At 61.6% G+C, this 46,796-nt stretch carries 42 protein-coding genes and 6 pseudogenes; 31 read left to right on the plus strand and 17 right to left on the minus strand.

Going from position 1 to position 46,796, the window contains the following annotated elements; all coding sequences use genetic code 11:
- The first annotated feature begins 356 nt into the window (after nt 1-356).
- The gene (locus I6F38_RS36020; RefSeq protein WP_011091019.1) at nt 357-635 is read left to right on the plus strand and encodes an HU family DNA-binding protein; all 279 of its coding nucleotides are present in this window, start codon (nt 357-359) and stop codon (nt 633-635) included.
- On the opposite strand, the gene I6F38_RS36025 is transcribed toward I6F38_RS36020, so the two are convergent.
- A complete protein-coding gene (locus I6F38_RS36025; protein WP_018646329.1) occupies nt 632-787 on the minus strand; it encodes a hypothetical protein in 156 nt (51 codons plus the stop codon). The genes I6F38_RS36020 and I6F38_RS36025 overlap by 4 nt on opposite strands.
- A 1,318-nt stretch (nt 788-2,105) precedes the next feature.
- On the opposite strand from I6F38_RS36025, the gene I6F38_RS36030 reads away from it, so the two are divergent.
- The 3 genes from I6F38_RS36030 (at nt 2,106) to I6F38_RS36040 (ending at nt 5,375) form a co-directional block, all read left to right on the plus strand.
- Nucleotides 2,106-3,581 (plus strand): coproporphyrinogen-III oxidase family protein, encoded by a 1,476-nt coding sequence (locus I6F38_RS36030; protein ID WP_016842696.1) that lies wholly within the window; start codon nt 2,106-2,108, stop codon nt 3,579-3,581.
- The gene (locus tag I6F38_RS36035) at nt 3,578-4,789 is read left to right on the plus strand and encodes a hypothetical protein (protein ID WP_011091015.1); all 1,212 of its coding nucleotides are present in this window, start codon (nt 3,578-3,580) and stop codon (nt 4,787-4,789) included. The genes I6F38_RS36030 and I6F38_RS36035 overlap by 4 nt, the downstream gene beginning before the upstream one ends.
- An 82-nt stretch (nt 4,790-4,871) precedes the next feature.
- A complete protein-coding gene (locus I6F38_RS36040) occupies nt 4,872-5,375 on the plus strand; it encodes a GNAT family N-acetyltransferase (protein ID WP_011091014.1) in 504 nt (167 codons plus the stop codon).
- Nucleotides 5,376-5,788: 413 nt separating this feature from the next.
- Here I6F38_RS36040 and I6F38_RS44305 read toward each other — a convergent pair whose 3' ends face one another.
- A complete protein-coding gene (locus I6F38_RS44305) occupies nt 5,789-6,370 on the minus strand; it encodes an IS110 family transposase (protein WP_011091013.1) in 582 nt (193 codons plus the stop codon).
- On the opposite strand from I6F38_RS44305, the pseudogene I6F38_RS36050 reads away from it, so the two are divergent.
- Nucleotides 6,293-6,524: pseudogene (locus I6F38_RS36050) on the plus strand (ISL3 family transposase); the annotation flags it as partial. The gene I6F38_RS44305 and the pseudogene I6F38_RS36050 overlap by 78 nt on opposite strands.
- Before the next feature lie 171 nt (nt 6,525-6,695).
- Nucleotides 6,696-7,148, plus strand: a complete 453-nt coding sequence (locus I6F38_RS36055) for a hypothetical protein (protein WP_018646330.1) — start codon at nt 6,696-6,698, stop codon at nt 7,146-7,148.
- A 324-nt stretch (nt 7,149-7,472) separates the two neighbouring features.
- Here the strand turns inward: I6F38_RS36055 and I6F38_RS36060 are convergent, their stop codons facing one another.
- The 6 genes and pseudogenes from I6F38_RS36060 to I6F38_RS36085 all read right to left on the minus strand — a co-directional run bounded on the left by I6F38_RS36060 (nt 7,473) and on the right by I6F38_RS36085 (nt 18,304).
- On the minus strand, nt 7,473-8,402 hold the full coding sequence (locus I6F38_RS36060) for a DUF2493 domain-containing protein (RefSeq protein WP_011091010.1): 930 nt from the start codon (nt 8,400-8,402) through the stop codon (nt 7,473-7,475).
- 723 nt (nt 8,403-9,125) lie between these two features.
- A complete protein-coding gene (locus I6F38_RS36065; RefSeq protein WP_018646331.1) occupies nt 9,126-10,028 on the minus strand; it encodes a transposase in 903 nt (300 codons plus the stop codon).
- A gap of 361 nt (nt 10,029-10,389) precedes the next feature.
- Nucleotides 10,390-11,457 carry a toprim domain-containing protein gene (locus I6F38_RS36070; protein WP_011091007.1) on the minus strand — a complete coding sequence of 356 codons (1,068 nt, stop codon included), beginning with the start codon at nt 11,455-11,457 and terminating at the stop codon, nt 10,390-10,392.
- Nucleotides 11,457-15,783 (minus strand): annotated as a pseudogene (locus I6F38_RS36075) (strawberry notch-like NTP hydrolase domain-containing protein). The gene I6F38_RS36070 and the pseudogene I6F38_RS36075 overlap by 1 nt, the downstream one beginning before the upstream one ends.
- A gap of 272 nt (nt 15,784-16,055) precedes the next feature.
- Nucleotides 16,056-16,469 (minus strand): hypothetical protein, encoded by a 414-nt coding sequence (locus tag I6F38_RS36080; protein WP_011091004.1) that lies wholly within the window; start codon nt 16,467-16,469, stop codon nt 16,056-16,058.
- Nucleotides 16,470-16,567: 98 nt separating this feature from the next.
- Nucleotides 16,568-18,304, minus strand: coding sequence for a hypothetical protein (locus I6F38_RS36085; RefSeq protein ID WP_011091003.1), 1,737 nt, complete (start codon nt 18,302-18,304; stop codon nt 16,568-16,570).
- Between I6F38_RS36085 and I6F38_RS36090 the strand changes: the two genes are divergently transcribed.
- On the plus strand, nt 18,261-19,418 hold the full coding sequence (locus I6F38_RS36090) for an ABC transporter ATP-binding protein (protein WP_223153799.1): 1,158 nt from the start codon (nt 18,261-18,263) through the stop codon (nt 19,416-19,418). The two genes, I6F38_RS36085 and I6F38_RS36090, sit on opposite strands and share 44 nt — an antisense overlap.
- Before the next feature lie 112 nt (nt 19,419-19,530).
- Nucleotides 19,531-19,827, plus strand: a complete 297-nt coding sequence (locus I6F38_RS36095) for a hypothetical protein (RefSeq protein ID WP_016847010.1) — start codon at nt 19,531-19,533, stop codon at nt 19,825-19,827.
- A 401-nt stretch (nt 19,828-20,228) separates the two neighbouring features.
- On the opposite strand, the gene tnpB is transcribed toward I6F38_RS36095, so the two are convergent.
- Together tnpB and I6F38_RS36105 are read right to left on the minus strand one after the other, a co-directional pair.
- A complete protein-coding gene (gene tnpB / locus I6F38_RS36100) occupies nt 20,229-20,582 on the minus strand; it encodes an IS66 family insertion sequence element accessory protein TnpB (RefSeq protein ID WP_011091000.1) in 354 nt (117 codons plus the stop codon).
- A pseudogene (locus I6F38_RS36105) lies at nt 20,563-20,678 on the minus strand (IS66 family insertion sequence element accessory protein TnpB); the annotation flags it as partial. The pseudogene I6F38_RS36105 and the gene tnpB, both read right to left, overlap by 20 nt.
- A 78-nt stretch (nt 20,679-20,756) precedes the next feature.
- Between I6F38_RS36105 and I6F38_RS36110 the strand changes: the two are divergent.
- Nucleotides 20,757-21,709, plus strand: a pseudogene (locus I6F38_RS36110) (IS481 family transposase).
- Nucleotides 21,710-21,826: 117 nt separating this feature from the next.
- Here the strand turns inward: I6F38_RS36110 and I6F38_RS36115 are convergent.
- A pseudogene (locus I6F38_RS36115) lies at nt 21,827-22,066 on the minus strand (transposase); the annotation flags it as partial.
- 289 nt (nt 22,067-22,355) lie between these two features.
- Between I6F38_RS36115 and trbB the strand changes: the two are divergent.
- From trbB to I6F38_RS44310, 16 genes are all read left to right on the plus strand, one after another.
- On the plus strand, nt 22,356-23,306 hold the full coding sequence (trbB, locus tag I6F38_RS36120) for a P-type conjugative transfer ATPase TrbB (RefSeq protein ID WP_049801881.1): 951 nt from the start codon (nt 22,356-22,358) through the stop codon (nt 23,304-23,306).
- The gene (locus I6F38_RS36125) at nt 23,303-23,644 is read left to right on the plus strand and encodes a TrbC/VirB2 family protein (RefSeq protein ID WP_011090995.1); all 342 of its coding nucleotides are present in this window, start codon (nt 23,303-23,305) and stop codon (nt 23,642-23,644) included. The genes trbB and I6F38_RS36125 overlap by 4 nt, the downstream gene beginning before the upstream one ends.
- Nucleotides 23,644-23,919: a VirB3 family type IV secretion system protein gene (locus I6F38_RS36130; RefSeq protein ID WP_026312513.1), complete on the plus strand. Its 276-nt coding sequence runs from the start codon at nt 23,644-23,646 to the stop codon at nt 23,917-23,919. The genes I6F38_RS36125 and I6F38_RS36130 overlap by 1 nt, the downstream gene beginning before the upstream one ends.
- A gap of 7 nt (nt 23,920-23,926) precedes the next feature.
- Nucleotides 23,927-26,365 (plus strand): conjugal transfer protein TrbE, encoded by a 2,439-nt coding sequence (trbE, locus tag I6F38_RS36135; RefSeq protein WP_011090993.1) that lies wholly within the window; start codon nt 23,927-23,929, stop codon nt 26,363-26,365.
- Complete coding sequence (gene trbJ / locus I6F38_RS36140; RefSeq protein ID WP_011090992.1) at nt 26,362-27,120, plus strand: P-type conjugative transfer protein TrbJ; 759 nt, start codon at nt 26,362-26,364, stop codon at nt 27,118-27,120. The genes trbE and trbJ overlap by 4 nt, the downstream gene beginning before the upstream one ends.
- Before the next feature lie 10 nt (nt 27,121-27,130).
- Entirely contained in the window at nt 27,131-27,451 is a 321-nt protein-coding gene (gene trbK-alt / locus I6F38_RS36145) for a putative entry exclusion protein TrbK-alt (RefSeq protein ID WP_011090991.1), read from the plus strand.
- Nucleotides 27,448-28,809 (plus strand): P-type conjugative transfer protein TrbL, encoded by a 1,362-nt coding sequence (gene trbL, locus I6F38_RS36150; protein WP_011090990.1) that lies wholly within the window; start codon nt 27,448-27,450, stop codon nt 28,807-28,809. The genes trbK-alt and trbL overlap by 4 nt, the downstream gene beginning before the upstream one ends.
- Before the next feature lie 3 nt (nt 28,810-28,812).
- On the plus strand, nt 28,813-29,502 hold the full coding sequence (trbF, locus tag I6F38_RS36155; protein ID WP_011090989.1) for a conjugal transfer protein TrbF: 690 nt from the start codon (nt 28,813-28,815) through the stop codon (nt 29,500-29,502).
- The gene (gene trbG / locus I6F38_RS36160) at nt 29,499-30,578 is read left to right on the plus strand and encodes a P-type conjugative transfer protein TrbG (RefSeq protein ID WP_011090988.1); all 1,080 of its coding nucleotides are present in this window, start codon (nt 29,499-29,501) and stop codon (nt 30,576-30,578) included. The genes trbF and trbG overlap by 4 nt, the downstream gene beginning before the upstream one ends.
- Entirely contained in the window at nt 30,569-31,771 is a 1,203-nt protein-coding gene (locus I6F38_RS36165; protein WP_011090987.1) for a TrbI/VirB10 family protein, read from the plus strand. The genes trbG and I6F38_RS36165 overlap by 10 nt, the downstream gene beginning before the upstream one ends.
- Entirely contained in the window at nt 31,768-31,992 is a 225-nt protein-coding gene (locus I6F38_RS36170; protein ID WP_011090986.1) for a DUF2274 domain-containing protein, read from the plus strand. Before I6F38_RS36165 ends, I6F38_RS36170 begins: the two co-directional genes overlap by 4 nt.
- Before the next feature lie 122 nt (nt 31,993-32,114).
- Nucleotides 32,115-33,056, plus strand: coding sequence for an alpha/beta hydrolase (locus I6F38_RS36175; protein ID WP_011090985.1), 942 nt, complete (start codon nt 32,115-32,117; stop codon nt 33,054-33,056).
- 8 nt (nt 33,057-33,064) lie between these two features.
- On the plus strand, nt 33,065-33,661 hold the full coding sequence (locus tag I6F38_RS36180; RefSeq protein ID WP_161170741.1) for a ribbon-helix-helix domain-containing protein: 597 nt from the start codon (nt 33,065-33,067) through the stop codon (nt 33,659-33,661).
- 79 nt (nt 33,662-33,740) lie between these two features.
- Nucleotides 33,741-34,469, plus strand: a complete 729-nt coding sequence (locus I6F38_RS36185) for an MFS transporter (protein WP_016848072.1) — start codon at nt 33,741-33,743, stop codon at nt 34,467-34,469.
- A gap of 150 nt (nt 34,470-34,619) precedes the next feature.
- On the plus strand, nt 34,620-34,988 hold the full coding sequence (locus I6F38_RS36190) for a hypothetical protein (RefSeq protein WP_095424574.1): 369 nt from the start codon (nt 34,620-34,622) through the stop codon (nt 34,986-34,988).
- Between the two features lie 246 nt (nt 34,989-35,234).
- Nucleotides 35,235-35,330 carry a hypothetical protein gene (locus I6F38_RS44310; protein WP_301309069.1) on the plus strand — a complete coding sequence of 32 codons (96 nt, stop codon included), beginning with the start codon at nt 35,235-35,237 and terminating at the stop codon, nt 35,328-35,330.
- Here I6F38_RS44310 and I6F38_RS36195 read toward each other — a convergent pair.
- The 5 genes from I6F38_RS36195 to I6F38_RS36215 form a co-directional block, all read right to left on the minus strand.
- On the minus strand, nt 35,294-36,415 hold the full coding sequence (locus I6F38_RS36195) for a LysR substrate-binding domain-containing protein (protein ID WP_011090981.1): 1,122 nt from the start codon (nt 36,413-36,415) through the stop codon (nt 35,294-35,296). The two genes, I6F38_RS44310 and I6F38_RS36195, sit on opposite strands and share 37 nt — an antisense overlap.
- Before the next feature lie 683 nt (nt 36,416-37,098).
- The gene (locus I6F38_RS36200) at nt 37,099-37,317 is read right to left on the minus strand and encodes a hypothetical protein (RefSeq protein ID WP_125459388.1); all 219 of its coding nucleotides are present in this window, start codon (nt 37,315-37,317) and stop codon (nt 37,099-37,101) included.
- 41 nt (nt 37,318-37,358) lie between these two features.
- The gene (locus I6F38_RS36205; RefSeq protein ID WP_049801880.1) at nt 37,359-38,912 is read right to left on the minus strand and encodes a phosphomannomutase/phosphoglucomutase; all 1,554 of its coding nucleotides are present in this window, start codon (nt 38,910-38,912) and stop codon (nt 37,359-37,361) included.
- A 196-nt stretch (nt 38,913-39,108) separates the two neighbouring features.
- Nucleotides 39,109-39,678 (minus strand): helix-turn-helix transcriptional regulator, encoded by a 570-nt coding sequence (locus I6F38_RS36210; RefSeq protein WP_016848068.1) that lies wholly within the window; start codon nt 39,676-39,678, stop codon nt 39,109-39,111.
- A gap of 359 nt (nt 39,679-40,037) precedes the next feature.
- Nucleotides 40,038-40,463: a hypothetical protein gene (locus I6F38_RS36215; protein ID WP_223153798.1), complete on the minus strand. Its 426-nt coding sequence runs from the start codon at nt 40,461-40,463 to the stop codon at nt 40,038-40,040.
- Nucleotides 40,464-40,946: 483 nt separating this feature from the next.
- Between I6F38_RS36215 and I6F38_RS36220 the strand changes: the two genes are divergently transcribed.
- From I6F38_RS36220 to I6F38_RS36240, 6 genes and pseudogenes are all read left to right on the plus strand, one after another.
- Nucleotides 40,947-41,297, plus strand: a complete 351-nt coding sequence (locus I6F38_RS36220) for a hypothetical protein (protein WP_161170744.1) — start codon at nt 40,947-40,949, stop codon at nt 41,295-41,297.
- 21 nt (nt 41,298-41,318) lie between these two features.
- A complete protein-coding gene (locus I6F38_RS44105) occupies nt 41,319-41,453 on the plus strand; it encodes a hypothetical protein (protein WP_016847164.1) in 135 nt (44 codons plus the stop codon).
- A gap of 291 nt (nt 41,454-41,744) precedes the next feature.
- Entirely contained in the window at nt 41,745-41,975 is a 231-nt protein-coding gene (locus I6F38_RS36225; protein ID WP_016847165.1) for a hypothetical protein, read from the plus strand.
- A 763-nt stretch (nt 41,976-42,738) separates the two neighbouring features.
- Nucleotides 42,739-43,020 (plus strand): hypothetical protein, encoded by a 282-nt coding sequence (locus I6F38_RS36230; protein ID WP_011090974.1) that lies wholly within the window; start codon nt 42,739-42,741, stop codon nt 43,018-43,020.
- Nucleotides 43,021-43,201: 181 nt separating this feature from the next.
- Nucleotides 43,202-43,391 (plus strand): annotated as a pseudogene (locus I6F38_RS36235) (hypothetical protein).
- Complete coding sequence (locus I6F38_RS36240) at nt 43,388-43,582, plus strand: hypothetical protein (protein WP_011090973.1); 195 nt, start codon at nt 43,388-43,390, stop codon at nt 43,580-43,582. Before I6F38_RS36235 ends, I6F38_RS36240 begins: the two are co-directional and overlap by 4 nt.
- Nucleotides 43,583-44,781: 1,199 nt before the next feature.
- Here the strand turns inward: I6F38_RS36240 and I6F38_RS36245 are convergent.
- Complete coding sequence (locus I6F38_RS36245; RefSeq protein ID WP_028144135.1) at nt 44,782-44,979, minus strand: hypothetical protein; 198 nt, start codon at nt 44,977-44,979, stop codon at nt 44,782-44,784.
- Nucleotides 44,980-46,796 lie beyond the last annotated feature (1,817 nt).

The raw sequence follows: 46,796 nt of genomic DNA on the forward strand, positions 1-46,796 counted from the left end.
CAGCCGTCGGACACAACTTCCGCCGCATCCTCGCCTGGCTGAGATATCTCTTGTGCCTGTTCCTGGCCCAGCTATGGCGCACGCTCGCCCGGCCAGCCTCGATCAATCCGGCTTCTTAACGGACGACTAATTATGACGAGTTCGCTCCGGCCATCACCCAGAAGAATGCAGCCAATCGCCGGCTTGCGCGCCAGACCCGTTCGCGAAAGCTGCTCACGTAAGCCGAATCCATGGGATAATTCGCGCAAGCGGCCAGGCCGCGTCTTGACGTGGCTGCGATGCGCGCTCCTCTATGCTTAGAGCGCCGAGGCTGCGCGCAGCCAATTGCAACCGACATCCCCGAGGAACGTCACACCATGACCACCGCCACTGAAATCGCCGACGAGATCGCCAAGGCGTACAATCTGCCAAAGGCGCAAGCCAAGGCCATCGTGGACGGTGTCTTCAAGTCTATCGCCGATGCAGCAGCGAGCGACGCTGAAACCAATGTGCCGGGCTTTGGCAAGTTCAAGGTGAAGCACACCCCGGAACGCGAAGGCCGCAATCCCTCGACTGGCGCGACGATCAAGATCGCGGCGGCGAAGAAGCTGACGTTCGCCCCGGCCAAGGCCCTCAAGGATGTGCTGAACGGCTAAAGGCAGGAGCGCAGGCCGGCCCCCTTGTCCGAGGGTTCTCGATGCGAGACGGGCCGTGCCTTGACGTTGAAGGCGAGCGTGCGGATCGGACCGGTCAACTCGTTGTTGCCGGTCTTCCGGAAGATGCTGATGGTCGCCACGGTGTCCTCCATGATCTCTGTTTCCGAGCTCGCACCATCGGCGCTAAAGCCGCGGTTAGCGCAGGCTCGATGATGAAGGCTTGGTGCCAGTCTGGATGCCTGGAGCGGCCCCACCGTCCTACCGATATCAGCCGCGCGTCAAGCGGTGTTTGGCTGGTCCGCCTGCGGCCATTCCGGTGAGTCGGACGAAGGCCGTGATGCTGACGGCAATGGCCCCGACGACCGAGAAAATCGTCTGCGAGGCGGGTGAAGGTATCGCTATCTGGGCGATTCCACGAGGCCCACCGCGATGCCGCCGTGCAGCGCTTAGTGGCGTCCGGGTCAGGGGATGATTGGAGCGATCTCGTCATCCTGTATAGCTATCAGCTCATCGGGCCCAAGCCGAGCCTTTGCAACTGTTCCTCTTCGATCGGGCAGTTTAGGGTTGCAGCCTTGGCGCCGCAGTCTTTCATGGTCAACTTCCCGGCTGCCAACGGATCGGTGGCCGCAACCGCGCAAGTTACGTGCCTGAATTCCTCTTCGTCGTCGTCGCTGCCTTCCTTGAAGATGGCGACCGTCGGATTGAGAGAGACTAGTCGCCGTCAGTCACGATAGGCGCTGCACAGGTGTGTCTGGTTCAAGCTCTTTTGTTCGAGACTGGACACCGAAGCGCAAGCCTCACCTCCTCGCGGTCCGGAGCGCGTGTTTGCGCCTGTTTTCAAGCAAGCGTTGCCCATCTTTGATGGCACGTCGCTTGCTGGAACACGGTGACCGATCCGCCCGACCGTGGCGGTCTCTCCGTCGTCGGCCCAGGGATTTAGATGAGACTTGCTCGACTGATCAGAATAAGTGCAATTGCCGCGACAACGTGGAGTTGGGGGCGGCCCGAACTTTGCCGGGCGCAACGCCGGAGTCGTTGCCGTCATCCAAATTGGCTGACGCTCAAGACGATCGGATCGACCTACCATTCGGCTCAATTAGTCCCGAGCAGGCCCGAACCAGTGTGGCTGGCTGGAGCTGTCATGCGGCATGCGGAGGATCCTGCAGGGGCAATCTCGGCATCGCCCAAGAGGCAAACGAGGTTTGGCGCCCTGCGAAAGTGGCGGCTGCGGAGAAAGGAGCGAAGGGAGGTCGCGCGAAAGCTTCGTGGCTCGGAGCGAATTCGCCGAGACCACCTCCGCTTCCAACACGTCTGTGGGGAGCGCATCATTCTCTCGACGAATGCTCGCGCCCGTCGGCGCCGCCGCGCGCACAATGTTCGCACCGACAGCGACATCCTTACGTCGTCGCCGAACGAACAGAACTGCCATCGCACCTTTGCCTTAACGCAAAATCCTAAGGAGCACGAAAGATGAGTACGCCGACCTATTCCGAGGCCCTGGAATTCGCGATCGACCGCTCGTACGACATCAACATTGACATGTTAAGGTCGCGCAATTTGCACCTCGACACGTTTAACGATTACCTGGTCGGCACATATCCCCCCCTTAAGGCCATGGGGGAGATCAATCCAGACATATTGTTGGATCGCATTGCGCCGTCGATTGACCTCTATTTCCACATCCCCTTCTGTCATCAGAACTGCACCTTTTGCCACTTCGGCAAGGAGATCAATCCTCCTCCCCGACGAGTCGAACGCTACTTGGCGGCCCTGGATAAGGAGATGAGTTGGTCAGACGCGGCGCTGGCCGGCAGCGCAATTGAGACAGCCTTCATTGGAGGCGGCACTCCCTCATTCTTGACGAACAATCAGCTCAAAGCATTGTTCGGTATGATTGGGAAGCGCTTTGACTTGTCCAATTCGGAGGTGAGTTTCGAGTTACATCCGTCTCTTGCCAAGCAGGCAGACGCTGCCGATCGCATATCTACTCTCCTTAAAGGCGGCGTAAACCGCTTCGTGCTGGGTGTTCAGACTCTAGATCGAGATATTTTGCGGATACTCAACCGCGGGCATGGTGTGGACGAGGTGATGCAAACCGTAAAGTTGCTGAAGGGGATGGGTGTCGAGAACCTGTCGCTCGACCTGATGTACGGATTGCCGCAGCAGACGCTCCGGAGCTGGTACGGCTCTCTGATCGGCCTCCTCGATATGGAAGTTGAAAAGTTCAATATATTTCCATTGATGTTCAAATCGACCGACCCCATAGCTCGTCACTTGGCGCGCGGACGATATCAATTCGCCGGGGCGAAGGAGCGCGTCATGATGCATTTTATGGCCGAGCATATGCTCACGAGTCTCGGCTACCGCCATGGACCGATTTTCTATTGGACTAAGATGTCGCAACCGCACTCCTTTCAACAAGCCCGAAAATACGATTCCTGGAACGATAATAATCTGGTCCCGTTTGGGGTCAGCGGATTTGGTTTCATGAGCGAGTGTCAGTTCTACAACGAAGTGGATTTGGATCGCTACTTGTCCAGGGTCGAAGCGGGCGAGAAACCGGTGTGGAAAGGCGTCGTCCTATCGCAGGATGATCTCATGCGCAGGACGTTAATGTTCGCCCTGCGAAGCAGCGGCGTGTTGCTCTCCCGCTTCGAACGGGAATTTGGCGTATCCCTTGAAGTATACTTTGCTCGCGAGCTAAGGGCCTTGAAGGAGGCAGGACTCATCTGCATTTCGAAGGATGGCGTCCTTTCGTTAACTGATGCCGGCACTATCAATTCGGGTGCAGTGTCACTGCTGTTCTTCTCGAATAATGTGCTTGAGCAGGTCGCATACAATGACGGTCGGATAGCAGACAAACGAACGGATCTTATCGAAAAACATGATTACTCGCCGGCGGCGAGATACGGCTCAAGTGTTCAGATGAAAGAGGTCTTTCAATGACATCGGTGGTGCGCCCGACTGCGGTCGATAGTGGTTCGCCAGTCGCCCCTGAACGGTCGCCCAACCGTTCGGAGGACATTTTTTCTCATCTAACTGATAGCATTGATCGAAGTGAACGAAAGCGTCCGCTTGGACCAGTGAGCAACTTTACCGTCGAACAACTGCCGCATTGTGTTGCGGAGATCCAACGTAGTGAACGACCAAATGGAGCGATAAAGGCGTTCGGGCGTAGCGTCAACGCAATGATTGGTGAGGCAGACTACAGCGGGCTGCTGTTGAGGCTGCCGCAGTGCGATTTCGAAATAGCCAAAACAGACATCCAGTATCTCGTCAATTGCACTTATCAGATGTCGGCCTTTGCCGGCCTCGATCCTTCTGACGCCGAATTGACCGTGGGAGCGGAATTAAGCCGCCTGGCGAGCTTGACGTGCCAGCGTCAGCCTAGCGTTGGTGTCCTCTCCTACGAAGACATGATCCTTACGAATCCGGTACAGAGCGACCCCCGCCTGTATTGCCTTGGCGCAGTTGGCGTCGAGGAGCGTGATTTTTGCGCCGGCCATCAACTGATCGAGAGCGAATTGCAGTCAGCAATGGATGCGCTGCTCGACTTGCGAGACTTAGGTGGCGCGGATGCTTCTCGATGTCTTACGCAATGCGTGGCGCGGCTTGAGTCCGCACAAGATGTTTTGACGCGTTTCGAGGACCATATGTCGCCAGAACTGTTCAGCCAGTTTCGCGCGTTCTACGGAAAAAATCCTTATAGGAATACGCTTGGTCCAAGCGGCCGTTTCTCGGCTCGCGTTGTCGCGGTCTCGGTTTTGCTGGTCGGCGAAGAGCTATTTCGTCAAAAACCTCAATTTTATTGGGATCTATATCGGCTGTCCGAATACTATCCGCAGACGAGCATTGGCAAGGTGTTCTGTTGGCTGTCGCCAGACAACAGGGATGCATGGCTCAAGCCAGCCTGGCTCGAAGGGAAAGCGGACTTTCCAAGGTCTGCAACCATTTCGCCCGTGGTCGAGCGCGGCGGCCGTGAAATCGAGAGACTACACGAGGCCTGTGTTTGCGCGCTGGACCGATTTACCCGGATGCATCGTCGTGCGGCCCTGAAGCACACGGTTGAGCCAGGTCGACCACTTGTCGGAGTTGAGGCGTCGGAGAGTATTGAGGTCGTGCTTTGCCAGCGGCTATTGACACTGCCTCCGTAGGCCGAGGATTAGTATCTGCTCGGAAGAACCCGGGATCGTGTCGGAGCACCGGCGTCCGATGCCAAAGGATAAAGTATCATAGATGTCTAAGGACGAAGTGATCTTTCGTCGGTTCGCGCCAGCGGACACCGATAATGTCTGGCATCTGCATACAACCGCGTCGCAGGATGTTGGTGTATGTAGTCCGGAAGGGACATGGGGCGATGATCTACGGAATATCGGGGAGGTCTACATCAAGTCAGGCGGCGACTTCATGGTTGCGCATATCGGTTCCGATTTCGCTGCCATGGGTGGCTTGAAACCGCTTGACAATGACGTCGTAGAATTGAAGCGCATGCGGGTCCATCCCTCCTTTCAACGACGGGGGCTTGGAAGACGGATTCTTCGTGAGTTGGAATCGCGAGCCGTTGCGCTGGAATTCAAGCAGATCGTGCTCGACACGACAACGATCCAGGTAGGGGCTCAAAGACTCTATGAGAGCACTGGCTATGTTCGCCGCAGAGAAGGGATACTGGACGGATATGCGGTGATCTTTTACGAGAAGCGGCTCACCGGTCGGGACGAGTTCTCTATGCCAGGTAAGTAAGGCTGGCAGGCGCGCCGGCCCCCAGTGCTATCGACGGCTTCCTAGCGCAATACTATCATTCGGCCCTTTAATTTGCAGTTCAATGTCAAGCAATCCTTCTGGATTCGCCTGCGGCACGACGGTAGCGCTCGCGCCGTTGGCCGGGGTTGTGGAGATGGTGCGAGCGCAGCTGATACATGATCGTCGGCCAAGCATTGCACGCGCCCTGGACCTGCGGATGCCATCGCTGAGATCATGGTCCTTTCCGAGGTCGCGCAGCACCTCATGATGAGGTCCGGGGCGGACGCCTCAACGTCTGCAGCGGAGTACGGTCGAGCCGCCACCAGCCGAATGAATGAACGAGGTCGTCACAAGCACCGTCCCAGCGGGACATCGCTAGTTCGGCGGACCGTACCAGGAGCTGACAAACCGGGTCAGGCTTCCTTCGCCTGACCCCAGTCGAACGATGTGCCATTGACCCAGATGCAGTGAAGAACTATGGCGATCTTCCGCGCAATGGCGACCTTTGCCTTCCTCATGCCGATCCGCTTTGCGAGCTTCATGCCCCAGGCGTTGAGGGAGGACCATTTCTTCGTTCGATAAAGCAGGACGGCCGCGGCTTCAAACAAGTAGGTTCGGGGAAGCCGGCCACCCCATCGAGAGATCTTGCCAATGGTTGCGCCGGGCTGACTGCGCCGCGGTGTAAGGTCCAGATAAGCGCCGACGGCTGATGCCGATCGAAGGTGGGATGGGTCATCAATCGTATGTCGGATCTTTAAGGCCGTCACCACGCCGACACCAGGAACCGTCATCAGGCGGCGTGCGGTCTCGTCCAGTTTTGCCAGTCCGCGGACTTCGTCGTCGATCTTGTGGATCAACAGCAGCGGGGATATCACGCCGAGCAGTGGATGATCGCCACTCAAGATCTCGCGACCTGATACGCCAGCATCATCTGTAACCTGGAAAGGCACCGGATCGTCACCCTGCTGCCGGATCCAAGCCCGGCTCGCCCTCATCCCACGATCGCGATCGCGGCGGGGGATATGGCGAAGCTGCGGCAAAGGCCCTGCCGCACGCGGTTCAGGTCGCAGATCGTTGATGGAGAACGCCAGTCGAGCCTTCCTCGATGCCGTCCACAAATCGATGCGCCAGATCCGCAGCGCAATCGGGGTCACCGTCTCCGAACACCATAGGCAATTACCGCGGCAAAAAGAGAGCCTCGGATTTGTGAGGCTTGCCCTGATATTATTCAGGAATTGCGATTCTTACGGTAGCTGACTTCCCGCCTACGACTGCAGCCTCGAGGTCGTCACGATTGTGCGAGCCTCAACAAAAACACGCATGCTGCCGGGAGGAGTTGGCTGGAACGACATCCTCCACGAGGCGATCGCACGCGTTCTCGACGGCTCGCGCCCCTGGCCGCCAGACGTACCCATTCTTGCGTTTCTGTCGGGTGTCATGCGCAGTATCTGCAACGACCATTGGCGGCGTGCGCGGCTCGAGCAAAGGCTGCTTGTGAGCCGAGATGATCCGGACCAGAGAAGCTGGCCCGGTGACGAGGCCGATGAGGAGCCCGATCCGGAGCGGATCCTGGCCGCCGCCCAGAAGTTGGCCAACGTCTATCGGCTGTTCGAAGCCGATCCCCGGGCGCTGAAGATCATTGCGGGCATGGCCGATGGCCTGACGGCCAGAGAAATCTGCAAGGTCCATGATATGTCCGAGCTCGACTACGACACGACGCGACGGCGGATGCGGCGCACCCTGCTGCGCCATCAACAAAACTGGAGTAAGTGACACGCTAGCACCCCAGTCTCGATCTGGCCCGCCTGCTCGGAGCGCTGAGCGAGGAAATCCTCGCCGCGAGCGATGAGGAGGTACGGCAGACCTCCGCTCTGCAAGGATGGACAATTACCAACACCGCCCTCGACGTCGGAGAGGTGATCAAGGCCGCGCGCGGGGACGAGAGTGGGGGCCTTGCTCGAAATTGTGATCTGAACGAAGATCCGAGCAAACCCGGTGCAAGGCTGCGGCCGACGCGTCGGGGCCGCAGCTCAAATCGCACAATCAGCCGCATTGAGCGAGCCGCAGGCTTCTAGCCGTTAGTGTTTGCGGCAGCGCTTACGCGCCGCCAAACCTCCAGACCGGGATGCCGAGCTTCTTCGCCTTGTCGGCCAGATTGTCCTGGATACCGGTACCGGGGAAGTGAATCACGCCGATGGGTAGCGTCTCCAGCATCGCATCGTTGCGCTTGAACGGCGCGGCCTTGGCATGCTTCGTCCAGTCGGGCTTGAAGGCGATCTGCGGAACCTTGCGATTGCCGGCCCACTTGGCGGCGATCAACTCGGCGCCCTTGGGGGATCCGCCGTGCAGCAACACCATGTCCGCATGCTTGGCGTGCACCTGGTCCAGCTTGGCCCAGATCAACCGGTGATCGTTGAAGTCGAGACCACCGGTCAGCGCGACTTTCGGTCCGGGCGGCATGAGCACCTGATTGTCGGCGCGCTTCTTCGCGACCAGGAAGTCGCGGCTGTCGATCATCGCGGAGGTCAGATTGCGGTGGTTGACCCTCGACCCGTTGCGCGGCCGCCAGACGGAATGGGTGTGGCGTTCGAACTCGTCGGCGGCCTGGTCGCGCATCAGCTCGAAGGCGTTGCGTCGCTCGATCAGTGTTTGACCTTCCGCCGTCAGGCGCTCCAATTCGACGGATTTCACCTCGCTGCCGTCCTGTTCGCGCTGGGAGCGCTGCTGGGCCAGTTCATTGCCGTCGAGCTCTCGTTCGATCCTGTCGCTGGCGCGGTGGAAGACGTTCACCGTCGACCAGAGCAGGTCCTCGAGGTCGGGCTCAAGACGGGTATCGGACAGCTCCACCACGAGGGCATCGAAGATGTCGACGATGCTGCCGGCGAGGACTCGCGCTTCAGGGAGCCGCCGGGGATCGGGCTCATCGTGGAAGGGACGGTAGCCAAAGAGCTGGAGTTCCTGGAGCACTTGGTCGGTTGGGGATGAGCTTTGGTGCGGCTCGAGATCGTCGTCGTGGTCGGTGGTCATTGCGGCTTTCCCTGGTCGGATCGACCGCGCCCATCGCGGCCTCACATGAGAGTTGTTTGGTCAAGGCAAGAATGAGCGGTGGTGAACTCGAGATTATTGTGGAGTACAAATCGGACGCTTGGTGCCGGTGTAGGAGCCATCTTCGCCGTGATTGAACGTACCGATCTGAGCCATTTTCGTTTCTCCTGACTGTTCCTCGAAGCCACCCGATGCGGTCTCGATGGCGGTCGAGAGGCGATGGACGGCCGGCTTGCACCCGGAGGGCCGCAGCACAGCGGAGGACGGCGATAGCCGAGCTTCTTGTCTCGCGAGGAAGGCGTGGCACACGCCGGGGAAGAAGGTCGGCGAAGCCGTTGCTGGCATAGGCCGGACAGCGCCAGACCAGCCAAGAGAGAGGCCGCACGGTGGCTTCGTCGGCAAGTCTGCCGAGAACGACGCTGGCATTGGGCGCACCTCGATATCGTCGGCGCTGCCCCTTACCGGCCTGCTTCCCGCTCTCGAACCCAAGGTCTGAGCCGATCTGCTGATCCGCGCCAATGCACGTATCAACCTCACATCCGGTCGCCGCGCATGCGGCCGCACCAAAATCCCGCCTACGGCGGCAAAGGCTCAAGAGGACGAGACCATTCTTCGTGACGGCGTGCGAGCCAAGCCGCGATCCGGTCGTCCACCCTGGTTCCGGGCGAGCTGATTAGGCCCGGACCGAACTGGGAAGCGATGTTGTCATGGCCGAACGATGGCGCCTTCGATCACAACTCCGGCGCTAACGTATTTCCACAGAGCCACGATGAGCTTGCGCGCCAATGCCGTGATCATGACTTTCTTGAAGCGGCCGCCATTCTGGGCGACACGCTCGTTGAACCATCGGCTGAGCGCCGAGCCGGGCTGATGACGCAACCAAAGCCAAGCCATCTCCAGCAGTGTGGAGCGCAGGCGCGTGTTTCCGGACTTTCCGATTCCTTGATCCCGGTCGAACTGGCGCTTCATATGCTGCGGGAGATCTCGTCCATCACCGGTTCGCACAGCCTCGAACCGCTCGCGCCGACCACGCCGGAGTGGATCGTAATCGGTGACGCCCTGCGAGAAGAGAAGGCCCTTGATTCGGTTGCTATGCTGGATTCGCTCCTGCATCAGCACCATGCGTTCGCGTGTTATGCGGCGACGGTCCTCGTCGTCGGGCGAGGGCACACGCAGCATCGAGCAAACACGCGGCTCGCCTCGCTCAAAGGCCAGCAAGGCTCGGATGAGGGTCTCTCCATCCAGCCGGTCTGTCTTGATCCGGCGACGACGCCGCGAAACTGCGATCGAGGCGGCGTCAACAATATGGCTCTCGTGCCCTTGGGCCTGCAGAACCCGATGGACCCAAAAGCCGTCGAGTCCAGCTTCTTGAATGACGATGATGGGATAGGATTGGTCGGTTCTGTCCAATGCCTTCTGCTTCAGTCGGGCGAGACGTTCCAAAAGCCCCGCAATGTCACCACCCATCACTGTGTGACGTGACAGCTTCTCCCCCGTTCCCGGCACCAGCGATGTGACGAGCCAAGTCTTCCGGCTCAATTCGACAGAGACGAAGATTGCGTTCAGTACTTTGTTCGTCGTCTTGTTAGCATCTCCATTTAATTTCATCTGATCGCTCCCTTTTCGACGATTGGCAATGCCGATCGTATCGAAACGGACCGCCGTCGCCACTCATAGGATCTTCATGGCGACGAAAGCGGCGGGCGGAACGGACTTGCACCCGCAGCGCAGCGGAGGGCCGGAGCGTTAGCGGAGGAACGAAGGGGGCCGACTATTTTGCCTCGCGATGTAAAGGCGGCTCTGCCGCCGACGGAAAATAGTCGGTCCACGAGGTTGCCGGTCCGGGCCGCTTGCCGCCCGATCGCCCTCTCGGAAGGCCGTGGGGCGGTCCTCTCCGGCGCCGAGGGGAAGCAGGACCACCGGCCTCGCGATAACGAAGCGGCTGCGTCGCACCTCATCCCCGTTCCGGCTATGCCGCCAGCTCGATAAAGCGCGCGACGTCCTGCGCCGCGATCTGCACGCGGCTCGCGGCCCGAAGGGCGTCAAATCCGAGCAGACGAAGATCCTCGTTGAAGTCGCCAAGCCGTGGCGAGATCACGATCGCCTCGATCCCGGCCTCCTGCGCCCGATCGATCAAGGTCGCCATGGCGCCGTCACCGGCAGGATCGTCATCGCGGGCGATGTAGAGCCGGCGGAGCGTGTCCGGGAGAAGGATGGCTGAGAGATGCGCCGCCGATAGGGCCGCGACCATCGGCATGGTCGGCAGCACGCTGCGGAGCGACAGCATCGTCTCGATGCCCTCGCCGGCCGCCATGACCTCACCCGCTAGGCCAAATCGAACGGCGTGACCAAGCAGGTCGCCCATCGCCCGTTTCGGCGTGTCGATCAGCGCCTTGCCGAGCGTCGTCTCGCTGAAGCCTCCGGGGTCAAGCCAGGTGCGATGCGCGCCGGTCAGGTGGCCGCGGAGATCGGTGACGGCGGCGATCATCGCCGGCCAGGTCTCGGTCGCGCTGTGGTCGTCGGGCCTGTAGTAGCAACGTGGGTGAAAGCGCAGACTTCCGGTTTCGTGCAAAGCCGTAATGCCGCGATTGCGGAGATACGCTTCTACGAGTGTGCCTGCGATCGACTGAGACACGCCGAAGAGCCGCCGCGCCGCCTCTGGCGATCCGAGGGGCGCGGGCGACGTTCTCGACCGGAGGCGATTTGGCGCAGGCTCCGGTTCTGGACGCGGCAGGCTCAGAAAGCGTCGTGCCTCATTGGCGACGTCGCGAAAGTTCGTGAAACAGCAGCTCTCGCGGATCACGTCGAGGAGATCGCCATGCTCGGCCGAGGCAGCATCTCGCCAATGCCCAGCGGCGCCGGGTCCGGATTCCGGTCCGCTGAGCCGGACGAACATCGACCGGCCGGGCGTATTGCGGACGTCGCCCACCGTCCAATATCGGCCCTGGCGCCGCCCGTTGGACAGGTAATGGCGGCACACGGCCTCGGCGTCACGCGCAAGACGGCGGGCCAGTTCGGAGGCGTTGTCGCGGGCCATCAGGCGGCCTCCCGCTCGCCGATGCGCACGATCGGATAGTGGTCGAGCACCTTTGCCAACACGGCGGCGCCGGTCGCATCTGATGGCACGAACATGCGCAGCTTCCACGAGATGATTTCGCTGAAGAGGCCGTATGCGCGCAACCGGTCACGCATCACATCTGTAAAGCCGGACAGTTCGAAGCGATGGGCGCCCATCACGCGGACACGACGGAGCTGCAGATCCTCGGCGAGCTCAAGGACGGTGCGCCCCTCCATCAGCGCCGAGAAGGCTTCGTTCGGGGTCAAGCTGCAGGTCGCGGTCATGCAAGCGCTCGCGGCCCAAGCTGGCGAGACCCTGCGACCGATGATGCGCTCGCCAGCATCGGTCTGGAGCCGATAGACGCGCGTCGACTCGTTCGGCAACCGCTTCCAGATCGGCAGCAGCAGACCTGCGACGATGTGGAGCGTGCTCTCAGCGAACTCGGGAACGTCGACGACTTCGCCGTTCCATGCCGCGGCGAATGTCTCGCGATCCGTAGGCTGCCAGTGGCTCTCGTCCATCATCTTCATCGAAGCATGATGGTGCTCCATCGGACGAATCAGCCGCACCCGACTTTCGATCTCGCCGTCATCGAGCATGAAGCTCGGCGCCGGAATCTGCACCGCGGCGCGACCCGAGCGCTCGTTGACCAGCAGCACCGCCCGAGCATCGGCGAGATAATCGAGCGCTTGATCCAGCGTCATGGGACGGTTGCGCCGGCGTTCGGTGATCGTGAGCAGCCGGGTTTCCGCGCCGGTCGCAGGGTGCGTGTAGATCGGATGCCGACCGGTGACGACGAAGCTGTCGGCCTGTAGCGTCTCCAGGCCAATGTCGTAGACGCCGCTAGCAATGGCGCCTTCGACCTTGGCGTTCAGCAATTGCTCGAAGGCCGTGAACAGCAAAGCTTGCAGGCCTATCGTGAGCGCGAGCAGCCGGTTCAGGAACGTCGTGATCGGCGGTAGCTCGTCCTTGATGCCGTTTTCGTCGACGAGCTTCAGGCCCGTGGCGTCCTCGAACATCTCGAGCGAGCAGCCTTCGACCTTGCCGCGCACGAGCAGCAGGTAGAGCTGGCGCAGCGCATCGCGGGCGTAGTGGCTCTCGAGATTGTCCTCAGGCCGAAACAGGCCTTGGCCGCCGGTCTGGCGCTGGCCGCGCGTGATGGCACCCAGCGTGTCGAGCCGGCGCGCGATGGTCGAGAGGAAGCGCTTTTCCGCCTTCACGTCGGTCGCAATGGGGCGGAATAGAGGCGGCTGCGCCTGGTTGGTGCGGTTCGTTCGGCCGAGACCCTGGATCGCGGCATCGGCCTTCCAGCCCGGCTCGAGCAAATAATGGACCCGAAGCCGGCGATTCCGCGCCGAGAGTTCGGCATGGTAGCTGCGGCCTGTGCCGCCAGCCTCCGAGAAGACACGCACGCGCTTCAGGTCATCCATGAAGGCGGCGGTCTCTGCGAGATTGGCGGAAGCTGCACGGTTCTCGACGGTAAGGCGGTCACATCTGCGCACCACGCGCCGCGAACGGCCGGTCACTTCCGCCACGAGGTCCGTGCCGAAGCGCTGCACGATCTGGTCGAGCGCGCCGGGAACAGGCGGAAGCGACGCGAGCCGCTCGATCAGCTCATTGCGGCGGGCGACGGCCTCGCGGCTCTCGACCGGCTGGCCGTCGCGGAAGACGGGCCGCGACGAGAGATTGCCCTCGGTGTCGGTGAAGGGCTCATAGGCCTGCACCGGGAAGGAATGGGCGAGGTAATCCAGCACGTATTCGCGGGGCGTGATGTCCACGCGCACGTCGTTCCATTCCTCAGGTGGAATCTCGGCGAGCCGACGCTCCATCAGCGCCTCGCCGGTCGATACGATCTGGATCACCGCGGCATGGCCCTCGGCCAAGTCCCGCTCGATGGAGCGGACCAGGGTCGGCGTCTTCATGCTGGTGAGCAGATGACCGAAGAATCGCTGCTTGGCCGATTCGAAGGCCGAGCGCGCGGCCGACTTCGCCTGGCGGTTGAGCGTGCCGTTCTCACCGGTAATGTTGGCGGCCTCCATTGCCGCGTCGAGGTGATTGTGGATGACGCTGAAGGCAGCGGCGTAGGCATCATAGATCCGGCGCTGCTCGTCGGAGAGCTGGTGCTCGACCAGTTCATACTCGACGCCGTCGTAGGAAAGCGAGCGGGCGGTGTAGAGACCGAGCGAACGAAGATCGCGAGAGAGCACCTCCATCGCAGCGACCCCGCCCTCCTCGATCGCCTCGACGAACTCGGCGCGGGTGGCGAACGGAAAATCCTCGCCGCCCCACAGCCCGAGGCGCTGGGCGTAGGCGAGATTGTGGACGGTGGTGGCGCCGGTCGCCGAGACATAGACGACGCGGGCATTGGGCAGCGCATGCTGAAGACGCAAGCCTGCACGCCCCTGCTGCGAGGGCGCGACATCGCCCCGCTCGCCCTTGCCGCCACCGGCATTCTGCATGGCATGGCTCTCGTCGAAAATGATGACGCCGTCGAAGTCGGAGCCCAACCATTGAACAATCTGCCGGACGCGCGAAAGCTTCTCGCCGCGGTCGTCGGACCGCAGCGTAGGTTAAAAATAGGACGCCCTCGGCCAACCGGATGTCGTACCCTTGAGGGAAGCGCGAGAGCGGCGTGACCAACAGACGCTCCATGCCGAGCGCCGACCAGTCGCGCTGCGCGTCCTCGAGCAGCTTGTCGGACTTAGAGATCCAGACCGCCTTGCACCGGCCCTGGAGCCAGTTGTCGAGAATGATGCCGGCGGACTGGCGACCCTTGCCGGCGCCGGTCCCGTCACCGAGCATGAAGCCGCGACGGAAGCGGACGGCGTTCGGTGCGTCGTCGCGGGCGGCCGCGACGAGGTCGAAGGTCTCGTCTACCGTCCAGGCGCCAGCGAGATAGTTACCATGCGCCTCGCCAGCATAGATGACCGTCTCAAGCTGGGCGTCGGACAGAATGCCATCGCTGACGAGGTTTGCCGGCAGCCGTGGCCGATAGCTCGGCTTCGGCGGCGCGACCGAGGCCATCGCGGCCGACTGCACCAGCTTGGTCGGATGCGCCTGCGCACCGTGGATCCGGATCGATTGGAGCCGGTATTCTTCGTAGATGGCGTCGCTGAGGCGCGCGCCCTCGGGCGGCGCCCAATCTGTCGCCTCATAAGCGAGGTCGACGGCTTCGGGATCGGCGACCGACGCCTTAACCGGCTGTGCAGCGGCGCTCGCGAGATAGCCGCGCACGGTGCGACGCGCCGGCGAGGCTGACACGGGAAGCACACCGGTCGATGCGACGCTCAGACGAGGTGGAACGTGTTCGCCGATCCAGCGGAGCAGTGTCGCAACGTCGGGCGCCATTCCCGGCGACGCCGGGAACGCGCTCGGATCCGCGGCAGGCACTTTGTCGATGACGGTGAGACGCGTCTCGATCGTGGTGCCGTGCTTGGCATAGACCGCGCCGGCGATCGCCGCAGTGAACACCACGCGGCCGCGTTCCTGCAGTCGGGCGAAGGCGTCATGCCAGGCTGAGGCTTCGGGTGAGACGTTTGCGCCTGATATCGTGACCAGCCGGCCGCCATCGGCGAGACGCGCCAGGGCCGAGGCGATGTGACGGTACGCGGTGTCGGCCATCCGGCCCGAAACGTTTGCCATCGCCGAGAACGGCGGGTTCATCAGCACGAAACTCGGGACCACCGTGGGATCGAGGTGGTCGTCGATTTGGGCCGCGTCGAAGCGCGTGACGGAAACGGCCGGAAAGAGAGAAGAAAGTAACACGGCCCGGGTCTTGGCCAGTTCGTTCAGCACAAGCCCGCTGCCGGCAATCTCGGCGAGGATGGCGAGCAGCCCGGTGCCGGCGGACGGCTCCAGCACGCGATCCGCCGCAGTAATGGCGGCCGCAGTCAGCGCAGCCAGGCCGAGCGGAATCGGGGTCGAGAATTGCTGGAAGATTTCGCTCTCGGCAGAGCGGCGCGTGTGGGTCGGCAGAAGCCTTGCGATCTTTTCCAAAGCGGAAAGTCGTGAAGCCGCAGAATCAGCTTTGCGGAAGAGCGCCTTTCCGTATTTGCGTAAGAACAGGACGGTGGCGACCTCACAAGTGTCATAGGCCATCTTCCAGTCCCAGGCGCCCGTCGCATCGGATGCGCCGGAGGCCACTTCCATTGCGGCGCGGAGAAGCGCGGCGTCGATGCGTCGGCCACGCTCGAGATGCGGAAGGAGATGACTCGCGGCAGCGATGATGATACTGGCGCTCTCGGGAGCGCGAACAGGCGAGATCGGAGCGGCCGGGTCGGCCGCGATCGGGGAATGGTCATTCATGGAGGAAGCCTTCAGGAGAGCGGGAATGGGCGAGCCGATCGGCGCTCTCTCTGACCGCGCCGGCTCAAACCCGTCCCGGCCGTCCTCTCCCTCTCAGCATCAAGGCGGTGCCCGACATGAGAAACGGCGCCCCACCGGGTTGGCGGCGCGCCGTGTACAAAGCGTTCGTCAGTATCCGAACTGCCAGGACGGCTACGCCTGGCCTTCGTCAGCGGCGCCCGCTTCCGCGAGGTAGCTCGCATCGCCTTCGACGACGGTGACGGCGTATTTCGTCACGACGCAGCTCCTTCGATCGGATCATTTTCGCCCGCGAGAATGGCCTCGGCCTTCGCGATGGCGGCGTCTGCCCGCCGGCGCCAAAGCTCGACATCCATTGAGCCTTCCTCCGGAACGTGGATGAGTATTTTGAGCAGACCGAGCAGCAACTCGAAATGGCCGGCCTTGCGCTGGACCTGCTCGCCGAAACGTGAGGGAAACGCCAGGCGTGGGCCGCTATAGGCAGCGTCGCGGCCTTCCCAGGCACCGGTAACATAGGTATCGCCAGACGTTTCAACGTCCGACCTGTTGTCGTCCCAGCCCTCGTCGGCGATCGCAAGATCGCAGGCTTGGTCGAGCGTTTCGGCTTCGTAGGTTCGCTGCCGATAGATCGGCAAATGATAGGTCGTCTCGATGGTGAAGAAGGGCACGATAGCCTCCAGAATGCAAAAGCCCGGCTCGCGCCAGGCTTTGGTGTGAATGGCAGTGAAAAGACGCGGGACGGCCGAAGCCGCCCCGCGTGCTCGAGCTATTCGGCCGCGATCATGCGCGACTCGTCTGCTTCATCGGCCGGAGTTTCCTCGTCGTCGCCGGCGAGGAATTCCGGCAGCGCCTCGCCATCGCCCTCGGGCTCCGCAGCATCGACAGCCGCCGCCAATTGGGCGTCGGGCATCCGCAGGGGCTCGGGCAGCCAGCCGGCCTCGGCGAGGAGGCGCTCGGCCTCCTTGGCCATGTCGCCCTTCTTCAGATGATCGATGAGCTGCGCGGCCCGCTCGCCGGCCCCCTCCCGCACCGCTTCCAGGATGCGGAGCTTCGGGACGCGGCCGAGATAGTTCTCGACGGTCGGGCGCCAACCGGACTCCACCATGTCGAGGTCGACGGCCCGGGCGATGCGATCGGCCTCAGTGATCCGGTGCTCGACGGTGTGCGGCGTGATGCCGCCGCCGTAGCGGTCGCCCTTCTCGTAGAGCGCGTTGATGCCGAATGAGGCGCAGTGCGCGAAGAGCGCCGCCTGCTCGTCGCCGGTGAGGCCGGTCAGCCAATCCCAGAGTTCGGTCTTCTCCTTGGGCAGGCGCTCCTCCCACGTCTTGTGGCGCGCGTCGATCGCCTTGGCCGCTGGCGTGTCCTTCAGCCCTTGCGCTTGCACCGGGAAGCTGACGCTGCGCACCGAGACCTCCATCGCCGTCCCGTAGGAGGAATAGCGGGAGAAGACGTCGAGGCAGAATTTGTGCAGCACCGCCTGGAAGGCGACCGAAGGCGTGATCGCCAGCCTGTCGCGCAGCGCCAAAGTCCGCTCCGCCGTGAGCTCGGTCAGCAGGCGATCGGGGAGCGGCTTCACCGCATCATCATCCTCATCCTCTGCCTCCGCGAGCTGCCCGCCGATGGTGATGACGGCGCGCTGGATTCCCGGCGCTGATGGTTCGGCGCCGTCGAAGGTCGCGGCAGCGGGTTCGCCATCGCTGCCCTGCTCTGGCTCGGCCACGGGTAGCTCGTCCTCAGGGCGGACGTAACCGCGATCAACCAAGAGCGTGCCTTCGGCGTCGATGCCGACGAACACACCCGCGCGGGCGATGTCGGCAAGCTGATAGTTGATGGGTCGATCGTCAAAGACGGCGAGAGCCGTCTCGATTTCGCCAAGTCGCTGGTCAACCTCGTCGGGCAGCTCATCCGCGCCGTCATGCTCGGCTTCCAGCCTGGCAAATTCGGCCTTGAGCGCCTCGATGGTCGCCTGCTCTTCGGCGGTGAGACCGGCGGATACGCTGTCCAGCTCGCGCAAGCCACGCGTGTGGCCGTAGGGGAAGTCGATCGCGACCTCGATCCACTTCCAACCTTCGGCAGCGATCGTTTCTGCCTCCGCCTTCAACTTCTCGGCGACCAGGCGGTCGAGCAGAGCGACGTCCTCGAGCCAACCGCCGTCGTCGGACTGGAACAGGTCGCGCAGCACCACACCGCCAGCCGCCTCGTAGGCGTCGAGGCCGACAAACACGGCCCTCCGGTCGGAGGCGCGCGCCGTCTTCTCCGTCAGCATGCGGCGGATCTGATAGGGCTCCTTCTGCCAGGAGCCGGAGATGGCCTGCCAGACCTGTTCCTGGCGTCCATGATCCGCGGTGACGGTGAAGGCCATCAACTGCTCAAGCGACATGCCGTCCTCGGCATAGATGTCGAGCAACGCGGGCGAGACCGAGGCCAGGCGCAAGCGCTGCTTCACCACATTGACCGAGGTGAAGAAGACCGCAATCGCGATTGCATTGACCTGGAGTTCCACGCGTCAGGCACGCGCGCTCCTGGATGCGGCGATCGAAGCCGGACAGGAGAATGCTCGGTTCGTCGGCAACGTCATGAACGCGATGGACACGTTGCGCCATTTCGGCAGTCACTCCTGGATCAACGAGTGCTTTATGATAAGGGCGCGGGAGGTGCGTGATAACTGGCGAGCCTACGTGTTGCAACGACTGGCCTACATCGCCGTGCTCGGCCTTGCCGTCGCGCTGCAATTTGCGGTCACGCTTCTCCTTCTTATACCTGAATATCACGCCGGCGCGATCACCATTGGCGATATGGTGCTATTCAATACGCTTCTGCTTCAGCTCAATATGCCCTTTGAGACGGTCGCGAGGGCGATCTCTGACGTGGCGCGGTCGCGAGCCGACCTCATCCCTCTAGGTAGACTGTGGGCCGCACCAGAAGAGCGGCAAGCATCTCATGCTCACGATTTCAAGCCCTCCGCTGACCAGCTCTCTTTCGAGAGCATTGGTTATGCCTACGACAACGGTCGCGGCGTTACCGACGTCTCGTTTAAGGCCGGGCGCGGCGGGATTACTTTTCTTGTCGGTGAAACCGGATCGGGGAAGTCCACGATCTTTAAGCTCGCCCTGAAATCGATTGAGCCCGACTACGGCCGAATTCTCGTCGATGGAACGGATATAGCGAGCGTCGATCGCGCGGATTGGTATGCCGCAGTTGCTCTCGTGCCGCAGGAGGTGATGTTGCTCAATGAGCCGCTAGCTGACAACATTTTGTTAGGACGGCCCCGCGACGAGGTACGCCTTCGCGATGCGTCGAAAGAAGCCGCTATTCTCCCGTTGATTGAGGCGCTACCGGAAGGATTTGAAACAACCGTTGGAGAACGCGGCTTGAAGCTTTCCGGCGGGGAGCGACAGCGCGTTGCTATTGCCCGCGCGCTCTATGGACAGCCGGCGATCCTTCTTCTCGACGAGGCTAGCTCCGCGCTCGACGAACGAACCGAACGGGACGTTATGGACCATATACGCACGCTAGCTGAGGATGTGACTGTGCTAGCGATCACTCATCGGAGAGGTGTCATCTCCACGAGCGACGTCGTGGTCGATCTGACCGACTGCGCCTTGTCAGTGACTTAGACGAAGAGTGCCGCAGCCGTTTCGTAAGACGCCCAGTTTCAGGCACCCGGCATGCCCACGAGCACGACCGGCCGCTCGCCGTGCGCTGTCGGATGCGATCATTGTTGTCGTAGTGAATCTGTCTGTAGATTTCAGCGACAAACTCGCCGAGGGAAGAGAAGCGGACCGGAATCGCGAGGTCGATCTTGAATTTGTCGTAGAAACTCTCCCGGTACCCATTCTCCCAGTGACGGTCTTTCTTCGAGCGGGAGATGGCGATATTGAGCGACACAAGGAAGGCGCGGGCGGCTTTCGCGTTGTACTCGGCACCGTTGTCGGGGCGGAAGATCGCGGGACGGCCGTGCGCAAGGAGCGCATTGCCGAGAGCGGGTCGCGCAAGAATTCCTCGATCTGCCGCCGGAGCGCATGAGCGCATGGTCGCGCTCCGGCATCTTGCGTTTGTAGTACAGCGCAGGGGCTGAAACGGCGAGCGATTGCGCGCGCCTCGCGTGCGGCCACGCCGGCGTCTCTCATCTCTTTTTGGGCCTCGTTAAGCTTCAGGGTGACGAGGCGGACCATCCTCAGGAGCTCGTCGTTCTCCCCTCGGAGCTTGGCAATCTCCATGACGGAACGGCCACTTGATACCGTGCCCGCGATTAAAGAACGGGCCACTCATCGAGCTAGGCTCGAAAGGTGAAGCAGTAAAGAACGCGCAAAGGGCGTTGATTGAGCGTAAGCACGATTTTCCTCGCACGTTGACGCGCGGGCTTTTGACGGATGGCGTTCGTATCTGGCGATACTGGGCTGTTCAGGCCGTGGCGGCTTTGGGGCTCAGCCGGCAACCTGATATTGCCGCACCGGATGGCGGACCATCGCATCGATATCGATGCCGTCAAGGATCGAGTGCAATTGCTCGGTCGTCAGCGTGACGACCGCCTCTTGGCGGCGCGGCCATCGGAACTTGTCCTCGGTTAGCCGCTTCAGGACCAGCACAAAGCCGGACCGATCGAAGAACAGCAGCTTCATCCGGTCGCAACGGCGATTGCAGAACGCAAAAACCGCAAGAGCGAACGGATCGAGCGCCATCGTCTCCTGGACCAGAACCGCAAGGCTGTTGATGCCAGCCCGGAAGTCGATCGGCTCACGGTGCAGATAGACCTGAAGCTCACCGCCCAGTCTGAACATGGCCCAGTGCTCCGATGATCGCCGTCATGCATCCACATCGCCGCATTCCAGCGCAAGCTTCACGCCGTTCGGCAGGGACGCGCTCACTTGGGCTAGATTTGGTCTCTCAGGAGGTTGTCCATCTGGTCTGAACCGAGGAAGCTGAGGTTGCGAAGCTTCAGTGTTCCAAGGCAGATGAACGTCCACAAGAATGCGCCTTTGACGCTCAAAGGTCGAGAGGCGATGGTGCGAGGCGTGGTCGAGGGCGGGCTGAGCCAGGCTGATGCGGCAAATCAGTTCAACACGACACCGAAAACCGTGGCCAAATGGGTCAAGCGGTTCCGCGCAGAAGGCGTGGATGGTTTGCGCGACCGCTCGTCGCGACCTCGTTCATCGCCGAGCCAAACCCCGCCGGCCACGTGCGCCGCCGTCGAGACGTTGCGCCGGCAGCGCCACACCGGCAAGCAGATTGCTGCCGAGGTCGAGGTGTCACCGGCCACCGTCAGCCGTATCCTTCGCCGCTTGGGATTAAGCCGGATACGCGATCTGGAGCCCGCCGAGCCGGTGCGCCGGTACGAGCGCGAGCACCCCGGCGAGCTCATCCATATCGACATCAAGAAGCTCGGCAGGTTCGTAAGACCAGGCCACCGCATCACACACGATCGCCAGAAAGGCGAAGCCGCGGCGCCGGCCACGAGTTCGTCCACGTGGCCATCGACGATGCATCGCGCTTGGCCTTCTCCCAGATCCGGCGGGATCAGAAAAAGGAGAGCGCCATCGCCTTCCTCAAGGAGGCCGTCACTTACTACCGCAGCCTCGGCATGAAGGTCACCGGCATCATGACCGACAACGGCTCCTGCTACCGCGCCAAGGCCTTCGCCAGAGCGTGCAGGAAGCTCGGCCTCAAGCACATCTTCACCAGACCCTACAGACCGCAAACAAACGGCAAGGCCGAACGCTTCATCCAGACAGTGCTGCGCGAATGGGCCTACGCTCGCGCCTATGACACCTCAGACCAGCGCGCCAAAAACCTGCCAATCTGGCTTCATCACTACAACTGGCATCGCCCGCACGGCAGCCTGCAGGCCAAACCACCCATCAGCCGCCTCGGCCTCCCGAAGGACGACCTGTTGAGATTCCACAGCTAGAGAACAAAAAGCTGTAGTCCCCTTGGGTTCCGACCCGCGCACTTCATCGCAAGTCGCCGGCAAATCAACCGTCGCCACGCTGTCTTGTCGCGACAGGGCTCGATCGGCGGTCTCCTCAAGCTGAACCCGGATGAACGCCGATGGTGAAGATGGCGGCAGAGACCTGGTCGCGGTGTGCTTCTTGATCCACTTCCGAAGCAGGTTCGCGTTGACCCCGTGTTCGAGCGCAAGTCTCGATACCGAAACCCCAGGCTCAAGACAGGTCGCGACAAGACGCTCCTTCGATGCCGCCTCGTAGCGCCGGCGACCGTTCCGGCCAACAAGCCTCACTCGCAATTTCTGATCATCGTCTGCCATCACAAGGTGCCCACCTATTTTGGTGGACACCTCATGCATCAGAGTACTCAAAAGCAAAAGGTGGAGGGAAATTCGCGCTTACTGTCGATCAGCATGCTTCGACGCAGCAAGTATTTTTTCGCCGCTCTACGCCCGCTTCCTACGACGCCTGAATACTTGTTGAACTAACCCGTTTCCTGCCTTTTCTATCCATCCCCGTTGCTGATCGCTTGCCGCGATTGGTACTCGACGGGGGACGATCGTGGCGGGCACTTCACTCCATTCGGAAGCCTTCTCGCGTGGCGCGCGCATGCTGCGCACCGCGCTTGGTCCCGCGATCGCCACCTTCCTGGAAGACCCCTCGATCGTCGAGGTGATGCTCAACCCCGATGGTCGGCTCTGGGTCGACCGGCTGTCCGGCGGGCTGGAGGATAGCGGACGAACGATGTCCGCCGCCGACGGCGAGCGGATCGTGCGCCTGGTCGCGCACCATGTCGGCGCTGAGGTGCATGCCGAAAAGCCCCGCGTCTCGGCCGAGCTTCCCGAGACGGGGGAGAGGTTCGAGGGGCTTCTCCCGCCTGTCGTTGCGGCGCCGGCCTTTGCGATCCGCAAGCCTGCGGTGGCTGTTTTCACCCTGGATGACTACGCGGCGGCCGGCATCATGACGGCCGGGCAGGCGGGCATGCTCCGCGAAGCCGTCGCGGCCCGCAAGAACATCCTGGTCGCCGGCGGCACGTCGACCGGCAAGACCACCCTGACAAACGCGCTGCTGGCGGAGATCGCCGGCACCACCGATCGCGTGGTCCTGATCGAGGACACGCGTGAACTGCAGTGCCGCGCGCCGAATCTGGTCGCGCTGCGCACCAAGGACGGCGTGGCGTCCCTGTCGGATCTGGTTCGGTCTTCCCTCCGCCTACGCCCCGACCGGATTCCGATCGGCGAGGTACGGGGCAGCGAAGCCCTGGAGCTCCTCAAAGCCTGGGGCACGGGCCACCCCGGTGGGATCGGAACGATTCACGCCGGCACGGCTCTGGGCGCGCTTCGCCGCCTCGAGCAGCTCATCCAGGAAGCCGTCCTCACTGTTCCCAAGGCGCTGATCGCCGAGACCATCGATCTCGTCGCGGTTCTGCGCGGCCGCGGCAGCGAACGCCGCCTCGCTGAACTTGCTCTCGTCGCCGGCCTCGATCCCGCCACCGGCGACTACCGCGTCAACTCTGCCGCGGCGGGCGGCCCATCCTCACTTCCCGGAGACCCCTCATGATCCAGTTTCCTCCCGCGATCCGTCGCGTGCGACTCCGCTTCACGGGCCTCGCCGCAATTGCCGTCATCTCCATTGCAATCGCGCCCGCGGCCTACGCCTCCGGCTCGTCGATGCCGTGGGAGACGCCGCTCAATCAGATCCTGGAGTCGGTGCAAGGGCCGGTCGCGAAGATCATGTCGGTCATCATCATCACCGTGACCGGCCTGACGCTTGCGTTCGGCGATAGTTCCGGTGGCTTCCGCCGGCTGATCCAGATTGTCTTCGGTCTGTCGATCGCCTTCGCCGCGTCGAGCTTCTTCCTGACCTTCTTCAGCTTCTCCGGCGGAGCGCTGGTGTGATGGCCGGCATCATCGATCTAGACGTGCCGGGCTTCTTCGCGCCGGTTCATCGCGCGCTCACCGAGGCAATCCTGATGGGCGGCGCGCCCCGCACGGTTGCGATCGCCAACGGCACGTTGGCCGCGGCAATAGCGCTCGGCCTCCACCTCTGGATCCCCGGCGCGCTGATTTGGGCCGTGGGCCATGCCGCGGCGGTCTGGGCGGCCAAGCGCGACCCGCAGTTCGTGGACGTCGTTCGACGCCACCTCCGCTATCCTTCTTACCTCGGCGTGTGAGACTTCCATGCTGAACCTCGCCGAATACCGCAACCGGCCCCACAGTCTTGCCGACTTCCTGCCCTGGGCCGCTTTGGTCGAGAAGGGCGTCGTCCTCAACAAGGACGGCGCGTTCCAGCGCACGGCGCGCTTCCGCGGGCCGGATCTCGACAGCGCGACGCCTGCCGAACTGGTCGGCGTAACGGCCCGACTCAACAACGCGCTCCGCCGTCTCGGCTCAGGTTGGGCGATCTTCGTCGAGGCCCAGCGCATCGCCGCCCAGACTTATCCGCACAATACTTTTCCTGACGCCGCATCAGCGCTGGTCGATTTGGAGCGGCGGGACGCTTTCGAGGAGGCGGGCGCGCATTTCGAGAGCCGCTATTTCCTGACCTTCGTCTGGCTCCCGCCGGCTGAGGACGCCTCGCGGATCGAAGGCTGGCTCTATGAGGGCCGCGCGCAGAGCGGCGTCGATCCCCACGAGCTGCTGCGTGGTTTTGTTGATCGGACCAACCGCGTCCTGCAACTTGTCGAAGGGTTCATGCCTGAGGTGGCGTGGCTCGATGATGGCGAGACGCTGACCTACCTGCATTCGACGATCTCGACCCGGCAACAGCGCGTGCGCGTCCCCGAGACGCCGATGCATCTCGACGCGCTGCTCGCGGACGAACCGCTTGCCGGTGGCCTCGAGCCGCGGCTCGGCAACCATCATCTTCGTACACTCACGGTGGTCGGCTTTCCGACCGCGACCTATCCCGGAATCCTCGACGAGCTGAACCGGCTTGCCTTTCCTTACCGCTGGTCGACCCGCGCGATCCTCCTCGACAAGACCGAGGCGGTGAAACTCTTGACCAAGATCCGCCGGCAGTGGTTCGCCAAGCGCAAGTCGATTGCAGCCATCGTCAAGGAGGTGATGACCAACGAGGCCTCGACACTGGTCGATAGCGATGCGGCGAATAAGGCCACTGACGCCGATCTCGCCTTGCAGGAACTGGGCACCGACGACGTCGGTCAAGCCTACATCACCGCGACCGTCACCGTCTGGGACGAGGACCCCGGTCTCGCCACTGAGAAGCTTCGCCTCGTCGAGAAGGTGATCCAGGGGCGCGACTTCACCTGCATGCCGGAAGGGGTGAACGCGCTCGAAGCCTGGCTCGGCTCTCTGCCGGGTCACGCCTACGCCAACGTTCGCCAACCGCCGCTCTCGACACTGAACCTCGCTCACCTGATTCCGCTTTCAGCGGTCTGGGCCGGGTCAGATCGGGATGAGCATTTCCGCAGCTCCCCGCTCTTCTTCGGTAAGACCGAAGGCTCGACGCCGTTCCGGTTTTCGCTGCATGTCGGCGACGTCGGCCACACCCTGATCGTCGGCCCGACCGGCGCCGGCAAATCCGTGCTGCTGGCGCTGATGGCGATCCAGTTCCGGCGCTACCGGAAAAGCCAGATCTTCGCCTTCGATTTTGGTGGCTCGATCCGCACGGCGGCCCTTGCCATGGGCGGCGACTGGCACGACCTCGGCGGAAGTCTGTCCAACAGCGCCGAAGATTCAGTCTCCCTTCAACCCCTCGCACGTATCGGCGATGCGGCCGAGCGCGCCTGGGCGGCCGAATGGGTGACGGCAATCCTCGCCAAGGAGGGCGTCACCATCGATCCGACCGTGAAGGAGCACGTCTGGTCGGCATTGACGTCACTGGCGTCCTCACCGGCCGAGGAACGCACGATCACCGGTTTGACGGTTCTGTTGCAATCGACCGCACTCAAGCAGGCGCTGCAACCTTATTGCGTCGGCGGCTCCTCCGGCCGTTTGCTCGACGCGGAGGCCGAGCAGCTCGGCTTTGCGTCGGTGCAGGCGTTCGAGACCGAGGGCTTGATCGGCGCAGGCGCGGCGCCTGCCGTCCTCACCTACCTCTTCCATCGCATCGAGGGCCGGCTCGACGGCCGGCCGACCCTCCTCATCATCGACGAGGGGTGGCTCGTCCTCGACGATCCAGCCTTCGCGCAACAGCTCAGGGAATGGTTGAAGACCCTGCGGAAGAAGAACGCTTCCGTCGTCTTCGCCACTCAATCGCTTTCCGACATCGATGGCAGCAACATCGCGCCAGCGATCGTCGAGAGCTGCCCGACGCGGATATTCCTGCCGAACGAGCGCGCGATCGAACCGCAGATCACCGCCATCTACCAGCGGTTCGGCTTGAACGACCGCCAGATCGAGATCATCGCGCGGGCGACGCCGAAGCGCGACTACTATTGCCAGTCTCGTCGCGGCAATCGGCTGTTCGAGCTCGGCCTTGGGCCAGTTGCGCTCGCCTTCTGCGCCGCCTCCTCCAAGACCGACCATGCCGCAATCGAACGGCTGCTTGCCGAGCACGGCCGTGACGACTTCACGGCCGCCTGGCTCGCCGATCACGAACTGCTGTGGGCCGCCGATCTCATCCCTGACCTGACAAACCTGGAGGTGCAATCATGACCGCTCTCGAAGTGCGGCGCGCTGGCTTGGCCGCTGCGACGGCTCTCTCGCTCGCCTTTTCGATCTCGCCGCTTTCGACGACCTCGGTCCTTGCGCAGTGGATCGTCTACGACCCCACCAACTTCAGCCAGAACGTGCTGACCGCGGCGCGCGAGCTGCAGCAGATCAACAATCAGATCCAGATGCTGACCAATCAGGCCCAAAGCCTGGTGAATCAGGGAAAGAACCTCGCCAACCTGCCGTTGTCGACGCTGACCCAGCTTCAGTCATCGATTGCCAAGACCCAGTCACTGCTGAGCCAGGCCCAGAACATCGCCTTCAACGTCGAGCGCGTCCAGACGATGTATTCCAGCACCTACGGCACGGCGGCGGCGACGGGCTCCAATGCAACAATGTTTGCCGCGGCTCAAAGTCGTTGGCAGAACTCGGTGGGCGCTTTCGAAGACTCGCTGAAGGTGCAGGCCGGCGTCGTCGGCAATATCTCGACCAACTCCAGCGCAATGAGTACGCTGGTTACCGCCAGTCAGTCGGCAAGTGGCGCTTTGCAAGCCGCTCAAGCCGGCAACCAACTCCTCGCGCTGCAATCCCAGCAGCTATCCGATCTCGTCGCGGTGCTCGCCGCGAAGGGACGGGCGGATGCGCTGGAGCAGGCGCGCGTAACGGCGACCGAGTCGCAGGGCCAGCAGCAATACAAAATCTTCTCGACACGCAGCGGCTATCAGCCGGGCAACGTCACCATGTTCAGCGGCAACTGAGGCACCGATCATGGAGCGCTCGGATATCTTTCGCGCAGGCGCGATGATCGTCGTGTTCGTGATTTTCCTCGCCGCGCTGCACGTCATCCATCGGCGTCCAGCCGAGCGGCCGGTATCCGACGCCCCCTCTGTCTCCGCTCCCGATGACCTCTCGGCCGAGCTGCTCCGCTGCGCCGAGCTTGGACCCCAGGATGCCGAAGATCCGCACTGCCAGGCGGTTTGGAAGGAGAACCGCGCGCGCTTCTTCGGCAGGCCGGCGCGGCCACGTCTGCCGCAAGCCGCGCCGGCCACTCAGCCGATGACGGCTGTTCCAAAGGGAGAGAAGCCGTGAACAACGTCGGCGTCATCGACACCTTTCTCAATACTTTCACGACCTACATTGATTCGGGTTTCGGCCTGATCAAGGGCGAGGTCACGTATTTGTCGTCGACGTTGATCGTCATCGACATCACGCTCGCGGGCCTGTTCTGGGCTTGGGGCGCAGACGAAGACATTCTCCAGCGACTGGTGAAGAAGACCCTCTACATCGGCTTCTTTGCCTTCATCATCACTAACTTCACCAAGCTCTCAGGCATCATCTTCAACAGCTTCGCAGGCCTCGGCCTGAAGGCCGGCGGCTCGTCGATCTCGACGGCGGACTTCCTGCGGCCCGGCCGGCTTGCGCAGGTCGGCCTCGACGCCGGGCAGCCGTTGCTCGACTCCGCAAGCCAAATGATGGGCTTCACCAGCTTCTTTTCCAACTTTGTACAAATTGCCGTGCTGATGGTGTCCTGGCTGCTGGTGCTGATCGCCTTCTTCATTCTGGCGGTGCAGCTCTTCGTCACGCTGATCGAGTTCAAGCTGACGACGCTCGCCGGCTTCATCCTCATTCCGTTCGCGCTCTTCAACAAGACCGCCTTTCTCGCGGAGAAGGTGCTGGGCAATGTCGTTGCCTCCGGCGTGAAGGTCATGGTGCTCGCCGTCATCGTCGGCATCGGCACCGGGCTCTTTTCGCAGTTCACCACCGCCTATGCCGGCGGCCAGCCGACGATCGAGCAGGCGCTCTCTGTCGTGCTCGCGGCGCTCGCTATGCTGGGCCTCGGCATCTTCGGGCCCGGCATCGCGACCGGGCTTGTTTCCGGCGCGCCGCAGCTTGGTGCGGGCGCTACCGTCGGCACGGGTCTGGCTGTTGCCGGTACAGCGATGGTCGGCGGCGCGGCGCTCGGTTTGGCCGGAAGGGGAGCGATGGCAGCCAGCTCTGGTGCTGCGGCTGCCGCGCGCGGCGGTGCGGCGATGGCGGGCGGCATGTCCTCCGCCTACAGCCTCGCATCAGCCGGTCGGTCCGGCGCCGGCGGCGTCGCGTCCGGTCTCGGCGGTGCAGGCCGTGCGGCGGCTAGTCACGCGGCAGCTCCCGTCAGACGCGCCGCTGCGCAAGCGGCAGGGACAATGACGGAGAGCTTCACTTCTGGCGCCCGTGCCGGCGTCGCCAACACGGGTGGCTCCTCGACGATGGGGACCATTCGGAGCGGCGCGGCCGCAAACGATGGAGCCGCATCTCAAGTGCCGAGCGAGAGCGGTCCGCCCGCCTGGGCCCAACGCGTCAAGCGCAATCAGACCGTCATTCACGGCGCTCAGACCACCGCGCAAGCCCTCAAATCCGGCGACAGCCATGGCGGCGGCCACTCCGTCGACCTCTCGGGAGGAGAATAACGAATGTCAGTCTTCCGGCGATCGTCGGTTCGTTACGGCCGCACGCCCGAACCAGAAACCCCCTACCAGCGCGCAGCGCAAGTTTGGGATGAGCGCATTGGATCCGCCCGGGTGCAGGCCAGGAACTGGCGGCTGATGGCCTTCGGTTCGCTGATGCTGTCCTGCGGCCTTGCCGGTGGACTCGTCTGGCAATCCACGCACGGCACTGTCGTTCCCTGGGTGGTGCAGGTCGACAAGCTCGGCGAAGCGCAAGTCATGGCGCCCGCTACCGCCGACTACAGGCCGAACGACCCACAGATCGCCTGGTATCTCGCCCACTTCATTCAGATCGTTCGCTCGCTTCCGGCCGACCCGATCATCGTGCGGCACAACTGGCTGCAGGCCTATGATTTCACAACCACGGCGGGCGCGGCGGCGCTGAACGACTACGCCCGCGCCAACGACCCCTTCGCCAATCTCGGCAAGCAGCAGGTCGCGATCGACGTCTCCAGCGTCATCCGCGCCTCGCCCGACAGTTTTCGCGTGGCCTGGGTTGAGCACCGCTTTCAGGACGGGGCGCTCGCCGGCACCACGCGTTGGACCGCGATCCTCACCATCGCGATTCAGCCGCCCACCGACGCCGATCGGCTGCGCAAGAATCCACTCGGCATCTACGTCAACGCCATCAACTGGTCAAAGGAGCTGGGACAATGACCCCGCCGATTTTCGCAAAAGCCGGCGGTCCGGCTTCGCGTTTTTCCATCGTTCATCAAAACCGGAAGGACGGCGATACGTCTTTCCGTAAATCCGCTTTGACGGCTTTGCTGATATCCGTCTCAGCCCTTGGCGGCTGCGCGCACAATTTCATCCCACCCGACATCAGCTACGACACTGCGGAGCCTGCGACGCTCACCGTCGACCCGGCGCCGCCCGTCAAAATCGTGGAGTTGCCCCAGCCGCTGCCACTGCCCGGGCAGTTGAAGCCGCTCGCCGCCGGCAAACGCGTCCCGGAAGCCGCCGATCCAAAGGTTCGCGTCAAACAGGCCAACGCCGCGGCACGGGTGCAGCCGGTCCGCAATGGTTTCATCAACGCAGTACAGGTCTATCCGTTCTCCGGCGGAGCCCTCTACCAGGTCTACACGGCGCCCGGCCAGATCACAGATGTCGCCCTCCAGGAGGGTGAGCAACTCGTCGGCTCCGGTCCGGTTGCCGCCGGTGACACTGTGCGCTGGATCATCGGCGATACCGAGAGCGGCGCGGGCGCGACCAAGAAGATTCATATCCTCGTCAAGCCGACGCGGCCGGATTTGGTCACCAATCTCGTGATCAACACCGATCGGCGGACCTATCTCCTCGAGCTGTGCTCGACGGAAAAGACCTATATGGCCTCGGTCTCCTGGCAGTATCCCGAGGACCAGCTGATTGCGCTTCGGCGGCAGAATGCGGCCGCTGAAACTGCGGCGCCAATTGCGGCTGGCGTCGATCTCGCCTCGATCAACTTCCGCTACTCTATTGAGGGCGACGACCCGGCCTGGCGTCCGCTGCGCGCCTTTGATGACGGCAACAAGGTCTACATCGAGTTCCCAAGCGGTATCGCCCAGGGTGAAATGCCGCCGCTGTTCGTGATAGGTCCAGCCGGCGGCTCCGAACTGGTGAACTACCGAGCAAACCGTAACTACTACATCGTCGACCGCTTGTTCGCCGCCGCCGAATTGCGTCTTGGCGACAAGGATAGTGAGCGGCGCGTGCGCATCGTCCGCACCGACGGAAGGCCGCGCGCATGGCGATAGACAGCGAAGACGAACGTCAGGGCGACATTCCGCCCGTCGCGCCGCCGGACCTGCGGCTCCGAGGCGAGCGGCCCCGTGTCACACGGCTCTCGCGCAAGGTCCTTGTCGGCCTCGGCGCGCTGTCTGCCCTCGCGGTCGCGGGCGCGCTCGGCTACGCGCTCCAGACCGGCAACAAGGCGCAGAGCGGCCAAGAACTGCTCAGCACCCAGAACCGGCCTTCGGCCGAGGGTCTGGCCGGGTTGCCGAAAGACTATACCGGCCTGCCGCGTCAAGCACCGCCGCTCGGGCCGCCGCTGCCCGGCGATCTCGGCAAGCCGATCCTCAACACCGGCGCTGCACCGAACACGATGGCGGCGACGTCAGATCCCGAGACGCAGCGCAGGGGCCAGGAAATCGAGGCGGCGCGGGTCAGCCGCCTCTTTGCCCAAACTGCTCAGCAACCGCAGAGCGTCGGCCAACTCATCCCGAATGCCTCCGCTGGCGCCACGGCCACTCCGGCCGCGACACCGCCCGTCGATGCCGGATCTGCCCAGAACATGCAGGACCGCAAGACGGCCTTCCTCACTGCTCCGACAGACAAGCGCACGGTCAGTCCGGAACGGCTCGAAGCCAAGGCCTCACCTTACGTCGTGCAGGCGGGCACCGTGATTCCGGCTGCGCTCATCACGGGCATTCGTTCCGATCTGCCCGGCCAAGTCACCGCACAGGTGACCGAGGCGGTCTGGGACAGTCCGTCTGGCAAATATCTTCTGATCCCGCAGGGTGCCAAACTGATAGGTCAGTACGATAGCTCCGTCGCGTTCGGCCAGTCCCGCATCCTCCTGGTCTGGACCCGCATCATCATGCCGGATGGCAACTCGATCGTGCTAGAGCGCCAGCCCGGCGCCGACACCGGTGGTTATGCCGGTCTCGAGGATGAGGTCGACAACCACTGGGGCATGCTGTTCAAGGCTGCCGTCCTCTCGACCATGCTCAGCGTCGGAGGCGAGGCGGGCACGAGCCAGAATGAGAACAACCTCGTTCAAGCGATCCGTAGCGGCGCGTCCAACAGCATCAGCCAGACCGGCCAGCAGATCGTGCAGCGCCAGCTCAACATCCAGCCGACGCTGACCATCCGGCCAGGTTTCCCGGTGCGGGTCATCGTTACGCGGGATTTGGTGTTGGCTCCCTACCGCCAGGAGGCAAGCCGATGAGCAAGCTGAAGCTCGGAACCATCCTCGACGATAAGCCGGTGAAGATCGCCGTCGAGTTGCCGGCTGCCGTCCATCGCAATCTCCTCGCCTATGCCGAGGCGATCGCGCGCGAGAGCGGACAGCCGGCACCCGATCCCGCCAAGCTCATCGCTCCGATGATCCAAAGATTCATGGCAACAGACAAGGGGTTTTCAAAGGTGAAACGCGCGGCAACAAATTGATAAGGGGACGATCGTTCAGCGTTGCCTTGCAGAAACGGCCGGGACGAAAGCCCATCAAGTCAAATCCGGTCATAGACCAGCATTTTGCTCACGTAGACGCGTTCAGGTGAACAGGAAGTCAGATGCCATATATCGATGCCACGGGTGTGAAGCTTTATTTTGAGGAAGCCGGGGAAGGTCATCCGATCATTTTCCTGCACGAGTTCGGCTCAGATAGCCGCGGATGGAAAACCCAGGTTCGCTACTTTTCTCGTGCCTATCGCTGCATCACTTTCAACGCTCGCGGATATGCCCCCAGCGACGTTCCTGACGATCCGACGCTATATGGCTGGGAGCTCGCTGTGAACGACATCGCCGCCGTCATGCGTGGCCTCGCTGTCGAACACGCACACCTGGTCGGATTGAGCATGTGCGGATATGCCGCCTTGCAGTTCGGATTACGCTATCCGAAGAGAGCCAGCGCGATTGTCGCGGCCGGTGTGGGATCCGGATCGGCTCCTTCCCAGCAGGACGCCTGGTCGAGAGAAACCTCCATTCTCGCGCGGGCTTTCATCGAGCGCGGGATGGACGCGATGGCCCGGAGAATGGCGCATGGTCAGACTCGTATTCAACTCAAATACAAGGACACACGGAGCTGGGAAGAGTTCCAGGAACGCCTGCGTCACCACTCACCGCTAGGTATGTCGAATACGATGGCGCGCTGTCAGGGGGTGCGACCGCCATTGCATGATCTGGCCGATCAGTTCTCAACGATGCGAACACCGGTATTGCTGGCCCTGGGCGATGAAGACGCGCCCTGCCTTGAGACTAACCTGATGCTGAAAGCAGTGCTTCCCAACGCCGGTCTTTGGATCTGTCCCAACACCGGCCACACCATCAATCTGGAAGAGCCGACAGCATTCAATGCTCAGCTCGACAGCTTTCTAGCCGCCGTCGAGCGTGGGAGCTGGCGCCGCGGGCATCCGGAAATTGAGGCTGAATCCGATCTGAAACTTGAGATGACGTGCGATACACGCACGAAGGCAGTGGCCCGTTACTGCAACACTCCAGGCGCTTCACAGTGAGTCCTCTCATGAAATCCCGGACCGGCGTTCATCTCAGCGAATCCATGTCAACGCGGTTGACCGCCGCGGCTACACGCACGGGAGTCACAAAGTCAGAACTTATTGAAGCCGCGCTCGATAGCTTTCTCGAATCCGATAACGCTGCTGAACATTTCGCGATCGTGGCAGGCCGCCTCACTGAGTTGAACGATCAGATCGGGCGTCTCGGTGCCGATCTCAAGATGGTGAATGAGGCCGTCGCCCTTCACGCGCGCTTTCACTTGGCTGTTACGCCCTCGTTATCGGCGGCAGAGCAGCATATGGCGACTGTGGTGGGCTCAGAACGCTTCGATGAGTTCGCTGCGCAAGTAGGACGTCGTGTTGAGCGGGGGACATCCCTCCTCCGGGAGACGATGAACCGGCGCCTCGTGACGAATAAGAACCGCTGGGCGAGCCACCTTGCGGCAAGCGCGGATCGCCGCACGAATTGCAGGTCTTCAGAACCAGACCGTCGTCTGTCCGACACGGTTGATGGCGGGTCAGAGCCGAATGCTGCCGTGCGGGAGGGCGGCAGCATTCGAACCTTTCCAGACCGGACCAACATCCCGCTACAGCGAGAGATCTAACGGCGCTGAAACCACGCCTTATTCGCGGCCGCCTAGCCCAAGCCGCACCTACGTGCCGCGACGATCAGTTGCAGACGTGATGGGTGTCTCCGCACTTGTCATGCGGGTGTTTCTACCTTTTGCTGTCGGTTATTACCTCTCGTACCTCTTCAGGACAATCAACGCTTTGATCGCCGCTCCCCTGACATCGGAATTGGGGCTCGACGCTGGTGATCTTGGCTTGCTGACTTCGGTCTATTTTCTCACCTTCGCGGTAGCGCAGATACCCGTCGGCATCCTTCTGGATCGATATGGTCCGCGGCTGATCCAGAGCGTGCTGCTGGTTGCTGCTGCGGTCGGCGCCGCATTGTTTGCTACGTCAGACAATTTGCTCATGCTGCTTCTAGGCCGGGCGCTACTCGGTCTCGGCGTCGCCGCGAGCCTGACCGCCGGATTGAAAGCCCTCGTTCTCTGGTTTCCGAAGGACCGTCTTCCGTTTCTCAACGGCCTGATGGTCATGCTCGGTGCATTGGGAGCAGTCACCACGACCTCGCCGGCGCAGTGGTTGCTGGCTTGGGTTGGGTGGAGGACGCTCTTCGCATTGTTAGCTGTCTTCACGGCCGGCTGTTCGGCGATGATCTATCTCGATGATCTATCTCTTGGTGCCGGAGAGTGCATCGGCAACGCCGGTCCTGCGTGGAACAGCCGTGGCCAGCTTGAAGAAGATTTATACCGATCCGCATTTCTGGCGTCTGGCGCCGCTATCAGCGACTTCCGTCGGCACCGCCTGGGCGCTGCAGGGACTTTGGGCAGCGCAGTGGTTCACTGACGTCGAGGGACTTGATCGCGCTGCTTTGGTGCAACATTTGCTTGTCATGACCGTCGCGGTAGCCTGGGTGCGCTCCTGCTAGGCGTTCTGGCTGATCGGCTGCGTCGCTATGGCATTGGAACAGAGGCGCTCCTCGCGGTCGTCGGCCTTATGTTCATTGCCGTGCAATTCGCGATTATCCTGCGATGGCCGTTGTCATCATACGTCCTGTGGGCCGCTGTGGCCGCCGTCGGCGCAGCTACGGTGCTTAGCTATGCGATCCTGGCTAGTTATTTCCCGAAAGAGCTTGCCGGACGGGCCAATGCTGCGCTGAACGTGTTCCATATCGGTGGAGCGTTTGTCCTGCAATATGCCACTGGCGTCGTCCTTGAACATTGGACGCCTCAGGCGGGGCATTATCCGGAGATCGCGTACCAGATAGCCTTTTTCCTCAATCTTGTCCTTCAGATCATCGCATGGGTCTGGTTCGCTTTCCCGTGGGTGCTTCGGCCGTCGACGAGCGCTAGGTTCAGCGATTAGGGGCGCGAGTCGGCGGCAGCCAAGGTTCAGCCTGCCGGGACTGTGAGCGATCACAGCAAGCACCGGCGAATGTTCGACACCGCGACGCACCTCGTCCAGGAAATGCCGCCCCCCAGGGGTGATCGTGACACCCCGATGCCGATGCTCGAACAGATGCTGCAGTCTTCAGGGATCTCAAAGCTATGCCGATTCTGACGCGTAGCGGCGGCGCGACGACGCCGACCAAGGCTGCCAAGTTGATCGCCAATGGTTGGGCGCTTTATCGCAACCGACCGCGCCTTTGCGAAGGCCCGACGAAATGCTGTTCAGCTCGCATCTGGGGCAGCGGAAATATCAGGATAGCGCTCCCGAAGCAGGTCGAGCAACGGACGCAGCGATGGATTAGCGTTGTCCTGCCGCCAATAAGCGCGCAAGCTCAGCCGCGTCGGCCCCTCGGCATCATGCACCTCGCGGAAGGTGACACCCGGATAGACTGCGCCCGTCGCACTTTCCAATACCAGTAGAATGCCCCAGTCCACGCCGACCAAGGAGAGAAGACGGTCGAGCACCACATCATGGCGAACCAGCGGGCAAGGATCGGAAGACCCCAATTTGCTGTCAAGGAGCTTCAGGAATTCCGGTCCCGGGCCTCGCTGCGACATCAAAAGCGATTCGTGCCTCAGTTCGCCCCAGTGAATTACGTCACGACCTGTCAGCGGATGGTTCGCGGGGAGGGCGGCAACGACACGCTCGCTCCAGAGCAACAATGACCTGTCGCTCCACCTTGGACTGAGGCCGGCCACAAAGGCGACGTCAATCGCGGAGCTGGCGAGATCCGAAATCAGATGGTCGCTCGCTCCGTCAACCAGTTGTCTGTCGACATCGGGGAAGCGGTGCCGGTGCTCGATGAGAGTGGCCCGGAGATTGCCGGCTGACAGGGAAGTGTGGATGCCGATGGTCAATCGGCCGCTCTCACCACGCGAGCGGTTCTTGCCACGAACCGTGATTGCTTCCGTCTCATCAACGAAACGCCGGGCAGCTTCGAGGAATTCCTGCCCTTCAACGGTAGGTCGTGTGCCGCCATTGGTACGCTTAAACAGAGTGACGCCCAACCTGTATTCGAGATTGCGCAGGCCGCGACTAAGAGTGGGTTGCTTGATTCTGAGCGCCTCTGCCGCTTGGCGGAGGCTTCGGTGCTTGGACGCGACGATCGCCCAGCGCAGGTCTCGAAATTCCACAGGCACGGTCGAAACCCTAGGGTAAGTTGCCGGTGACCAATTGACCAATTTTTGTCTTGAATGGCGCACGCCATTTGCTTGCGCTGCTTCTGGATCTTCCAATTTGGCAAGCGCAAAAATGGGCGAGGCTGGAGCCAAAAAAGTTTGGCAAGTTTGCCTTTCATTTGCTTGCGCTGCTTCAACCCGCCAATTCGGCCTCGAAAGGGCCATCAAAAGACATCCGCCCTCCGGGCCGGTTAAGACCCTGCCGCCATTTGCTCGGTACCTAGGCTCGCTGGAGGCACGAGAAGCGCAAGCTCTTCTAACTTCATGTTTCGGGTAAACTGCTATGATTCCAAATGACAGTGAACCAATCGCCAACCCAACCCGATCATGAAAAAGCCTCCCGAACGACCCGAGAAGCAGTCTTTTCGATTGAAATGGGTAGAACGGGGAAAATCCGTTTTTGTGACCGAGCGTGTGATCCTACACGAGGTAATTTTGCGACAGGGCAACAGAAACCGACTGAGCTTCAGGTCAGCTTGGTTGTCCGCCTAAATGCTGTCCGCCAACGGCGCGCAACTGAGGATCGAAGTCGACAGGTTTTTGACGACAGTTCAGGCGGCCTGAGCGAACTAGAAGTATAACTGAATCATCGGGATGAAAGCCTCCCACCTATCCAAGTTAAGGCCTAGCTGCCCGCCTTGCCTTTCTTCTAATCCGCAATTCCTTTTCTGCTACCGATTTTCGGGGTAACTCAATCTTACCCAACTTCAGCGTGAAAGGGCGCTTGAGACCAAAAAATGGCGATTAGCCTTTCAGTACTACGGCCCCTGGAAGAGGAGGGGCGCGCGGATTACGGGTCGAAGAGCCCAGGAGGGATTAATGCCAAGGACGCACGCCGTTTTTCGCGGCTATTCGATGAATCTTGCCCGAAACGCTCTCATCTGCTCCACCCTTCTGGCGCGAACGGTTGGATACAGCGACTGGGGCGGTGTCATCCCCGCTAGGGATTGTCCCGGAAGCATGACGCTGGCAGCAATTACAAGCGCGCCAGAACCATAGACGAGATAGTTGTTGGAGGAGTTTGAACTGAGCGTGGTCGTGCCTGAAGAAACAAGATTGGTTGTCACGGCTTGCTCCAAATAGATTACGGAAACTTGGACGAGCTTAATTAGTCAAATTCGGTATCGGTCCTCGCCTGCCGGATCGGCCCAGCAAGGCCACCTTGGATCCTCTGATTGTATTCCCCAACCGCGGCATGCGTGCGCAGCACGCTGTTCACCATCTCGAACATGTCGTGCATGCGCTGCTCGGAGACCGGGCTCTCGACCACGACGACGAGCTCGGGCTTGTTCGAGGACGCGCGCACCAGGCCCCAGCTGCCGTCCTCGACCGTGACGCGTCCGCCGTTGACGGTGACGAGATCGCGGATCGCCTGGCCGCCGATCCTGGCGCCCTTGGCCTGCAAGCCTTCAAAATGCTTCACCACCTGGTCGATGACGCCGTACTTGGTCTCGTCGGCGCAATGCGGCGACATGGTCGGCGACGACCAGGTTTTCGGCAGCGCGTTCTTCAAATCGGCCATCGACTTGCCCGGCGCGCGGTCGAGCATGTCGCAGATCGCGAGCGCCGACACCAGGCCGTCGTCATAGCCGCGCCCATACGGCTTGTTGAAGAAGAAGTGGCCGGACTTCTCGAAGCCCGCGAGCGCACCCGTCTCGTGGGTGCGGCGCTTCATGTAGGAATGGCCGGTCTTCCAATAAGCGACCTTGGCGCCCTGCTTCTGCAGCACGGGATCGGTGACGAACAGGCCGGTCGACTTCACGTCGACGATGAACTGCGCGTCCTTGTGGATCGCCGACATGTCGCGGGCGAGCATCACGCCGACCTTGTCGGCGAAGATTTCCTCGCCGGTGTTGTCGACGACGCCGCAGCGATCGCCGTCACCGTCGAAGCCGAGACCGACATCGGCCTTGTGATGCAGCACCGCATCGCGGATCGCGTGCAGCATCTCCATGTCTTCCGGATTCGGATTGTATTTCGGGAAGGTGTGGTCGAGCTCGGTGTCGAGCGGGATCACCTCGCAGCCGATCGCCTCCAGCACCTGCGGCGCGAACGCGCCGGCCGTGCCATTGCCGCGGGCCGCGACGACCTTGAGCTTGCGGGTCAGCTTCGGACGGCTGGTGAGGTCGGCGATGTAGCGCGCCGGATAGTTCTCGTGGAACTGGTAGGAGCCGCCGGCCTTGTTCTTGAATTCGGCGTTGAGCACGATTTCCTTCAGCCGCGTCATCTCGTCGGGGACGAAGGTCAGCGGGCGGTTGGCGCCCATCTTCACGCCGGTCCAGCCATTGTCGTTGTGCGAGGCCGTGACCATGGCGCAGCAGGGCACGTCGAGGTCGAACTGCGCGAAATAGGCCATCGGCGTCACCGCGAGCCCGATGTCGTGCACCTTGCAGCCCGCAGCCATCAGGCCGGAAATCAGCGCATATTTGATCGAGGCCGAATAGCCGCGGAAATCATGGCCGGTGACGATCTCCTGCTTGACGCCGAGCTCCGCAATCAGCGCGCCCAGCCCCATGCCGAGCGCCTGGATCCCCATCAGGTTGATTTCCTTCTGGAACAACCAGCGCGCGTCGTATTCGCGAAAACCCGTGGCCTTCACCATCGGCTCGGATTCGAAGGCATAGGTGTTGGGCAACAAGACGGATTTCGGCTTGGGGAACATTGAGACAATCTCAGAAATGCGAGGAATTGACCGCCGCCATAGCGAATGCCCAGGCCGAGGTATCGCGGGCATCACACAATGGACAAGGTAGGCTTGTTGGCTAAGTCTTGGTCAGCTTTCCGTCATCGAAAACCAGGAAACGTTGACCTGCACAGCGAGAAGAATGCAGCCGGCCGGCCAGTTTGGATGGGCGGGGTTATAGAAGCCGGGACAATAGCGAGACTAGCTCAGCTTGCCGCCTGGTCCCGGTTCGCAAAAAGACAGCTTTCAGATGGTTTCGCGCTGTCCCCGACGAAATGTTCATATAAAATGCAATTTCTTCCAGCGACTTTCCCTCCACCAGCAGCGATGCGAGACGAGCCTGCGCGGGAGTCAATCCAAAGATCTCCATGACAGAGCTCTGCGAGACGCGAGGTATTTCATTCAGATCAGTCAGGATCAGAAGGGCGCCCATGTCCGGGAGGAGGGGATCGCCTGCACTTTCCCAGTCCTGAACGATGGCATCAATGACAATCGGCCGGCGCTGACTCCGGGTGACAACTGTTTGCAAGGTGCTACGGCCCGGTTTGCCAGACAAAAAGCGGACCTGAGTGATCAGTCGGTCCAGCCTCAGTCGTGACTGAGCATCCGCTGCAAACAGACGCCGTCCCTTCACCGATAGATCGTCATCGAAAAGCTTCGACGCGTTGTCGTTGACAGCCGCCACGAAGCCATTCTGATCGATCAAAATCGCAGGCCGGCCCAATAGATCAAGCGTACCAATCATACTGGGCCGTTCCCCACGAGCGATGCGCAATTCACTCGGGCAAAACAAAGCTCCTTTCGGACCTGCCCCCGTTCTCTCGTCACCCTCAAGCATAGCAACAGTTCAAAAAATGGTTCGCATAACTAATGCTGAAAACGCCATCGTCCCATGTCTCAACTTATAGCTGCGTGCGTCAAAGTGGACAGTCCCATTTGAGATATGTTTCGCACTAATTTCTAGAGTTTCAGACTGAGTCCGTAGGCTACGGACCTTTCGGGCGCGCGATGAATAAGCGCTCGCTGCGTTTGCCCGTTCGAATTCAGCGCTTCTTCGCCGGCATTCGAGCTGCGCGATCGATGCAAAAGTGAAAATCTAACTAGTCATAGGAAGAAGCCGCTGATCTTCGCAGTCCTGCCTGCACAAATCCGGCGAACTTTCCCATTTTTGTGCTGAATTTGATCACGGCAGGCTCTCTTGAACGCGCCTCCTGATTTTGCCTCGCGCCGCGAACCCTCTAACGCAGAGCGGGCTTCACCCTGAGTGGCTCCGGGCTCTGGTACGCCACTGCTTTCGATCTCCCTAGGAGGCGTAGATGCCTTTGGGAACTTGAAAACCAAGGGAAAAATAGCCGAGACTAGCGCGTCGAGAGCACATCGCTCCTCGGACAGACGTCTTTCGACATACTGGCGGTCAAGCCCCGCGACCTCTGTTTCAAGCAAACGGCGATAGCGGTGGATGCGGTTACGGTGGGTTCGCATGGCGGCGAGCGTTTCGCTGATCATCGGCAGAATCTCATTCGAAATCAAATCCTCTCCTCCTTAACCGCGTGCCTGCGGTGGAGCATAGCTGACTCCGCGGAGCGCTGTGATTTGATGTCCTTTCTCTAGGGACAGCCCTGAAGGGTCAATTGGGTTCGTAACGCGCCGCTTCTGTACGTAACGTACAATGAATCCAGCGGGCGCCGTCCGGACAGTGAATATGGCAAGCCAGATGTTGCGCCCTGTTCTGCCGAAAGCAAGACATTCTGAGGGGCGCGCAAAGCCCGATCGCTAGCTGAGAGCTGTTCGTTTGCCCGAGGCACTCACGGGCCCTGCTCGTCATCGTCGCCGCTAGCCGATGAAGCTGAAGCCGACCTTGCTGACCTGTACGACGAGCGCGGCGACCTCAAGCCCATAGACGCTTGGCCGGAAATTTGGCGGCAAGGCCTCGTTGCCGGTGTCGAGATCGACGCGCTATACGAAGGGGCGGGCGAGGAGCGTAGGCAAGTCGGTCACGTCAAGAAGATCAGGTTGAGTGATCGACTGCGCCGCCTGGAGCTGATCGGCAAGCATGTTCGCGTCAATGCGTTCCAGGAGCGGGTTGAGTTTAGCCTGTTGGAAGGACTGGGAGAGCGCATCGATCGCGCCAAGGCTCGCGCAGCATCTCTTCCAGCGCTTCCGGCTCCGCCGATCGTGAAGGTCGCGTCTGCTCCTCTCCCTTCGCGTGTAGAGCAGCCAGCGCCAGCCGCACCACCTGCGCCGCCGTCACCACCACCGCCGCTGCCGAAGCCGGCTTACAAGCCGATCATGCCCGCGCCTGAACCCGCAGCACCGTGGCCGTCGTTCGGCGGCTTCGCTGCGACCGACTACGATCCCACCTAGCAAAAAACGAAATGCTCCATCATGGCAACAATCGCTGCCAACATCGCCACCATCCAAGCCCAAGCCGCCGTTCTCGACACGCTAATTGGGCAATTTGCCGCCGCCAAAGCGTTGATCGACGCGGCCGAACTCGACATTCGCAGTCAGCAAGCCTAAGCGTGGACTTGCACAGGTTTCGCTGCGCTGTCTGCAATCACGCACTTACGACATTCGCAGCGCATGAAGATTCCATGCATTCCAATGGCCGGTGGCTTCAAGGCGATTTGCGCCCACCGAAGTAAGCCGCGCTGCAAGTCGTGACCGAAGGCGAGACGCCGCGGCTGCCGGAAGGTTTCAGGGTCGAGCTCGACAAGGACGGTTGGCGGCACTGATTCGCGCGAAGCGCCGATGGCCTCAATGCATCTGCCGCTCTGACTGATCTTCACTAATCCGCCAGCCGCGTAGGGCATGACCATGTCCGATGACTGGACCAAACGAGCGACGAACATCCTTCGAGAACTTCATGCTGCCGAGACGGAGCTAATCGGCAGGGGGGCTATCCTGACCGACGGTAAGGCGGGGACGGTTGATCACGTCTTCCTTGACGAGGTGCACGGGCTCCGGATCTCGATCGGTGGCCACGACGGCAAGTGGCCGATTTCGACTCTGAAGCTTCTAGACTCCGGTTTCGCCAGATAGCGCAGGCGGTGTCAGCCCGTGGCAATGACCGATCAAGGCTGGGGCGCCCGTTCGAGGATGATCCGATCGAGGTAGACGGGCGCAAGCTGGGGGGTGGCATCATGTGGGCCTTGCACCTCGGAGGGCCGACACCAGATGGCGGGCCACTGCGCAAGAAGGGCAAACCGTGCAGGGTGATCCGATGAGCCAAATAAACCAGACCGGCCGTAGGATTATCTACGTCATGATGGTGGTCGTGGTGCTGGTGGTCATCTGGCAGATTCTCACGCCGCTTTGAGAAGGCCCGCCAGATAGCTTGTCCGCCCGGTCACCGTCCGCGGTGATCACTCGGTGACCGGGCGCCCAGCGCGGTGCGCGGCAGCGAGGCGGAGCCTGGCCGAGTAAGCCAGTCACAGTTTACCTGGAGTGGCAGCCATGATGCAGAACGTTGTAGCCGGATGCGTCGCAGTGGCTTTGATTATCCTGGCCTTGATTGGCTTCGCCCAAACGCACCGTGAATGTTGGCACGGGCACGTGCTCCTAACCCATGAGCCCTGCGGATCCGTCAGCCCTTCAATATAGGAACAACCATTTTCCGCTGATCTGGGCGCGGGACCGAAGCCCCGCGCTCTCGTCGTTCACCGCCTCGGCCGGCGGGCGCAAAACCAGCTGTCGATCGCAGTGAGCGCTTTTCCACACCCACGACGCGCAGTAGCTCGCGCGCGGTCCGAGCCACCAGTAATCGATAATTTGACTGTCGCCCGCGCAGCGGTTGGATCTCGGCATGCCTCACCCTGCCCGCCGCCACACGCCCACGCACGCCGAGGGTCGGCCAATCAAGATCACCTTTGGCGAGATGCGCGAGATGGGCTTGCGCGGCGTCCTCATGTATTGCCCCTGCGGCCGTCACGTTGCGCTCGGCACCGATCGCTGGCCCGACGATGTTCGGCTGTCAGATGTCGAGCCGCGCTTCGTCTGCACCGCCTGCGCCGGGCGCGGCGCAGACGTACGACCGGATTTCAACTGGAACGCAAAAGGGCCGATCGGCGACATGGGCTATCGGTAGCCACCTTAAAAACGGCCCCGGCCATGGGGGCTTTTGAAGTGTGGAGGCCGGGGCCGTTGGAGGTGACCTTGGCGGTAATGGGGTCGCCAGGTGGTGACGAGCATAGGAAAAACCGGCAATCAGTTCTGTCCACTTGTGCCCAAAGCGGTATAGTTCCTCATCGGGAACGGAACCGGTCGCAATGAAGGACATGCAGGCTCAGTTAGAAAAGCTCCGCACGGATGCTGCCGAGTGCGCCTTGATCCGCGATCTTGCTACTGAACCCAAGAAGCGAGATGTTCACAAGGCTGGCCGAGCATCTGACAGTTCTGGCCGACGAGGTTGAACGCGCCATTGCTGCCGCGAGACCTGAGCTGAAGCGGAAGGAATGACGGAACGAGGCTGGGGTCGGCGTTTCGAGGATCCGATCACGATCGGCGATCGCATACTGGTGACGCAGCTCGACGCCGGCGAGTACATCGCCGCGTCGCCGAAGAAAGAGCACGCCGCATCGGAATGGCAAGCCGCGATGAAGGTGGAGGCCCGAGTATGTTTGCCAGCATCGGGGTCATGCGGGCATTGAACCGCCACCACGTCCCGGAGTTTAACCCGAAGGGCAAAGAGCCTCACTGGGGCCGGCGCAAGCTGAAGAGGGACCAATAAGGCGCCGCCAACTGAGGCGGCCTTACTCTCTCACAGGATGCAAGTCGGACGGCTGTACGGCGAGCCGATAAGCAATCTCCCGGGAGCCGTCGAAGACCTCTAGGACGCGCTCACAGATCAGGCACTTGTAGTGCCCGGCGTTGCCCTTGCGGGATTCAAGTTCGATCCGGCGAGATCCCGCCGAACAATCAGGGCACGTCACGTCGCCTTTCTTCATGTGACAGTTATGATGCAGGCTACCGCAGGGGTCAAAGGTTAGTGTTTGCCCGACGGAACGCAGCTGGGACCAGTACGCCCCGAATGGGAAAAGCCGCAGCGTGGTTCCAGCCCCACTGCGGCATTCCCGGAATAACAAAAAAATTAGTGCTCAAATCGCGCCGGTGTTCCTTCAGTAGAACACCCCGTTCCGAAAATGGAGTCCGGACAACTACCGGACTTCGGTTTTCTACGTATTGTCACTTGGAGGGCCGACATGGCTGGGCATGGCAATTCCAGCCCCAATGCTCCCGGTTGCCGATCCAATTGCGGATTTGAGCGCCGGGAGTGCTAGGCCCACCAGCGTGAACCGGCGCCCACCGTAAATTTCCCAAGGTCAAAAAAAAGAACCGCCGACCTTGGTAACTAAGGCCATCAGCTGAGGCTGCTTACCTCTGCTCGTTCCTCGCACGGGAAGCCAGTCTATCCAGCTGGCCAGCCAAACCCACGAAACTTCGGGCGATGTTTTTCAGGGCGGCGGCGCGATCCTTGGAAATGCCGCTCACGCCAGAAAGTCTCTTGTAGTGGTTAGCCTGCTCGCGGCACTCAGCAATGTTGATCAATGGCTCAGCCTTCCTGTTGCCCGCGCGGGACGTGGGATCGCCTTTCCCCGCTGGCTTGCCTTCTACCATGTTAGGCCCTTAAATCAGGTTCGGACACTGGGTTAGATACGGACAGCGCCGGCTCGAGTTTTGAAAAGGAACACAACGGTGGGCGTCTATGTGAACACCGCCAAGCAGGTCGGCGACGTCGATCACATCAAGTCTTCGCGACGGTGGACGCCGCGGAACGATGGTTCGAGGAGAACGACCCGGAGGGCGTCGCCTTCGAATACGATGTGATCGAGTGATGTGGAGCGGATAATCAGCGCCACATCGTTGGTGGGTTCAAGGCCTTGCGACCCGCCGCTTTCAACGCGTCGGTTGAGAGCTGTCCATGTGCCGCAGCATCGAGCAGCTTCGAAGCAACGTACGCTCTGGCGCCCGTTTCGCTTACAGGAATATTTTCGCAAACTTCGTCGAGCACCGCCCTGAGCAGCGCAGTCATTTCAGCATCAAACACGCCGAACTCCCGAAATTGAGAGGATCCTGAACGCTGCACAAGCGGAATATATTCGCTTGGCAGCGTTCGCCGCGTATTCCGGTCTGGGCTCCGAAATCCCAGCGCCTACAAAATTGGCACCTGTACGTCAAAGTAATGTGACAGCTTCCTCGGCCACATCAACGGGCGTTTGCAGGGCCTCCCCAAAGGCCCTTACCAAGGAGGATAGAGCGCGACGAACAGCCCGAGGCCGGCAAGAAGTATTGCCCACGCGACGGCCTGACGATTGCGAAGCGAGCCACGGTTCATTTGCGAGCCTTCTTACGAGACTTTCGCGTAACCGAGGCCGCAGGATTTGACCCGTCGAACACAATGACGTCGAAGAGCGTCTTCGCGTCATCGGATAGGATCCCCAACCAACATCGCTTCTAATTCGGCGGCTGTCGTTGGGACAATCCCACCATTCGGCCGAACAGGCATAGTCGACACTTCATCTCAGAAAAAACCAAATAGCCTCCCATAGGCCCGGGCGACGGGCTCGGTGCCAGGCGTCGTGCGTCGCTCGCTGTCGGGGCGTCATCGCGGCCAGGCGCTCGGCGCGCTGTTTGGCATATCTCTGTTGCTGCCGAACCTTGCGGTTGAACCGCGTCGCGCCGGCAGGTGTTGAGGCGTCCCCGTACTGTGGCAGATGCCAAGCCTTTCCGATCCGAAACGACAGATACGCATGCCCCTTGACGACGTTGCGCTCGACGTTTGGTGGCAGTTTGCGAGGCATGGCCTACCTCTCCCAACCAACATCGGCGTCAACGCCGGTCGCGTGCTCTTCCCCGTGGTGAGGCAGAGCGTCGATCGCGCTCGAGTTCGCGAACGTCCCAAGCCAGTCGTCTCGTACCCGGAATGACCCGCGGCTTGGGCATGCTTCCCGCCGTCACGAGAAGGTCAAACGTGTTCGGGCTAACCGAGGCATATGCTGCGGAGGCCTCACGATCGATTAGGCGCGGCGGCAGAGTTGGCGGCAATGCAGCTTGACGTGCCACTACCGCTTCTCCCCATCCTCCATTTCGAGAGCGACTGCCCCAACTCGGAGATCGGCTGCTTTTAATGGCGGCATTCCGCCGCTTCGCGGCGCTGACGACAGAAAGAGCATTGCGGTCATCATGCCAATGATGTGCAAACAGGTGTGTAATATGAATGGCCCTCTGGGGCTATCTAGCTGATTTTATTGTATTATTTTCTTTAAATGGCGCTCCCTAGCGGAATGTAACCACAGGTAATGATGAGATTTCCTATTATATTTCAATATGTTAAAATCTTGCCGTTTCGACGTGTATCTACGCGGTGTATCTACTTTTTGGGTCGGTAGCCGACTCGGCTACCGAAACTAACGAGTCGATGAGGGGCGGTAGAGCGCAAACCCATAACTATACAACTTGTAACAAAACTTGATTTGACTTTTCGTATTGCGGTTGAGGTCCCGTTCTGCTATGTACCACTCATGGCGACGTTGCGCGATTCGAGGGCGCGCCCGTGACTGCCTGACGGACACCTTGTCCGTCATCGGCTCATAGCCGAGGTAATGCAGCCGCTCAGCGGCAACGCTAACCGAAAATTCCCACACCCATGACCACTTTAAATGCGTCTGCGGTTACCGCTGATCGCCTTGACGCGGCCCTCGACCTCAGAGCTGGCCCCGGTTGTTTGGACAGCGCCGCGCTGGATTTAAGTGGATTCCTGCCGGGTTATGCTGAACGCGGGGCTTTACGATTTTGTCGTTGCGTCGGGAGGGCGTAGCCCGACCAGAGCGACGACAAAATCGTCGGCGACGGTCATGCGGCCAT

This window comes from Bradyrhizobium sp. BRP56 (genome assembly GCF_020194035.1).
In the GTDB taxonomy this organism is placed as follows: domain Bacteria; phylum Pseudomonadota; class Alphaproteobacteria; order Rhizobiales; family Xanthobacteraceae; genus Bradyrhizobium; species Bradyrhizobium australafricanum.

Bases quoted from the DNA above. Each gene is read 5' to 3' on its own strand.
- I6F38_RS36065 (WP_018646331.1), bottom strand. From the start codon at position 10,028: ATGAAATTAAATGGAGATGCTAACAAGACGACGAACAAAGTACTGAAC.
- I6F38_RS36020 (WP_011091019.1), top strand. From the start codon at position 357: ATGACCACCGCCACTGAAATCGCCGACGAGATCGCCAAGGCGTACAAT.
- tnpB (WP_011091000.1), bottom strand. From the start codon at position 20,582: ATGTTCAGACTGGGCGGTGAGCTTCAGGTCTATCTGCACCGTGAGCCG.
- I6F38_RS36185 (WP_016848072.1), top strand. From the start codon at position 33,741: ATGGGTGTCTCCGCACTTGTCATGCGGGTGTTTCTACCTTTTGCTGTC.
- trbJ (WP_011090992.1), top strand. From the start codon at position 26,362: ATGACCGCTCTCGAAGTGCGGCGCGCTGGCTTGGCCGCTGCGACGGCT.
- I6F38_RS36035 (WP_011091015.1), top strand. From the start codon at position 3,578: ATGACATCGGTGGTGCGCCCGACTGCGGTCGATAGTGGTTCGCCAGTC.
- I6F38_RS36170 (WP_011090986.1), top strand. From the start codon at position 31,768: ATGAGCAAGCTGAAGCTCGGAACCATCCTCGACGATAAGCCGGTGAAG.
- I6F38_RS36125 (WP_011090995.1), top strand. From the start codon at position 23,303: ATGATCCAGTTTCCTCCCGCGATCCGTCGCGTGCGACTCCGCTTCACG.
- I6F38_RS36240 (WP_011090973.1), top strand. From the start codon at position 43,388: ATGACGGAACGAGGCTGGGGTCGGCGTTTCGAGGATCCGATCACGATC.
- I6F38_RS36040 (WP_011091014.1), top strand. From the start codon at position 4,872: ATGTCTAAGGACGAAGTGATCTTTCGTCGGTTCGCGCCAGCGGACACC.
- I6F38_RS44105 (WP_016847164.1), top strand. From the start codon at position 41,319: ATGGCAACAATCGCTGCCAACATCGCCACCATCCAAGCCCAAGCCGCC.
- trbK-alt (WP_011090991.1), top strand. From the start codon at position 27,131: ATGGAGCGCTCGGATATCTTTCGCGCAGGCGCGATGATCGTCGTGTTC.
- I6F38_RS36195 (WP_011090981.1), bottom strand. From the start codon at position 36,415: ATGGCCCTTTCGAGGCCGAATTGGCGGGTTGAAGCAGCGCAAGCAAAT.
- I6F38_RS36210 (WP_016848068.1), bottom strand. From the start codon at position 39,678: ATGATTGGTACGCTTGATCTATTGGGCCGGCCTGCGATTTTGATCGAT.
- I6F38_RS36130 (WP_026312513.1), top strand. From the start codon at position 23,644: ATGGCCGGCATCATCGATCTAGACGTGCCGGGCTTCTTCGCGCCGGTT.
- I6F38_RS36165 (WP_011090987.1), top strand. From the start codon at position 30,569: ATGGCGATAGACAGCGAAGACGAACGTCAGGGCGACATTCCGCCCGTC.
- I6F38_RS36060 (WP_011091010.1), bottom strand. From the start codon at position 8,402: ATGACCACCGACCACGACGACGATCTCGAGCCGCACCAAAGCTCATCC.
- trbB (WP_049801881.1), top strand. From the start codon at position 22,356: ATGCTGCGCACCGCGCTTGGTCCCGCGATCGCCACCTTCCTGGAAGAC.
- trbE (WP_011090993.1), top strand. From the start codon at position 23,927: ATGCTGAACCTCGCCGAATACCGCAACCGGCCCCACAGTCTTGCCGAC.
- I6F38_RS36030 (WP_016842696.1), top strand. From the start codon at position 2,106: ATGAGTACGCCGACCTATTCCGAGGCCCTGGAATTCGCGATCGACCGC.
- I6F38_RS36175 (WP_011090985.1), top strand. From the start codon at position 32,115: ATGCCATATATCGATGCCACGGGTGTGAAGCTTTATTTTGAGGAAGCC.
- I6F38_RS36230 (WP_011090974.1), top strand. From the start codon at position 42,739: ATGCCTCACCCTGCCCGCCGCCACACGCCCACGCACGCCGAGGGTCGG.
- trbF (WP_011090989.1), top strand. From the start codon at position 28,813: ATGTCAGTCTTCCGGCGATCGTCGGTTCGTTACGGCCGCACGCCCGAA.
- trbG (WP_011090988.1), top strand. From the start codon at position 29,499: ATGACCCCGCCGATTTTCGCAAAAGCCGGCGGTCCGGCTTCGCGTTTT.
- I6F38_RS36190 (WP_095424574.1), top strand. From the start codon at position 34,620: ATGTTCATTGCCGTGCAATTCGCGATTATCCTGCGATGGCCGTTGTCA.
- I6F38_RS36025 (WP_018646329.1), bottom strand. From the start codon at position 787: ATGGAGGACACCGTGGCGACCATCAGCATCTTCCGGAAGACCGGCAAC.
- I6F38_RS36225 (WP_016847165.1), top strand. From the start codon at position 41,745: ATGACCATGTCCGATGACTGGACCAAACGAGCGACGAACATCCTTCGA.
- I6F38_RS44305 (WP_011091013.1), bottom strand. From the start codon at position 6,370: ATGAGGGCGAGCCGGGCTTGGATCCGGCAGCAGGGTGACGATCCGGTG.
- I6F38_RS36205 (WP_049801880.1), bottom strand. From the start codon at position 38,912: ATGTTCCCCAAGCCGAAATCCGTCTTGTTGCCCAACACCTATGCCTTC.
- I6F38_RS36070 (WP_011091007.1), bottom strand. From the start codon at position 11,457: ATGGCCCGCGACAACGCCTCCGAACTGGCCCGCCGTCTTGCGCGTGAC.
- I6F38_RS36180 (WP_161170741.1), top strand. From the start codon at position 33,065: ATGAAATCCCGGACCGGCGTTCATCTCAGCGAATCCATGTCAACGCGG.
- I6F38_RS36055 (WP_018646330.1), top strand. From the start codon at position 6,696: ATGCTGCCGGGAGGAGTTGGCTGGAACGACATCCTCCACGAGGCGATC.
- I6F38_RS44310 (WP_301309069.1), top strand. From the start codon at position 35,235: ATGGTTGGGCGCTTTATCGCAACCGACCGCGCCTTTGCGAAGGCCCGA.